The organism is Streptomyces sp. NPDC046122, from assembly GCF_056429965.1.
The window spans coordinates 1-49,528 of sequence record NZ_JBWKLQ010000008.1; the positions used below are offsets into that span (position 1 = coordinate 1).

The following is a 49,528-nucleotide window of genomic DNA, read 5'->3' on the forward strand; positions in this document are numbered from 1 at the left end:
GCTGGCCGCCCGCTGGGTGGTGGAGACGAACCCGGGCTTCGACAGCAGCCAGCTCGGCAGGATCGGCTTGCGCTTGTAGGTCGTGATGCCCGGCGACGGCAGGTCAGGCGAATCAACCGGCCGAAGCCGGGGTGTCTCCTCGCCCTCATCCTCGTCGTCGTCGACTTTGGCCGGCGGGACGGCAACAGCCTCTTCAGCCGATGCCGGGGCGAGCTCGGCGGGGCGTTTGGTGGTGATGTCGAAGACCTCGGCGTCAGGACGCTCAAGCTCCTCTGACTGGTCAGTGACGTGGATATCAGACACGGTGGGTCTGCTCCCTCTGTCGAGTGGGGCTGGAAGGGGCCCGGACGGCGCTTTCGTCGGCCGACCGTCCGGGCCCCGCTGAGCGAAGCCGTGCGGATCAGAGCCGGTTGGGCTCCAGGGCGAAGAACATGACGTTGGCGGTCGCCAGCTCGGGGTTCTCCCGGGCGATGTCGGCCTGGATGGCCTTGAACATGTCGTGGCGGGTCCATCCCGTAGGCGGGGTGAGGGTCCCGGATGCGGTCATGGCCATTCGGCCGGGGAGTTCCAGGGTCATGACCCAGTGGTGTGAGCCCTGCGGCGCGGGAGCGGTGCTGGTGGTCTGCTCGGTCTGCGTGGACACGGTGAATCTCCTGGACGTGGATGGTCAGGCGGCGCGCTGTTCTTCGGGGTAGGCGCAGGTCACGCACATGCCGAGGGAAGTCGGGATGCAGTAACCGGCGTCCGTACGGCACTGGGGACAGGTGCGGCGGGCTGCCATCGCTTTCGCGTGGGCGGCCCACTTCGCCGGGGTCATCGGCCGAACGGGCTTGGCCTGGTCGATGCGGTAGAGGTAGGCGACCAGGACGCCGGCCTTACGGCGGCGGGAGCGTCGCATCACCTGCGCGGCGACTGCCTGCCCGCCGGGGCGTAAGCCGCGGGCTCGGAGCTGGCGGCGGGTGGCGTAGCCGTCCGGGGCGAAGCGCCAGGGGAAGGTTGGTATCCCGTACTGGGCGCCGTTCGGGTCGTAGCACTTGCCGAATGTCGGAGACATCAGGCAGCCGCCTCATTCCGCGCGTCGCCTTCGGCGCGCTCGGCCTTGAGCGCGTCGCGGAGGGTGCGGCCGTTCGCGGACGACGTACGGACCGCCTTGCGGATCGCCTCAGCCGTCAGCTCGGCATCCGACCAGTCGGCCGTGACCGACCGCGCCTCGCTGAGCAGTTCGTCCGGCGTCCGAGTCGGTCGGGGCGTGCGGGCCGACTCGGGTACCCGACCGGTCGCCCGACGCGGACCTGACTCCACAGCGGCGACCGCCTTCACAGGAGCCGACTCAGTCGGCTCCACCGGCAACCCGAGACCCTCCAGGACGCGTTCACGGGCTGCCCGCCCGGGGTCAGCCGACTCAGCGTCAGTCGGCTCGACAACCGACTCTGAGTCGGCCGACTCCGCAGCCGGGAGTTCGGCCACCGAAGGGGCCGGTTCGGGGGTCGACTCGTGCAGGTCAGACCCCAACCGATTTGCGGTGGACTCCGATGTTTCATCCTGATCTGCGACTGGGGCTGATCGGTGGTGCAGCACCTTCGCGACCAGGTCCGAGCCGAAGAAGATGGACCCGACCGGCAGCGAGGTCGCCAGCAGTACCAGTCCCCAGTGGGCGGGTGCCCAGTCGGCCAGTCGCGCACGGCCCTGGCCGCCGTGCAGGGCGGGAACGAGCCCGTGCACGTAGTTGAGAACCAGGGAGGCAACCGTGTAACCGGCCAGCACCCGCAGCGCAAAATCCTTGTCCTTGCCCGTGAGCGTCAGAGTGGCGACCAGCGCGAGGGCCATGAGCCCATCGACCACGAACGGGTAGAGCAGCGCGGCCGTGCCATCGGCGCCGACCATGCGGGCCACGTCCCGCTGTGCGTTCCAGGAGACCCGGAAGGCCATCCCGACAACGCCGACCAGGGCGGCGACCAGGAGGGTTTTGGCCGTGCGGTTCATGCTGTCGCCCCCGTTCCGCGGTGCGTACCCGAACGGCCGGCGCGGCGGCCGTTGACCGTCGCGCACTCCCTGTCCGGGCCCAGTGCGGTCAGCCAGGGGAGATCGGTGCGCTTCGCCCGGTACATCTGCTCATCAGCAAGCCGCAGCAGCTGGGAGTGATCCGCCGCGTCCGTGTGCGGGTCGAAGGTGGCCGCGCCGATTGAGGCGCTGACGGTCAGGGTGTGGCCGTCGGCATAGACGGACTGTTCCAGCACGTCCGTCAGGCGGTTCAGCGTGTCGGCCAAATGCTCTGCGGTGTAGGCGGGAGTCACAGCGGCGAATTCGTCGCCCCCCAGACGCCCGACCACAGCGGAGTGGTCAACGGCCCACCGCAGCAGCCGCTGACCGGCAGCGCGGATCACCGCGTCCCCAGCCGCATGGCCGTAGGTGTCGTTGATCTCCTTGAACTTGTTGAGGTCGATGAGGCAGACCGCACGCGGCCGGAAGTACAACCGACGCTGGGCCTGCTCGGTGAATGCGTCGCGGGTCCACAGACCCGTCAGCGGGTCGCGGCGGGCAGCCTCGATCCGGCGCCGCAGCCGCAGGCTGTGCAGGGACCATCCGGCCGCGAGCGGAAGGGCCGCGGCAAGAGTTGTCATGGCCTGGCTCATGCCGCCACCTCGTCCCGGCGCGGCTGTCGACGACGGGCCTTGGAACCCGCGAGCGGCACGGTGTTGAACAGTTCCGGGGCGAACGCCTCGATCGCCTCTGCGACGACCCGACTGACCCGGTCGGGAAGGCCGGGGTTGTCAGCGAGGATGTCGCGGGCCGCGGCCTGACGGGCCGCACGCTCCATCTCGCTCTCGCCCTCGATGCCGAGCCACAGATCCACCGGTGTGCCGAGGGCGAGTTCAATGAAGTCGTCGGCAGTAACGGCCTGTTGGCCGCCAATGTACGAACGCATGGATGTCTCCTGATCTCAGGTGGGACAGGGAGAGGCCCGGCGGCAGGCGACCTTTGCTGGGGAGTCCCGGCGCCGGGCAGGCACGTGCTGAGCAAGCCGCGCCCACGAAGTTCGAGCTGCGGCGGCCGTTCATCTCTGACGAATGGCCATGGCCACCGCCGCCGCCCTTGCGGGCTGCGACGGGACCAAAACCACTGATACGTGCACGGTCTGCTTGCCAGGCGCCGCGCGATGGAGTTCTCAAGGAACGTCTGCGCTTCCTTAGAGCCCCTTTCGGAGCCCTCCGGGCGATGACTTCAGATTGACCCAGGTCAATCTGGCTGTCAAGAGAGGCAGTGCGGAAAAGTCGAAATTGACCTAGGACAGCTACGCTCGGAGGTATGGATTCGAGCCCCGACGCGCCCAAGCCGACAGCCAAGGAGATCGCCGCGAAGCTCCGCGAGCAGATCGCAAACAGCACCTACGGGCCCAACGCTCAACTCCCCGCCGCCCGCGCGCTGGCCAAGGAGTTCGGCGTCCAGCTCATGACGGTGCAGAGCGCCTACCGACAGCTCAGGGATGAAGGGTTGATCATTACCCAGCAGGGGCGCGGGTCTTTCGTGCGCGACCCTGCCGTGCCGCTCGGCACAGAGGCTGGCAGCAGCCCGACCTTCACGGCCCTGTCTTCCGAACTCAGCGTGATTCACGAGACGCTCCGCCAGCTTGGCGACCGACTCGAACGCCTGGAGCGGCTTGTCGAGAACGGGACTCCGCCTCAGTCGTGAGCGCGTCCGCGCGGCGCAGCAACGCTTCGGCTGTGGTGCGCGCCGCGTTCAGACTCGCCCTGATCAGCGCGAGTTCAGCGAGGGTGAGACCGCCGTGTTCGGTCCATCGATCATTGATCCGTGGCATGCCAATGAGCATGGAACCGGGAAACGCAGAGGACCCGGACACTGTGTCCGGGTCCTCTTTCCATGCAGGTCAGGCGGGTTGACGAACCATCACCGAGTGACATCCTCGACAGCGTCGAGCACTGCACCCCACGGCAGCCCACGTCCGGCGGCACCCTCGCGCGGCTCGTACAGCGGCCAGACCTCTTGCCCGTATACGAGCCGTACATCCGCCTCACGGAGGGTTTCGATGTGCCGCCGCCAAGCGGGGTGGTGTGCGTGCGCGGCATTGATACGCGGGAAGACGACGACCGGCAAGCCAAGGGTGCCGATCGCCTCGCCCACCTGCGTGAGGGCCTGATTATCAGCGATTCCCGTAGCCAGCTTGGCGACCGTGTTCGCACTTGCCGGGGCCACCACGAAACAGTCCACCGGGGGATGCGGCCGCCCTTCCCCCGGCAGCCGCGGTGTGTCCCTTACGGGCAGACGCGTCAGCTTCTCCAGTCTCTCGAACTCTCCGATGGCCCGAAGCCACACGCCCGCGGTCGGCGTCAACGTCACAGCGACCCGCCAGCCGAGTTCGAGGGCGGGTTCGACAAGCTCGGTCCGCAGGCTTTCCACTCCGCCGGCCCCCGTACCAACGACTCCAAGCACTCCGCGCGTCTTCGTACTCACAGACTCACTGCACCGCCTTGCATCGCTGCGCCATCACGAACACCTCGGACGAGCGAGCGCCGCCCGACACGGGCGACTGCTTGATGAGATCCCGCAACGTCTCCCGTACTCGGGGATTGTTCCGTACCAACTGCGGTGACTTGCTCTCAGCCGTACGAAGCTCGGTGAAGGCGTCGTCTCCCCGGCCCGCGAGGGTGAGCGCGCGGGCGTAGTCGATGCGGTGCGAAACGCCGCGCTCGGCAGGCATGTGGTCCACGTCGACCTTGCCGTTCTCGACGACGTACGACACGTTGTCCAGATCGAGTTCCGCCGAAAGCTTGTGCAGCACTACGTTCGTCGGCCCGAAGCTGGTCTGCCAGTGGTTTCCGTCCGAGCAGAGCCGGTTGGCCAGCGTCTCCGCGCGCCCCAGAAGGTTCGTCGCGGTCCCACGGTCTTGGTGGCGTGCCGCCGCGATCGCTGCACGCAGATAGACCATGCCGAGCAGACTCAACGCCTCGGGGTCGTCCTCGGCAATGCGAGTCTTCAGCCACGTCGCGGTGGTCTCCCCCAGCTCCATCGCGTCGTCGTACCGACCGTTGGCCAGCAGCGCGTGCGTGCCGGATCGAGCCGCCGAAGCGAGTACGAGGGGATCGCCGGACTCATCGGCCGCTCGCATCGCCCGCTCGGCGGCCAGCCACGAGATGTCCGACTCCCCCACCTTAGCCAGGGTCGTCGCGGCGAGGTGGTGAGCGCGGGCGGATACCGCCCAGCAGTCCCGGCGTTCCTCCGCCGACCGCGCCGCCCGATCCTCCAGCTCCTGTGCGGTCTGGAGTAACCCAGGAAGAGCGGCCACGACGTTTCCGAGCCGTCCGGCCTGGTAATCGTCCCAGCTCCGCTCGACCATCGGCCGCACCGGCCCTGGCATGGGGAGCTGCGTCTCAGCTTGCGGCCCGAAGAGCAGCCGGGAGAGCCGCCGCGGGCTCATGAGCGCGTCGCGCACGGCGGGTACGTCGTCCTGCTGCCTCTCGTCTTCCATGAGGTCGGGCTGCCCGATCAGGTCCCCGAGTGAGACTCGTAGCACTCGGGCCAGCTCGGCAAGCATGTCGATCCGGGGCGGCTGCCGCCGGCCGGTCTCGGCCTTGGCAAGCCAGTCGGTGCTACGGCCCACGAGCCCGGCCAGCACCTCTTGGGTGTAGCCCCGGCGCTTGCGGTAGAAGGCGATTCGTTCCCCGATGCTGAGGTGATCTCCAAGGCCACGCATGCGTACTGCCTCCTGCGAGTTGAAGCCGCCTTCACGTTACCCAGACGGCGATGGGGCGAGTAGATGACCTCGTGTCGTCACCGCTCAGTGAAGGGCTCGATAGGACGAGACCCGGACGGAGTGTCCCGGTCTGTGCGCTGCTTCTGTCGGCAGATGTCCCACCTGTCCGACTGTCCGGTTAACCCCCTTGAACTGGGCAAACGGGCCGGACAGGGTTGAGGGCGGCTGTCCGGGCTGTCCGGTCGCCGGCGAGAAGGGGGTAAGCCTTGATCCGCATTGCAGGTGACTTCGAGACCGGCGGCGCAACCGTTAGCGTCAGCAAGATCAAAGGCGGTCGCATCGAGCTGCATGTCGACTGCGGCAGGCCACAAGCACTCGGGGACAACACGACGCCCTGCTCACGAGCAGCCCCGTACGACCGAAACCACGCCTGCTGATGGATTCGACGTGCCGTCATGGCGCATTGTCCACGACCCGCCACGGAGTGACCGAAGTCACACAAGTACTTATTGATCATGACCATGACTCACCGCATGCTTAGCTCTCGATCTTGAAACCGAGAGGGAGTTAACGATGCAGGTCAACAGCAAGATTAAGGCCACTATCGCGGCCGGTGTCTTCGTCCTCGCCGCCGCCACTCCGGCGCTGGCCACGACGGTCAACGTCAGCGGCGGCACGTGGGCCTACGGCATCAGCAACGACAAGGTGTACTCGAACTACTACCACTACCAGTATTGCCACGGTTCGTCCGTAAAGGGCAAGTACTTCTCCTCGAGTGGCGACACTCAGGGGGGCTACACGTCCTACGCGTCGGCGGCAGAGGCAGCCTGGGGCAACGAGTCGTACTACCGCTCCAACTGCTAGTGAGCATATTCGCAGCTCCGGGCCTCCCGTAGCCGCGCCTGACTGCGGGGGGATCAAAGGCAACCAGATTCCCCCGCAACCGGGCACACCGACAGATCTCACAGCCTCACTAGATGCACTCCCCGAGTGCTCAGACCTAGGTAATCGATTGCTGCACCGAGGTATCAAGTTCGTCTACGCCGCCGTGTTGGCGTTCTCCGCAGTGGTGGCGTTTCTCTTCGTGCGCGGACTGGACGAGGACTGGGTCCTGGGCCACTCGGCTGTGATCTGGGTGCTCGACTCCGACGATTCGACAAGTGGTTCCCTGGTCGCGCGAGATGTCTCGTCGTTCGCCGCCGACCACAAGGTCACGGTGGCCCGTGAAGTGCCCGATCTAAGGGAACCCGACGGTCGTCGACATCTGTATCTCACCTCAGGCGCCCCGGGCACTGATCCGGCGTCATGGCTGAACGAGGGCTATCCGGCGTTCGGTCGTGACTACCAAACCGAGGTACATCCGCTCGGTGAGATCGGCCAGCGGGACCCGCGAGGCTTCTACTACGTGTTCGGGCCACCGGAGGCCGCCGACTCACTAGTGGCCGAGTTCGCCGGTCTCGGCCTGCGGGCGAGTGTCCACCACCCGCTCTCCTACAGCGAACTGGCGCCTTACTACTCGGACGGCGCCCTCATCTGGTCTTTCGGCGTGGTCGCTCTCGCCGCCCTGACCATGACCGGCGCGAGCGTGCTGCTCAACGCGAAGACATACGGGGTACTGCGCCTGCAGGGACGGTCCTTCGCCGACATTCTTCTCCGTGATCTGCGTCAGCTGGCAGCGTTCGGGGCGATCGCAGCCGGTGCGATAGCCGGTACGGTCCTGGTCCTCCTCAGCCTTTACAACGGTCTGGCCTGGCTGGGCCTTTTCGCGTCGGTGACTGCGGGCATCGCCGGCCTCCTCGTACTCCTGATCGTGGCTACCCACGCGGCCATGCTCGCCCTGACCTTCAAGACCGACGTCCTTCGTGCCCTCAAGGGCGAACTGCCCGCCCGAGCAGCATCTGTTTCCGCCTACCTGGTGCGTGTACCTGCCCTGCTGCTTGCCCTGAGTATCGCCACCGCTGCCGCCCTGGCCAGCCAGGACGTGCTCTCCCGCCAGGACAGCCGCGAGCTCTACGCCAAGGTGGGCGACACTGCCGCCATACGTCTCAATGGCAGCCTGGGCCCCGACGACATAGAGCAGATGGAAAAGCGTGTGGGGCGATGGCTGCGTCAAGCCGACGGGGCGGGCGAGACAATCATTGCCGGTCGCCGGGAACTCCAGAACGTCACCCGAGACTCGAACCTGCCCCAGGGTGAGATGCTCATCGTCAACGAGACCTTCCTCACCGAACAGACCTTCTTTGATCCCAAGGGACGCCGCTACACCCCCGCAGCGCGGGAGAGCAAATCTGCGGATACCCAACCAGTGCGCGTCATCGTGCCCGAGTCCCTCAGTCGGCATGCGTCGACCATCGCCGCGCGGATCCCAGGGATCCTGAGCCCGGCCGATCCGGAGCTCATCCGGCCGGACCAGGTGAAAACGCTCCCAGCGCGAAGTGGCCAGCGCATCTTCGGTTACAACCCCGGTGACCAAGTCCACACCGCCGCCCGCAACACCAAAGAGGACCGGTCCCTGGTAGACGATCCGGTTCTCGTCGTGGTCCCCAACGGATCAACATTCCTCACCGACAACGCCTACACCGCGTTCGCCACTCAGGGAGGGGTCGTCTTCCCCGACCCCGACGACATCCAGGCAGGCATCGAGAAGAACAAGCTGCAGACCTACGTGGTTGCCATCCGCCCCGTTGGCCAGAACGCCGCCCTGCAGACGCGTGACGCAGTCAACGATTTCCGGCTGCAGCTCTTCAACCTCGCGGTGGCCCTGACCGTGCTCATCATCACCGGCGTCGGCGTCTGCATCGTTTATGTGCGCAAGAACGCCCAGGCGATCTTCGTCAAACACATCAGCGGCTGGAGATTCGCGGCTAATCACCGTTCTGTTCTGGCCATCGAGGGGCTTCTTGCCCTTCTCCTGGCTGCCTGGACCCCCTTCCAAGCGTGGCAGCAGAACCAGGAGCTGGAAGAGCTCAAGGCCCTCGGCATCCCCGCGCCCAGCCCGCCCGTACAGATCACCACGCTGGATCTTGGCCTCACCGCCGGGCTTGTCGCCATCGAAATCGGTGCCGTGCTGATCGCGCTGGCAGCATTTCACCACCGCATCGTCAAGGAAGGGGCGACCGAAGGATGAGGCCCGCCCACGCGCTCGCGCACCCTTCCATTCAGCAGGGAGCAGCACCATGATCGATATTGAGAAGCTGTCGAAATCGTTTGGCCAACGGACCCTGTGGTCTGACGTCACCCTCACGGTCAGCGGCGGCGAGATGCTCGCCCTCGTCGGCCCCAGTGGATCAGGTAAGTCCACCCTCCTCAACTGCCTCGGTCTCCTCGAAACCCCAAGCAAGGGCGCGATCCGTTACGAAGGGAAGGACATCACCCAATTCGGCCGGCGCCAGGCCCGCGGGTTCCGCCGTGAGGTTCTCGGCTACCTCTTCCAGAACTACGCCCTGATTGACAACGCCACCGTCACCTCCAACCTGGAGGCCGTCGTCAAACCCCGGCGGTCGTCGAAGAACAATCCCCGTGCGACCATCGCCGAGGCACTCGACCGCGTCGGCCTCACGGGGCGAGAGAAGGAGAAGATCCACCTTCTCAGCGGCGGCGAACAGCAACGTGTGGCCCTTGCCCGGCTCATGGTCAAGCAGCCGGCACTCATACTCGCCGACGAACCGACCGGCGCCCTCGACCACACCAACACCATCATGGTCGTCGACATCCTGCGCGAGATGAGCGACGCCGGATGTGCCGTGGTCGTAGCTACCCACAACGACTACGTCCGCGACCGATGCGACGCCGTCTTCGCCGTAGATGCGCCTTCCCTGGTGATGGGCTCCCCATCACAGTCGACCTAGCTACTTGCCCCTGAAAAAGGGTTCGGGCTGGTGAGGGCCGGTCCTGAGCTACGGCCGCTGACACGGTCGGCCTGACCGGTACAAGCGGCTGTAACACTCAAAGGCAGTGTTACAGCCGGTCGGCTTGCCGACCCCGGTAGTCGCAGGCGCCTCCGGCGCCTTCCTCATTGCAGGTACCGCACCACTCCGCACCACCTCAGCACCACCTAAGACGGATACCTGCGGTCAACAGCGGTGAGAACTCGCAGCGTTCCTGACGCCCACTGGTCATCGTCAGTGCAGGTCAGGGCACAATGCCGCAACATCCTTCTCAGGATTCCCAAGCTCAGAGCGCGAGTTCGATTCTCGTCACCCGCTCCACGAGAAAGCCCCAGGCCAAGAGCCCGGGGCTTCTTTGTTGTCTGGACCAGGTCAGGGCTGTCGTGCCCGTTGCGTGCCCGATGCCTTGTCCCGCTCGGTTTGAACGAGCCGATCGAGCCCGGCCGCGACCTCCCGTTGCCGCCCGTGGTCGGAGTGCTGATAGATCAGCGCCGCCTTTTCCGTGGACTGGCCCGCCCGGACCATCGTGTCCTTGAGCTTGGCACCCGAGCGCGTCGCGAGGGTGTGCCCGGTGTGACGAAGATCGTAGAAGCGGAACTCCTCGGGCAGACCGGCGGCAGCCCTGGCCTTGCGCCACTTCCGCCCGAAGGTGGAACGCCGGAACGGCTTGCCCTTCTCCCCCACGAACAGCAGACCGTCGGGTGCCTTCTCGGCGTACCAGTCCAGGTGCCGGCGGAGGTCTCTCGCCATGAAGGCGGGCAGGACCATGAAGCGCCGACCCGCTTCCGACTTGGTGTCGCCCTCCACGCGGCGGCCGGTCGTCAGCTCCGGCTCAGCCTTGCGAACCCACACACCGGGGGTGTCCAGGTCGACGTCGGGTCGTCGCATGGTCGCCTGTTCCTCGGGGCGAGCCGGGCCGTAGGCGGCGAGGTAGACCATCAGCCGCCAGCGTGGCCCTACGGCGTCAGCGAGCGCGTCGACCTGGGCGACGGTGGCGACGGGCCTTTCGGGGGCCGATTCCTTACCCGCGCCCTGGATGCGGCAGGGGTTGCGGCGGATAGCTTCGTCATCGACCGCGGTCTGCAGGATGGCCTTCAGGAGCCGGTAGGACTTGGCGACGGTGGTCGCGCCGGTTGCCTTGCGCCGCTCGGCCCGCCAGGACCGGACGGCAGGCGGGCTGATCTCGTCGAGATCCAGGCCCCCGAAGGTGGGCAGGACGTGCAGCCGCAGCAAGCGCCGATACAGCTCATCCGTGGTCGCGGCCAGGTCGCGCTCGTCGACCCACTGCGTGGCGTACTTCTCGAAGTTGATCGCGCCCGCGTCCGGGTCGGTCCAGTCTCCGCGCCGAAGGGCGGTCTGCTGCTCTGCCAGCCAGTCGTCAGCGTCTCGGGCGGTCTCGAAGGTGTGCGGGGCGGGCCGGTCGATGCCGTCCGGGCCGAGATACCGAGCTTGGTACCGGCCAGAGTGAAGCTTGCGAACGCGCCCGAAGCGCCTTTTCTTTCCTGCCATCAAGACCCCGCGCACGGCGCGGGGTGCGCCGCTCTTCGGCGCGGCCCGCCGCCCTGTCTTCGCCAGCGGCGGGCCGCGCCAAGCGGCGCACTGCGTGCTCGGGGGGTGGGGTAGGAGACCCGCTGTGGCTGGGGCGGTCGGCTCCACGGCTTTAGGCAGCCACTTTGGGGCGAGCCTCTAAGATCATGGCCCCGATTCGGGCTATTGCGGGCAGGCTAGGTGCTGCCCGAATCGCGGCCAGCGTAAGGGGCCATGATCACTCGCCCCAAAGCAGCTCCAGCCCAAAGCCGCTACGCCGACCTCGTGGGCAGCTGCGGTTTCAGGGACGCCCGGCTACGCGGTCGATGGAATCCAGGGTCGGGGCTGGTCAAGCCGGACGTGCGACACACGCGCGCAAGCACCCGGATGGCGGCCTTCGGTCGGCGAGCCGCTGGGAACACCTCGGGAGGTCCACCGAGGAAAGGAGCGACCCCATGGCGAATAACGCCCACGTGCGCCACAGCGGTGACGGGGAGGCAATCTGGATGCTGAACGGTCTCTACGAGGTCAAGGCGTCGAGCGACGAGACCAATGGCGCGATGACCGTCATGGAGATGACCGTTCCGGTGGGTGGTGGCCCACCGCCCCACACTCATCCTGGGACCGAGAGCGTCTACGTCATCGAGGGGACGCTGCGCTATCACATCGGAGGCGAGACGGTCGAAGGCGGACCCGGGTCCTTCTTCCATATCCCTGAGGGCACATTGGAGCGGTTCGAGCCCACCAGCACGGTGCGGATGCTGATCACCTACACGCCGGGCGGTATCGATAAATTCTTCGCCGAGGTGGGGGAACCCGCCCAGCGACGGGAGCTGCCGCCCCAGTCGGACACGCCGCCTGACGTTGATCGCATCATCGAGATCGCCAAGCGGCACGGAGTTCAGATGCAGCCGATGCCTAACGCCTAGCCTGTCCCAGGCGGCGGAGGCGCAGCTACCAGCGGAACGCCGGAGAAGGCACGTGTGCCCCTGCGTGCCCGATGCGGCAGCGAGTGGCGGGGAACAACGGGGAACGTCAGCGAGCCTCCCAGAAACGCGTAGGTCAGCGTCTTGCCAGGTCAGGCCCCACCCGGTTACGCGATCTTCCAAACTGGTGCCACCGGCGGGGCACACCTCCCCAAAGGCGTGCCCGATCCGTGCCCGACAGGTCGGTAAGCCACGGACAACAGCGGGTGCCAGGGCGAGCCTTCGAGTTCCCCCTGGCACCCGTTGCGGCTGGTCAGGCCACCAACGGCCTTCAGAGACGCGGTGATTCCCAAGCTCAGAGCGCGAGTTCGATTCTCGTCACCCGCTCCACGCAAGAGCCCCAGGCCACCGGCCCGGGGCTTCTTTGTTGTCTGGACCAGGTCAGGCGTCTCGTCCCAGATCCCCACCGACGGCCCGTGATCAGTGCTGTCTTCGCGTGGGCGGTCCGTGCGAGATCAGCCAGCCTGCTCGCTCGGGACGGCTTGGCCAGGGCCGTGATCACTTGCCCAGGCGCCGACCGCGTGGGGTGGTGCCGGGCTTAGACCGTGTCCTACATGGTGAGTTGGTCGTTGGGTTTGCTATGGGGAGTGGTCGGTGGGGATGGATTGTTCCGGACGGTTTGTGGGAGCTCGCGGAGCCGTTGTTGCCGGCTGCGCGGGTGCGGCCGCAAGGGGGCGGAGTCGCGAACATCGATGACGAGGCGGTCTTCGCCGCGATCATCTATGTTCTGGTCAGCGGCTGTGCCTGGCGGGCGTTGCCTCCGTGCTTCGGGGCCTCGAAGTCGACCGTGCATCGCCGGTTCGTCATCTGGTCGCGGGCGGGAGTCTGGGGCCGGCTGCACCAGGAGGTTCTGCGGCTCCTGGACGAGCGGGGCCTGGTCGACCTGTCGCGCACGGTTCTCGACTCTGCCCATGTCCGCGCTAAAAAGGGGGCGAACTTGCAGGTCCGAGCCCCGTGGACCGGGGTAAGCCCGGTTCCAAGATGCACGTCCTGTCCGATGCGGACGGACTGCCCCTACGCGTCGGACTCTCCGCGGCCAACACCCACGACAGCCAGGCACTGAAGCCGATGCTGTCCCACTTCCACATGGGACACGAATCCCACGCAGCCGAATCCAAGCCCCAACGCCTGCACGCAGACAAGGCATACGACGTCCCTCACCTGCGGCGATGGTTATGGGGCAAGCACATTGGAGTCCGGATCGCCCGCAAGGGAGTCGAGTCCAGCGACCGGTTGGGGCGCCGCCGATGGGTCATCGAGCGGACCATGTCCTGGCTGACCGGGTACCGCAGACTCAACCACCGCTACGAGCAACACCCGGGCAATTATTTGGCATTTCTTGGGCTGGCAGCCGCCATCTGCTGTTACAAACGCTTCCGCAAACTCACCATGTAGGACACGGTCTAGGCTCGTCGGCTGTGAGCGATGCCGCGATTTCGGTTCTCGAGTGGTTGCAAGGGTGGTACTCCGACCAGTGTGACGGTGACTGGGAGCACGAGTGGGGCATCAAGATCGAGACTCTCGACAATCCGGGTCGGCTGGTCACCATTGATCTTGAGGGCACTCCGCTCGACGAGCGGGCGTATCCGGAGCAGGTCATCAAGCGCGGCCGGGACGACTGGGTGCACATTCGAGTCGTGGACCAGCGTCTCCGCGCCGCTTGCGGCCCGGGCAACCTGGCCGAGGCCCTGACGGCGTTCCGGGACTGGGCGGAGACTGCCTGACGGCCTGCGGCAGACCCGCTCCCCCTGCATCACGCGCGCGGCCCTACAGCCGGTGATAGGCGCTGCGAGCAGTCGGACGCCCACCTCATGGCGGCACCGTACGCGGGTGCGGCGTCGGCGGCTTTGTCGGTTGGGCGTAATTATCCGCTTCACGGCGATGGCAGGAAGTCGCGGCGCCCAGTCGCTGTAGCTGGCTCGCCATCCGGATCGTGGGTCAGCTTCGCGAAGTCGGTGGTCTTCGCTGCCGGATGGGCGGGGTCCGCGGGCTCGGCTGAGCCGTGTGTGCGGTCAGGGTGGGGCGGTGTTGTCACGAATCACACAGATCCTCTCCACGGTTCCCTTACATGCCGATAGATTCAACGATCCCCCACGCCAACCGTCCGTTGACCGTCCGAGGGACTTCCGCATGAGCCAGCAGTACCCGTATCCGCCGCAGCAGCCGTTCCAGCCGCCTCAGCCGCCTCAGCGGAGTTGGGCGGCGCGGAATCCGGCCGCCATGGTTCTCATCGTGCTCGGCGGTGTTGTGGGCGCCTTCGTCGTGTTCGTCGTCGTCATCGGCCTTGTCGTCGGCGGGAGCAGCAGCAGCGCCCGGAAGCCCTCCAATGCCGTGGCTGCCGAGACCCGCACGCCCGCGAAGAAGGCTGTCGAGAAGCCGGCCAAGAAGGCTGAGGAGAAGAACGGGGAGGAGACCGAGGCGAAGCCGAAGTCCGAGCCGGCACCTGTGAAGCTCAGTCAGGCCGAGCGGTTCAAGGCGTTCGTCGCGAAGAACGGTCTTCCGGGCGAGAAGGACGCGGTCGGGCACGTCACCAAGGTGCAGGGGGCTGACGAGCGGAACGACATCCTCGACACGGCTGAAGTCCACACCGACTTCAGTGGAGGCTTCATGAGCCCCGACCAGGGGAAGGCCAAGCTCATCGCCTCCGCCTTCGCCGACTGGAAGGATTCGAAGAACGGGCTCGTGAGCGTCCGTGGCAAGGACGGCGAGCTCATCGCCAACGGCCAGTACTGAAGCCGGCGGCAGCGGCCGCTTCACGTATCAGTGGGGGTGCCATGGACAAGCAGGACCCGTTGGCGTTCCGGTCCGTGTGGACCACTGATCGTGAGAAGTGGGAACTGCGCCCGGCCGCCTTCGGTTACCTGCCGGTCTTGAAAGGTGATCCGCCGATGGCTTAAGCGATCTCGCCACAACAGGGCGCAACACCTGGGCGGGGCTGCTCCGGCGTCGCCCTCGGGATCGACGAAGAAAGCCCCAGGCCGGCGGCCTGGGGCTTTCTTCGTGGGGATGTCTAGCCGCGGTCGAGGACCCGGCCGTACTGCAGAGCGCTCGTGGACGACGGGAGGCCCAGGGTGCTCGGGGTCAGTGCCCTGGAGCCGGTCGCCGTCGTGCCCTGGCCGGTGCCCCTGAGGATCCAGACGCCGCCCTTGGCCGAGTCCTCGCCGGGCGTGCCGGCCGCGAGGTCCGCGTAGCCGTCGGCGTCGTAGTCCTGGAGGCGGACCGAGCCGCCGAAGCGGTCGCTCCGCTCCGGGGTGCCCGGGACGCCGGACGTGCTCTGGGTGAAGCCGACGCTCATCGCCGTACCGGCGGCGGTCAGCAGGCCGGTGGCGGTGCCGCGCACGAGGACCACCGTGCCCGCGTTGGTCTGCGTGCCGATCGCCTCGTGCTCGGCGCCCACAGCGAGGTCCGTACGGCCGTCGCCGTCGATGTCACCGGCGGCCAGGGAGGTACCGAAACGGTCCTCCCACTCGGAGGTGCCGGCGATGCCCTGGGTGTCCTGGTGGATCTCGTGGGTGCGGGCGCCGAAGGCGGCGGACTTCTCCCCGTACGCGATGTGCACCGCGCCGCCCTTGACGCCCTGGGCCGTGCCCGTCGCGTAGTCCGCGCACACCGGTGCGTCGGCCTCCTTGTTCGGCGTGCAGTCGCCGAGCGCGAGGTCGTCCGTGCCGTCCCCGTCGAAGTCGCCGGCGGCGAGCGAGGACGTGGAGGCCGTGGTACGCCACACCCGCACCGGCGCGCCGTTCTGCCAGCTGTGGATCTCGGTGGACTTGCTCTCCATGGCGCTCAGGGAGACCGCCAGGTCGCCGTCGCCGTCACCGTCGAAGTCACCGGTGGTGAGGGCGCTGACGCCGCCGAAGTGCGCCACGGTGAAGGCAGGCGTCACCGTGTCCGGGGAAGCTGCGGTGAGCGGGCCCGGGCGCAGAACCGCGCCGCCGCGCTCCTCGCCGTTGCTGCTGAGGGCCAGGTCCGCGCGCCCGTCGCCGGTCACGTCCCCGGCGGCGAGTATCGCGCCCAGCCGGGAGGTGCCGCTCGAGCCCTGCGCGACCGTGTGACCACCGCCGCCGAAGCCCGTCGCCGAGCCGCGCAGCACGGTGACCGTGCCGTGCTCGGCGTACGCGTCCGAGGTGAGGGACTCGCTGGAGGCGCCCACGACGAGGTCGCTGTAGCGGTCGCCGTCCGCGTCCGTGGCGGTGACCGCCGAGCCGAAGAGGTCACCCGCCTCGGCCGTGCCCGGCACCCCGGCCGTGGCCTGGCTGATCCGTACGGAACCGTGCTTGCCCGGGCCCCCGCTTCCGCCCCACAGGACGTGTACGTATCCGGCCTTGGCCTTGTCGCCGACCTGCGCGGAGGGCACGCCCACCGCCAGGTCGGGGTAGCCGTCGCCGTTGAAGTCGGCCCGCGACGCGGCGGTGCCGGTGCTCGCGGCGGCGTCGGTGCTCCCGGCGGCCGAGGCGGTGGCGGGCGCGGTCACGCCCAGCAGGGTCGCCGCGCAGATTGCGGTGGCGGCGAGAATCTTGTTGCGCATGGTGGGACGGACTCCTCAGAAGTACGACGAAAGCGGCTTGAGCGGGGGTGGGTTCTCAGCGGGCGAAGAGCCGGTGCGTCAGCGGGCGAAGACGTCGGCGAACTTGCGGCCCTCGACGACCGGGTAGCCGAAGTCCGTCGCGTTGAAAGAGGTCGCGTCCGTCGCCGTCAGGCCCGAGGCCGTGCCGCGCAGCACCCACGCCGCCCCGTCGTCGTAACCGTTGGGCACGACGTCCTCGCCGAACGCGCCGACCGCCAGGTCCGCCTTGCCATTGCCGTTGACGTCACGCAGGCGCAGTGACGAGCCGAAGTGGTCGCCCGCCTCGGCGGCGCCCGGCACACCGCTCGTGGCCTGGTGCCACGACTGGGCACCGCTCGTGGACAGACCGCTCGCACTGCCCTTCAGGAACACCACGTTGCCGACGTTGCGGCGGTCGTTCACGTCCTCGTACGAGGCGCCGACCGCGACGTCCGCGTAGCCGTCGCCCGTGGCGTCGCCCACCGCGACGGCGGCGCCGAAGGAGTCGAACTCCTCACTCGTGCCGGGCACGCCGGCGCTGTTCTGGGTGTAGGTGGTGCCCGTGGCCGGAAGGCCCGCCGCCCTGCCGTACCGCACGGTGAACGAACCGCCCAGCCCGTGACCGGTGTTGCCGGTGACCAGGTCGTCGAATCCGTCGCCGTTGATGTCGCCCTGCGACACCGCCGGCGTCCAGGCGGCGCTGCCCGCGTCGGTGCCCTGGGCGAGAACCGAGTAGGTGGAGCCGATGTCGTCGGTACCGCCGCGCAGCATGCCCACATAGCTGGTGGTGGACGTGCCGCTGCGCCGGCCGTGCAGGACGTAGTCGCTGCTGCCGGTGCCGGAGAAGTCGCCGGCGACGATTCCGTGGAGGCGCACGTCGTCGGGGAGGAACTTCTCCTTCGGGGCGTGCGCGCCGTCCTGGGTGACGTTCCCCTCCTCGTACCACCAGAAGGAGTTGCCGCCGATGACGACGAGGTTGTCGGCGCCGTCGCCGTCGATGTCGGTGAAGGACACGCCCTCCCCGAAGAAGCCGGAGTAGGGGTCGTTGTCGGGCGCGGTCAGCGTCTGAGCGCCGGAGGTGAACGGCTTGGCCCCGCCCCAGACGATGGTGACCGACCCGGAGGGCTTGTCCGTGATCCGCTCGAAGGGTGCGCCGACGATGAGGTCGGCGTAACCGTCGCCGTTGACGTCGCCGCTGGTGACGTCGTCGCCGAACTTGTCCTCGGATTCCGAGGTCCCGGGGATGCCCGGCGAGTTCTGCGTGATGCTCACCGAGCGGGCGGGGCTGACGCCCGAGGCCGAGCCGAAGACGACGGTGACCGTGCCGCCGCTCGCCTTCGGCGTGCCTATGGCGAGGTCGCGGTAGCCGTCTCCGTTGAAGTCGTCCGGCAGCCCGGAGGGGGCCGCGACGGCGGCGGGCGCGCCCAGTCCGGCGACTGCGAGAACGGCGGCTGTGACGACGGCCAGGGTACGTACGCGCAAGGTGGTGCTCCTGTCTGTGGAACCGACGCCGGTTCGCAGCTTCGGTGTCCTTTGACACGCGTGGTGGACGAAGGGTTGTACGCGGCGGAAGACCAGGTGAACGGCCCCGGCGGGCGCGGCCTCCGGCGTTGGGCGCCACCTGTCTCGTACGCCCGGAAACTTCCCGGGGGGTGTGTGGTGAGGTGGCGGGCCGGGGGGCGGTCATGTCGTGCGCGGTGGGCCATCGGCGTGGTCAGGCCGTAGAAGGTGGGCCGCCGCTCGGTTCGGTCCTCATCAGGGCGCGGATTGGTCCTTGTCAGGTAGTGGGCGCCGATCGCAAAAGGGACGTACAGGCTCAGGAGCGCTCCGACACCACCGCCGGGAAACCTTCGCAGCAGCGTCACAAAGGCTGCGCACGACCTTCGGCAGGTGCCGCTAGCGTGAGCGCCGCTCGATCCCGCGTGCGAACTGGAACAGGTCGCGGCGTCCCTGGCGGCGCAGTCAGCAGAAAGATCGCAGATGGATTACTGCTCCTCGTGCCGCCGGCACCTCAACGGGGCCCTCGTGTGCCCCGGATGCGGTGCGTACGCTCCCGACATCGCCCCGCCCGACGACCTGTTCCCCGGGGCGTCCGTGGTGGCGCCCGCCGACGCGTCCGGCCAGGCCGGCCACCGCCCGGCCGAGGACGCGACGCCGGACACGTCGGCCACACGGGCATGGGCACCCGGGGCGTCCGGCCCGCAGTCGTCCAGCGGTCCGGTGGGGCAGCCCGCCACCGGGCGGGGCCGCGCAGCCCGGCGCAGGCAGCTGGCCCGCTGGAAGAAGCACCGGCGCCGGGCCGCGACGGCGACCGCCGTCGCGCTCTTCGGCGGCGGGCTGACCATGGCGGCGCTGTCGGTCGTGCGACCGTCCGCCGGACACACGCAGGCCGCCTCGTCGCCCGAACCGGTGACTGCCTCGACCACGCCGCAGGCAGCGGCGGGCGACTCGTCGTCCGAGCACCCGGAAACCCGGGGTTCGCGCGACCGCGCCACCCGCGCAGCGGACAAGGCCGGCAACCGGCAGACCGCTGCCGACTCTCGCACCGCTCCGAAGAACAGCAGCCAGGAGCGCACCACCAGTACGGACCGGGCCACCGTGCCCACGTCCACGGGCGCGGGCACGGAAACGCACCCCGCGCCCGCCGCCGCAGCTGAGCCGGCACCCGCTCCGGCGACGGGCGCGGGCCGCGACAGCAACGGCGGCAGCGGCAGCGGCAGCGGCAGCGGCGCACCCGACCAGACGCAGGTCCAGTCCCCGGCCCCGGCTCCCGCTCCCGCCCCCGGGACCAGCGAGCCGGCCACCGCCGAACGCCCCGGTCTCGTGGGCACGGTGGTGGGGCTCCTGCCGAGCACCTCGCCGGAGGAGCCGGCCTCGCCGGCGCACGTGTGCCTGATCGGCGTGTGCCTCGGCTGACCGCTGCTCGCGCACCCCAGCCGCGACACCTCGCCGCCGCGACCCCAAGGAGGCCGATCCCCGTGAGCACTGGCTACCAGGCCCGGTTGCACAGAATCGGCCGCTGGTGGGCGGTCGACATCCCGCAGGCCGCCGTCCACACGCAGTGCCGCACCCTCGACGAGGCCGAGACGCTGGCGCGCGACGCCATCGCCCGGGTGCACGGCGTCCGGCCGGACGCCGTCGACGTGGAGCTGGTGGTTCCCGAGTTCGCGTCCCTGCTGCACGGCGTACGGGAGGCCCGGACCCACCCGGCCGCTGGCAGTCGCGCCGGGCTGCGGGCCCTCGCCCACGCGGCACGGACCCTGGTCGACGACCTGCACGTCAGCCAGAACGACGCCGGCCGGCTGCTCGGCCTGTCCCACGAGGAGATCTCCCGCCTGGCCCCGCTGCGTGCGCCCGCCGCCTCGCGCCCGTGGCCGGCCCTCGGCCCTCTGTCCGCACCCGCCGCCCCGCTCACCGGCACCAGCAGCACCAGCAGCACCAGCAGCACAAGCACCAGCACCAGCACCAGCACCAGCACCAGCAGGGCAGGTGACAGCGGTACGACGCGCCCGCGACACCACCGGCCTCCCGTGCCCAGCCGCCCGTCGTGGGCGATCGTGGAGGACAGCGCCTGAATCGTGAGCCGGCACAGCGGACAGCCAGCACAGCGGGCACAGCGGACACGCCCGTGGCCGGGGCCGCCGAAGAGCGGTGGCCGCGTGGCGCGCCTACGGTGGTCGGAGAGAGCGCGACCGAACCGAACCGGCGCTCCGGAGGAGGCCACGATGGACGAGCACTTCGTCTGGGTGACGACGCGCCGCGTCAGGCCGGGCACCCTGGAGGACTTCGAGCGGGCCTGGCGCCCGAGCGCGCATCCGGACGGCATGCGCAGGGCTTTCGCGTACTGGTCGGAGGACGGGGAGGAGGTCACCGGGGTGTCGTTCTGGGAGTCCAGGCAGGCGTGTGATTCCTGGCGTACCTCCGATGCCGAGACGCAGCGGCGGGATGCGATGGCTCCGTACGTCGTCGAGGAGAGCGAGGGCTACTACCGGGGCGGTGAGCTGACGATTCCGTAGGACGTCTCCTGTCGGCGCCGGGACGCTGCGGATCCGTTCCTCGGGACGTGCGGCGTACTCGAAGTGTGGTGTTCGCCGCAGCAGTCGGGCTTGGACGCGGTGGCGGGGGAATCGTGCGGCGGCGCTCGTCGTGGTGCCGGCCGTGCGTACCTGGTGTCGCGGTTGGTGGTGCTGCTGTACGGGGTGGACCCTCAGTCGTCCCGCGGCGTAGACGTTTCCGCTGTGTCGGCTGCTTCGGCTGTATCCGTTGCGTCGGCTGCTGCGGCTGTATCCGTCGCGTCCGCTGCTTCGGTTGCTTCGGCCGCTCCCGTTGCTCCGGCTGTCGCACACGCGCGATCGCGTCCCGCGCCTCATGCGTGCAGTCGCAGACGCTGGCCGGGGTAGATGCGGTCCGGGCCCTCGTCGAGCTGGTGGCGGTTCATCTCGTACAGGGCCTGCGTGCCGCCCCGGACGTCGGCGCGGTCCGCGATGACGGAGAGGCAGTCACCGGGTTGTACGACGTAGGTCTGCGAGCCGATGGTTTCGTGGGAACCGCGCGAAGGCGCGGCGACGGCGGCCGGGGCCTGCGTCTGGCGCTGCGGTCGCACCTGCGGCTGGGCCTGGGGCTGCGGCTGCGCCTGGAGGCGGAACTGACGCTGCGGCTGCGCGGCGGTCGCGTCCGAACCACTGTTCCCGGCGACCGTCCCGCTGCTGCCGGTTCCGCTCGCACCGTGGCGCCGACCGCAGTTGGGCCAGGCGCCGAGACCCTGGCCCTGGGCGACGCGGGTGGCTACGGCGATCTGTTCGGAGCGGGTGGCGAGGTCGGCGCGCGGTGCGTAATGGTGACCGCCGTACGCGCGCCAGGTTGAGGGTGAGAACTGGAGCCCGCCGTAGTACCCGTTCCCCGTGTTGATGTTCCAGCGGCCGTTGCTCTCGCAGGCGGCGATGCTCTCCCAGTCGGGCCGGGCCGGCGCGGACTGCGGAAGGGCCGGCAGCGGGAGGGCCGTGTGCGGGACGCCCGACTGCGGGGCGGCCTGCGGGGCGACCGAACGGGGCGCGGCACTGGCGGTGCTCTGGCCCGCGAGGCCCAGGGCGCTCAGGAGTACCAGCAGCAGAGACATGACCGTCTGGACGGACCGCTTGGAAAAGGGGGAAGGCGACATCCGGGTTTCTCCTCCGCTGACTCCGGCAGCGCCGTGACGCGGTGGCGTCACGGCCGGTGGGCAAGCAACAGATAACCCGCCAGTACGCTTTTCCGTACGTACGCCGACGACGACCTGCCGCGCTTTCACCCGCTTGGAGGCCGGTCCCGGGGCCGCACCGTGGCGGGCGCGCGGAATCCGGGCAGGGATCGGAGCATGCCCATGCTCGTCGGAACCTCGGGATGGCAGTACAAGGACTGGCGCGGCGGTCTGTACCCGTCGGAGCAGCCCCAGCGGCTCTGGCTGGAGGAGTACGTCCGCCACTTCGCCACGGTCGAGAACAACAACGCCTTCTACCGGCTCCCCACCACCGAGACCTTCGCCTCCTGGCGGGAGCGGACCCCCGAGGGGTTCGTCATGGCGGTCAAGGCCAGCCGCTACCTGACGCACCTGAAGCGGCTGCGCGACCCGCAGGAGCCGGTGAGCCGGCTGATGGACCGTACCGTCGGTCTCGGCGACCGGATGGGGCCCGTACTCCTGCAACTGCCGCCCAACTTCCGTGCGGACACCGGGGCGTTGGACGCCTGCCTGCGGTGTTTCCCCGCCTCGGTCCGGGTGGCCGTCGAGCTGCGGCACACCTCGTGGTGGGAGGAGGAGCGGGAGCTGCGGGAGGTGCTGGAGCGGCACGGCAGCACCCTGTGCTGGGCGGATCGCGGCTCGCGCCCGGTGACGCCGCTCTGGCGGACCGCGTCGTGGGGGTACGTACGGTTCCACGGCGGCACCGCCGAGCCGCCGCCGCGCTACGGGCGCCAGGCGCTGAAGTCCTGGGCGCGGCGCGTGGCCGACGCCTGGACCGACGAGGACGACGTGTTCGTGTACTTCAACAACGATCCGGGCGGCGCGGCCGTCGTGGACGCCGCGCGGTTCGCGCGGGAGGCGGCCGCGCTGGGGCGGACGGTGAGCCGTACGCCCCTGTTGTAGAGAGGGGTCCGGGCCGCCCGGGGTGTGCGGACGTCATGGGTCGGGGGCGTCGTTTCCACGGGCATCCCATGACATTCGCCGGTGTTGGGGGCGGGAGGGCTCCGGGATCGTCGATGGCGACCCGGCTGATGTGCGGACCGGAAGACCTCATGGACAAGCGGTATGAGGTGTACTGCCTCGTCGACCCGTACTTCTACGACGCGCCCACGCACGACCGGGACGCGAGCGGCGGCTTCCGTGCCGCGCGCGGCCCGGTGCCGGACACGTGGACCCGTGCGGAGCTGGGCGACTGGGTGGTCTGCCGGCCCGACGGCGTGAAGATGCCGGCGCAGGGCTGGAAGATCCACGTGTCCGCGTGTCCCCCAGGCCCCGGCAGGGCCGTACCGCGGGACAATGGTGGGGACGGACGTGCCTTCCAACGCGGAGAGGCGGGATCTCCGGTGCCGTACACAGCTGTGACCGCCCTGAGCCATGCCGGACTGATTCGCGAGCACAACGAGGACAGCCTCGTCGCCGGGCCGTGGACGCTGTGCGGCACCGTGACCGAGAATCCCCAGACGCTCGTCTTCCCCCTCGGCACACCGCTCGTCGTCGCCGTCGCCGACGGGCTCGGCGGGCAGCCCGCCGGTGAGGTGGCCAGTTCGCTGGTCGTACGGCAACTCTCCGCGCTGGGCACGGCCATGGACGGCGAAGAGGCCGTCCGTGAGGCCCTGGCGGTGTGCAACCGGGTGGTGTACTCCGCCGCCGACGGCGATCCGGACCTGGTCACCATGGGCACCACGGTCGCGGGCGTCGTCGTCCTGGCGGATTCGGTGCTGGTCTTCAACGTGGGCGACAGCAAGGTGTTCGACGCGGCCCCGCACGGGTTCAGGCAGGTGAGCGTCGATGACAGCCCCCTGCCGCCGCCCGGGCGCCGCACCACGTCGGCCGTCACCCAGACGCTCGGCGGAAGCCCCGTCTTCAGCCCCGTCACGCCCCACGTGACCAGCCGCGCGCTGGCGGCGGGCGACCGCTACCTCGTGTGCACGGACGGGCTGACCGACCCGTGCCCGGACGAGGAGATCGCCGGGGTCCTGGGCGAGCACGACGGCGCCCGGGCCGCCTTCGAGCTGTGGAAGGGGGCCATCGAGGCGGGCGGCCCCGACAACATCACGTTCGCGACGGTGCGCGTCGGCGGGTGACGGACCGGCCTCCGGCCCGCCGCGACCGCCGTCCGGCCCGTTCTCCCGCTCACGAGCCCGGCCCGCCGCCCCTCAGCCGGCGCAGTACGTGTCGCGCGCCGGACGCTCCCCCGTCGTGAGGAACCCGCTGACCTCCCGGTCGCCGCACGCGTTGCCGTTGGCCAGGTAGACGCCGTGGCCGCCGCGCTCCACCGTGACGAGGCGGGCCCGGTCACCGAGGGCCCGGCGCATCTCCAGCGCGCCGGAGTACGGGGTGGCGGCGTCGCGCAGGCTCTGGATCATCAGGATGTTGGAGGGGCCCCGGTCGGTGATCCGGGTGGGCTTGTCCACCGGCGCGTCCTTCCAGAAGGAGCACGGGGTGACGTTCACCGGCATCCCGGCCGTGAGCGGATACCGCGCCCGGTCGGCGGCGACGGCCCGTTCGTACGACGCCGGGGCGGGCCGCGGCCACCGCACGTCGTTGCAGATCACCCCGACCGTCACCGCCGCGTCCTCGTCCGACATCGCCGTCGCGATGTCCGGGGTCAGGACGACCCGCGCGTCGGGGTCCATCGCCTGCTTGAGGAGAGTGGCCAGCTGCGGGTACGCGTCGGCGCTGGTCAGCGCGTTCTGCAGGGCCTGCCGCAGCCGGTTGCCCGTCAGCGGCGTACCCGGCCGGTCCGACGCCCGGGGCTCCCGGTCCAGTTTCGCCGCCAGTGCGAGCACCAGCGGGCGTACGTCCTGCGGTCTGTGCGCCAGCCGCAGCCCGGGCTCCCGCGCCGGGTCCGCGGCCCAGGCCGCGAAGTCCGGGAAGGCGAGGTCGACCCCCGGGGACATGTTCGCCAGCCAGCCCCGTGCGACCCGGGCCGGGTCCGGGTCCCCGCTGCTGTCCAGCACCCAGCGGTCGGTGTGCCGCGGGTACTTCTGGGCGTACACGGCCCCCACGTACGTCCCGTACGAAACGGCCCAGGCCGACAGCTTCTCCTCGCCCAGAGCCTGCCGGAAGCGGTCGATGTCCCGTACCTCGTTCGCCGTCGTGAAACTGCGCAGTGCGTCGCCGCCGTTGCGGTCGCACGCGTCGGCGACGCGGCGCGCGCGGGTGAGGTTCTCAGCGGTCTCGCCGTTCGGGCCCGGCCAGGGGCGGAGTGTCACCATGTGGCGGTCGTCCGCGTCCAGGCCGCAGTTCGCCCGGGTGCTCATGCCGACGCCGCGCGGGTCGAAGGCGACGATGTCGTACGCGCCCTTCGTCGCCTCCCGCAGCGCCGCCCCCTTCTGCGTCAGCCGCCGCACCCCCGAACCGCCCGGTCCGCCGGGGATCATCAGCAGCGTCCCGCGCCGCGCCTGCGGCCGGTCGCCGCGCAGGCGGGTCACAGCGAGGGTGAGCTGCCGGCCGTCGGGGTCGCGGTAGTCGAGCGGTACGGGCAGGTGGGCGCACTCCTGACCGGTGGGCCCGCCCTCACGGGCGCAGGGTTCCCAGACGAGGGCGGGCGCTCCGGGGGAGGCGGCGGCAGCCGTGGCCGGAACCGCGGTCAGGGTGGACGCGACGGCCGCGGCCGAGAGTGCGAGGAGGAGCGTTCTGGTGGCCCTGCTGGAGCAAGTCGTCATGTGACAAGGGTGGTTGAGCGGACGGACGGTGCCCATGCGGCAGGCAGGACACCGGTGGTGGGGACAGCCCCCGCGAGACCCACCCGGCCCGCCACCCCCGCCCACGCACCCGTCCGGAAGCCGGCGGCACACCGGACGGCGGTCCGTCTACGGTTCTACGGCGCCACGCACGCCACACCCGCATCAGCCGCATCGCCCGCACGCCCCGCGCATCCGCAGGAGAGACCACATGCCCACCCCGACCTCCCCCACCACCGCCCCCATGCCGCCCGCCACCGGGGCGAGGGCGGCCCGGGTCGTCACCGACGCGCTGCAGCCGCGCAATGTCCTGCTCGCGGGCATGCTCGGCGTCGGGCTCGCCGCCGCCGGTGACTGGAACGGGCTGCCGTAGGGCCTGCTGGGCGCGGTGTGCGCGGGCATCGTCCCCGCCGGGTGCATCGAGTGGGAGGCCGTCGTCGACCTGCTCGCCGTCGTGCACTCCCGCTGGTGGCCGCTCGCCTACGCGGTGACCGCCGCCGTCTGCTGGTCCCGTGTCGCGCTGCGCTACCACACCACCGCGCAGACGGCGGCCGGAGCGGCCCTGGGCGCGGCCACGTCGGCCGCCTTCCTGTTCGCCTGACCGGCCGGGGGTCGGGCGCTCGGGAACCGGCCCGGGTCGGGCGCTCGCAGATCACACCGGGCGAGTACCGGCCGAGAGCGGGAGGCGGCCGGTCATCGGCATGAGGGCGGTCAGCAGGGCGCCGGACCGGCGCAGCGTCGCCGTAAGATCGTCTGAGGGCACGGCGGGACGGTCGGCGCGGGAACCAACGGGCCGTCACCGGCCCGCGGCGGGCTCCTCCCACCGGCTCGCAGGCACTGGCGGAACACCCCGCCGTACGTAACTCCAGCCCTCACCCGAAGGCGTGACAACGGGGTGAAGTAGGTTCAGCAGCCTTGAGATTGTCACAGTGAATCGGGGTTGGTGCGCAAGTGCTGGTGGCGGACAGATACCGGCTGGACACACCCATCGGGCGGGGCGGGATGGGAGAGGTCTGGCGGGCAACGGACGAGGTGCTGGGCCGGCCGGTCGCCGTCAAGCTGCTGCTCGGCAACGGGGCCGACGCGTCGGCCGCCGCCCGGTTCCGGCTGGAGGCGCAGACCGCCGCCCGGCTGAGCCATCCGCACCTCGTGGCGGTGTTCGACTTCGGGGCGTGGGAGGACCGCTTCTACCTCGTCATGGAACTCGTCGAGGGGACGAGCCTGGCGCAGACCCTGCTCTCCGTGGGCGCGCTGCCCGCCGAACAGGTCGCCGGGATCGCCGCCCAGGCGGCCGCCGGCCTGGCCGCCGCACACCGTCAGGGCGTCGTGCACCGGGACATCAAGCCCGGCAACCTGATGACCAGTCACGACGGCACGGTGAAGATCGCGGACTTCGGCATAGCCCAGTTCGTCGACGATCCCGCCACGGCGCTGACCACCGCCGGGCAGATCGTGGGCACCAGCCTCTACCTGGCTCCGGAGCGCGCACTGGGGAGACCCGCCGGCCCGGCGTCCGACATGTACTCGCTCGGCTGCGTTCTCTACCAACTCCTCGCCGGACGGCCGCCGTTCCAGGCCGACACCGCGACCGGCACCCTGTACCAGCACGTGGACGCCGCGCCCGTGCCGCCGCGCCGGCTCGGCGTCGACGTGCCAGGACCGTTCGAGGCTTACCTGCTGGGGCTGCTCGCCAAGCAGCCGGAGGAGCGTCCGACGGCCCAGCAGGCCGCCGACTGGTTCCGCCAGGACTCCTGGCGCGGCCACCCCGCGCCGCTGCCCGCGCCGCTCCCGGCGAACGATCCGCCGACCCCGGCCACGACGACGTACTCGCTGCCCTCCACGGGCGCCGCGCGCCCGGCGTCCCGGCGCCGCGCCGCGCCGCCGGTGCAGCGTCCGAGCACCCGGAAGTTCGTACGCCGCCGCCCGCGCGTGGCGAGCGCGATCGCCGGAGCGATCGCCTTCGTGGTGGCGGTGCTCATCGGCATGGCGTGGCTCTCCCCCGAGCCCAGCTCCGCCGACACCCCGGACCCCGGCCCCTCGGCCACAACCGAGACGCCGCGCTGAGGCGGTGCGCCGAGGCCGCACTGAAGCGGTGCGCCGCCGGCGCGCTGAGGCGGCGCAGGGCTAGTCGCCCTCGCCCGGCGACCGCTGAGCGACCGCCACCCCACCCGTCGGCGCGGCGCCGGCGAGCAGCTCCAGCGCCTCCTCCCACCGGAACGGCCCGGTGCCTCCCCCCACCAGCACGCCCATCCCCCGCAGCCGCTCGACGCTCTGCCGGTACGCGGGGTGGGCGGCCAGCTCCGGGTTCACCGAGGGCAGCACGGCGGTGGGCACGCCCGCGCCGTACGCCTCGCACAGGGTGGCCACGGCGAGGGTGTCAGCGATGCCCGCGGCCCACTTGTTGACGGTGTTGAAGGTGGCGGGAGCGACCGCGACGGCGTCCGGCGCGGGAAAGGGCCGCGGATCCCCGGGCGACCGCCACGCCGACCGCACGGGCCGCCCGGTCAGCGTCTCCAGCGCCTCCTGGTCGACGAACCCTAGCCCTTGGGGCGTGGCGATCACGCCGACCTCCCACCCCCGCTCCTGCGCGGCGGCGACGAGCCGCCCCACGCCGTCGGCGACCCCCGCCGCGCAGACCACGACGTACAGAAAAGGCTTGGCCCGCTGGGTCACACCACACCCCGTTCGACGACTGTGTCAGCACCCCAGTGGATCAGGCCACCCCCGCCGTACGTCCGGCGGGGGCGTGTCCCGCCGCGCGCCGGCGCCTCAGTCCGCGTGGTGGTGCGCCGCGACCCGCTGGGCGGGCAGCCGGGGCCGGCGAGGGAGGCGCTGGAGGGCGTTGGTCCGGCGGGCGCCCTCGTCGTGCGGGCGGGTCCGGATCAGCTCGGCGAACAGGGCGCGGCCCGCGAGCAGCGCCTGGCGCATCGCCTCGGTGTCCGTGTCACCCGCCGCCGCGCGCTCGGCGGCCTCCTGGAGCAGGCGGCGGGCTCCCGCCTCGTGGGGGCAGTGCACGGACAGCGCCTCGTACTGCCGCTGGAGCGACTCCGTCGGGAAACCGCGGTCGCGCGCCAAGTCGCTCATCAACTGGTCGGCCTGCGCCACAACCGTCCCCGGCGCGTCGACGAACTGCTCCTGCAGCCCGGCCCACCGCGCGGCGTACCGCTCACGCGCCTCCAGTGTCAGGCTCCTGACGCGCAGCCCGCCGTACCGCCGCAGCCGCTCGCTCAGATCGCGCTCGGCCGCGTCGACGTCACCGCCGTGCCGTGCGGCCGTCTCGTCGAACTCCGGCCCGAACCTGCGGCGCAGATCGTCGGGGCCCGCCTGCGCGACCGGCCGGGCCAGCAGGAGTGCCGTGATGATCGCGGCCACCACACCCAGAAGGACCACAGCGCCCGTAGACATGAGTTCCCACCTTTCTTGGGGGCTTCCTCGTACGAGGATTCCGCTGTTAGTCACGGAGTGTTACCACTTCTGGCCCGCGTAAACGCGCACAGTAATAATGCATAGGATCGGGATTCGGGGGCAGGAGCGCCTTCTGAGGGGAACCGAACCACCGGGAGGGGCAGGACGATGAACAGGACGGCGACCATGACGACCGTGTCCACGCAGACCGTTGCCGACGCGGAGACGATCGGGGAGCTGCCCTGGATCGAGGACGCGGGCAAGATCGCGCCCAAGGACGCCCGCGAGCTGTCGCAGCTGTTCTTCGACCAGCTCCAGGTCCTCGAAGAGGGCACGCACGAGTACCAGTACGCGCGCAACACCCTCATCGAGATGAACCTGTCCCTCGTGCGGTACGCCGCCAACCGCTTCCGCAACCGGGGCAGCGGCGACATGGAGGACATCATCCAGGTCGGCACCATCGGTCTGATCAAGGCCATCGACCGGTTCGACCTCAGCCGCGAGGTGGGCTTCGCCACCTTCGCCGTGCCGTACATCGTCGGTGAGATCAAGCGGTTCTTCCGCGACACCAGCTGGGCCGTTCACGTTCCCCGGCGGCTCCAGGAGCTGCGGGTCGACCTCGCGAAGGCCAAGGAGGAGCTCTCCCTGCGCCTGGACCGCGACCCCACCGTGCCGGAGCTGGCCGAGCACCTGAGCCTGTCCGAGGAAGAGATCATCGAGGGCCTGGTGGCCGCCAACGGCTACACCGCCGGCTCCCTCGACGCACCGAACGACAGCGGTGAGGGCGGCGACGCCAACAGCCGCACCTTCGCCGACCGGCTCGGCGACCTGGACCCGGCCATGGAGAGCGTGGAGGACCTGCACACCCTGGCCCCGCTCCTGGAGCGTCTCGACGCGCGCGACCGCCGCATCGTCGAGATGCGCTTCGGCCAGGAGATGACGCAGGCACAGATCGGCGCCGAGCTCGGCGTCTCCCAGATGCAGGTTTCCCGGCTCCTGTCGCGCGTACTGAAGCAACTGCGCAACGGGATGCTGGCCGGCGAGCGCTGACGGCCGCAGGTCACGGCGGCCGAGCGCATGAGGTCCCGGCCCGTACTGACAGCGCCGCCCAAGGGGTGGCAGAGTGGAACGGTGCCCCCCAGACCACCGTCGCGCTCACCGGACCCGGCGTACACCGCGTCCGAGGTGACGGATCTGCTCGACGTCCTGTGGGGCAGGGCGCAGCTCAGGGCCCCGTCCGGGCCCGTCTCGCCGTCGCAGCTCCGCGCGCTGCTGGTCATCGAGCGTTTTGAGGGCGGCAATCTGCGGTCCCTGGGCGAGACGCTCGGATCGAGTCCGCCCGCCACGAGCCGGCTGTGCGACCGCCTGGAGGCGGCCGGCCTGATGGAGCGCCGCCTCAGTCCGGCCAGCCGCCGCGAGGTGGAGCTGCACCTGAGCCGACCGGGACGCGCCCTGCTCGACGAAGTACGGGAGTGCCAGCTGCTGGAACTCGCCCCCGTCCTCGAGACGATGGCTCCCGAAGACCTGACGCGGCTGGCCGCGGGCCTCGCCGCGTTCCGGGCGGCCGCCGCCGCGGTGGTCCACGGCGGTGACGCCGAGGAAGACTCCCCGGTGCGGGCGGTACGCCCGGCCTGAGCGGCCCACCGTCCCCGCGCCTGGCGGGCCACCGTCCCCCGCGACGTCCTGACTAGGCGGCCATCGCCGCCGCGCGGCTGTCGCGGACGGTGAAGACGTCGTCCAGACCCAGCACTCCCAGCAGCCTCGTCACGAGCGCCGACGGCGCGGCGAGGCGCAGGCGGCCCCCGAGCACCGGGCGCAGCGCGAGCAGCACATTGATCATGCCCGTGTCGGCGAACGTCACCGCCGACAAATCGATCACCACCGGCGATCTCCCCCGGCTGGCCTCGCGGTGCAGTGCCAACCGAAGAGGTTCGACCGACTCCAGATCCACCTCACCGCGCAGCGCGAGCACGACGGCCCGCTCCGACCGGTGGGTGTCGAGGAGCATGCGCTGTTCGGTGCTGCGAGTGTGCACAACTGGCCCCTCAGGTGTGGCAGCGGCCAGCTGAGCCGACGCATCTGCCCCGATGGTGCGGCAGGATTCACCCTAGGGCTAATAGTTGCCGCTTGGCAACACTCGACCTTTGTCAACAGTATGGTCACCAAATCTCCCCAATGCCGTTACGCTGCACCGTCGCCAACGCCCCTGACACCTCCGCATTCCGGCCCGCCTTATCCCGATCCGCATCGATATGCCCGATCCGCCCGACCGACCGACACAGAGGACCGCCGACCGTGACGCATTTCCTGGCCGTGGAGCGTGCCGTGCGCACCGCCGCACCGCACGCCCTCCTCGAAACGGCACGTGCCGCGCTGGTCGAGCACTACGAAGCCACCGAAGTCGACCTGCTGATGGCCGACTACAGCCTCACGGTCCTCCAGCCGGTCACCGCCATGCCCCACACCGCACGGGCCCTGCCGGTCCATTCCAGCCCCGAGGGCCGGGCCTTCGGCAGCCAGAAGCCGTACGGGCAGTACGTGGGCCGGGACGATGCCGTCGACCTGCACCTGCCGGTCACCGTCCGCGGGGACAGACTCGGCATCCTCACCGTGCGCCTGCCCAAACACAGATGCACGCCCCAGTCCACCGAGGAACTCGCGGAGCTCGCCGAACTCCTCGGCCACGAGATCATCGTTGCCGAGCGCGACACCGACGTGTACCTCCAGGCCCGCCGGGTCAGCCGCCTCACCCTCGCCGCCGAGATGCAGTGGCAGTTGCTCCCCGGCAGCGCCTGTTCCCGCCAGGAGTACGCCATCGGCGCCCAGCTGGAACCCGCGTACGCCATCCACGGCGACAACTTCGACTGGGCCACCACGGCCGAGACCCTCACCCTCACCGTCACGAACGGGATGGGCGAGGGAATCCAGGCTTCCCTCCTCACCAACCTGGCCGTCAACGCGCTGCGCAACGCCCGCCGGGCCGGCATCGGCATCGCCGACCAGGCCGCCCTCGCGGACCAGGCCATCTACGGTCAGCACCACGGCGAGGCGTACGTCTCGACGCTCCTGCTCTCGTTCGAGCTGTCCACCGGTCACGCCAAGGTCGTCGACGCCGGGTCCCCGCAGCTGTGGCGCCAGCGGAACAAGACCGTCGAGCGCGTCCCCTTCGAGGCGCAGCTGCCGCTCGGCATGTTCGAGGAGACGGCGTACGTCGCGCAGGAGTTCCGCGCGCTCCCCGGCGACCGGCTGGTGTTCGTCAGCGACGGGGTGTACGCCGCGGCGACACGGGCAGGCGAGGTCTACGGGGAACGCGCGCTGGCGCGCGCCATTCAGGCCGCGAGCCTCCTGCCCGCCGCCGCGGTGCCCCGTGCGGTGCTCCAGGAGCTCGCCTCGTACCGTGACACGGACGTCGCCGACGACGCCCTCGTCGTCTGCCTGGACTGGTTCGGCCGGGCGACGCGCGAAGTTAGCCCGCGGTAGAAGCGGGGCAGGAGCCCCGGGGTCACCTGATCAGGACCTTCCATCCACACGGGGGTGAACGACATGAACCGCACGCAGACGGCCAGTACCGGCGTCGCCGAGAGGACCACGCTGCCGGACACGGCGGCCGAGGCGCGCGACACCGCTCGCGCGTTCCTGTCCGACCTCGCCCCGGCGCCCACCGAGGAGGCCGCCGAGAACGTGGTGCTGGTCGTCTCCGAGCTGGTCACCAACGCGCTGCGGCACGCGGGCGGCATCACGGGGCTGCGCCTGACCGCGGACCGCCACACGGTGGAGATCACCGTGCAGGACCCGAGCCCCGCCCGCCCGCGGCCCCGCCACCCGGACATCACCGGCTATGAGGGCGGCTACGGCCTGACCCTGGTGAACTTCCTGGCCCGTTTCGTCACGGTCAGCCCGGCCCCCGGAGGGGGCAAGAAAATCTGCGCGGCCCTCAGCCTCTGACGGCGGAAGCGAGCGATACGTCAGACCCTCCGACCATAGGTAATTGGCCACCGCATCATCTCTTCCAGTGATCTCCCGATCCCGCGCGCCGGTCACTGAGCGGGTGCTCAACGGCCTGCTCGTCTCTCCCGCTCCCGTCACCGTCGCGCTGGCGGACGAAGGCCCGGCCGGCCGGCGACTGGCGCAGCTCTACAGCCGTCCACAGCCGCTGAGCGGAGCCGACGTCGTCCTGGCCACCGATCTGATCGAGCGCGCCGGCGGCCGGCAGGCGACGGATCTGGAGGCCAGGCGGCAGATCACTTCCGCGATGCGGGCGCTGGCGCGGGCCGAGCCCGTGCCCTCCGTCTACCGGCAACTGCACGACATCGCACCGCTGCTGACAGACCGCGACCACTGACACCGGAAAACAGCCCCCCGCGAATTGCGCGTCAGCGTTTTCAGCATTCGGCGTAACCGCCCGGGGCCTTTCGCCGTTTCGGTCGGTGGTGCCTGCGCCATTTCGACGAACCGACGCGCAGCATCTATCACGGGACGCGAATCTTGAAGCAGGACGACATTCAGACAAAAAGGCCATCGGTCTTCGGTCCCCCCGCCATCAATGTGCACGGTCTGTGCGCCGCACTCGGAAACCGGGTCATTTTCGACGACATCAGTTTCACGGTGCCCAGGGGATCGATCGTGGGGCTGCTCGGACCGAGCGGCTGCGGCAAGACCACGCTCCTGCGTTCCGTCGTCGGCATCCAGAAGAGCACGTCGGGCCACGTACAGGTCCTCGGCCACCCCGCCGGGTCCGCCGCCCTCAGCTCGCACGTCGGCTACGTCACCCAGGCCCCTCCGTGTACGCCGACCTGACGGTCCTGGAGAACCTGCGCTACTTCTCCGCCGCACTGGGCATGCGCGGCTGGCGCCGCGAGGACGCCGGGGTGCACAGGGAGCTGTGGACGGTCTTCCGGGGGCTGGCCGACGACGGGACGGCCCTGCTCGTGTCGAGCCACGTCACGGACGAGGCCGACCGGTGCGACCGACGCACCTCCGGGACGGCCGAACGGCTGCTCACACTGCCGTGCAGCGGCTGGACATCGTCCTCGGCTATCACCCTGGCCTTCACCTTCCTCGCCCTGCTCCAGGCCGTCCTCTCCACGCTCCTCGCGGTCGGCCCGCTGGGCCTGGAGATCAAGGGGCCCGCCTACCTGCTGTTGGTCATCGCCATGCTGGGGGCGCTGCTCGGGCTGGCCCTCGGCCTGCCGGTGAGCGCGTTCGCGCGCAACGAGTTCCAGGCCCTGCAGTCCCTGCCGGCCGGTGTGCTTCCCCAGTTCCTCGTCTGCGGGCTGTTCGTGCCCCGCGACGAGATGCACGGCTCACTGGCGGCGCCGGCCAAGGTGATGCCGATGACATACGCCGTGCAGGCGGCGGGGGAAGCCGCTCAGCACACCGGCGTCACGGGGGTGTTCGTGCGGGACGCGCTGCTGATCCTGGTCTGCGTCGTGGCGGTGCTGGTCGCCAGCGCGGCCACCCTGAAGCGATGACAGGGGTGGGGCGCCACCGGGGGCCGGTGACGCCCCACCCCTGGGTGCGCCGCTACAGCGGGCGGTTCGACGTGTTCCAGGCGAAGCCACCGCTGACCTGCCCGTTGCTCGGGAAGACGAACGGTCCGAAACGCAGCGGGCCAACGCCCGGCGGGTACGGATCGAGGGCCTCGGACACGGCGGCGGGAGCGGCGGACGCGGTGGACGCGAACCCGCCGGCGACCAGTGCGACGGCGACGGCGCATACGGCCGCGGTACGGCGGAAGAATTCCAGCCTCACGTCCATCCCACTCCCGGAAATGGAAACGGATTCCTCCCCCCATTTCCTCTAAGGTGAAGGGCGGAATAATCGCCAAAGAACAATTGCTTACCCATGTCGCCGGACGAGAAAAGAAAGAGCAGCGGGTGCGCCGGAAACTGACGTTGATCCTGCTTTCGATGGCCGTTGTCGCGGCCCCTGTCACGGCCGCGCCCGCGAGCGCGGATCCGCCCCCCAAGCCGCCGCACTTCGCGTGGCCCAAGCCCCCCGTGCACGACTTCCACATCCACGCCCTGCCGCCGCTCCCCGACGTCTGGCAGGCGACGTGGCGCCCCTCCGCGGGACACGAACAGCGCCCGCCCCGCAAGCCGTCCGGGCTCGAGGAGCGTCCTTCCGCCTCCGTGCAGAAGGCCCGGAAGGGCATGGTCCGCCTTCTCAACCGCGAGCGGGCCCGCCACGGCTGCCGACCCGTACGGTCGCACCGCGCCCTGACGAGAGCCGCTCAACGGCACAGCGCCTACATGGCACGCGCCGGGGCCCTCTCGCACACCGGAGCGCACGCTTCCACGCCGGGCGACCGGCTCTCGGACGAGGGCTACCGGTGGCGTCGAGTGGCCGAGAACCTCGCCCGCGCCGAACCGGACCCGGCATCGGCCCTGCGCCGCTGGAAGCAGAGCCCGAAGCACCGCGCCGTGATGCTCACCTGCGCCTACCGGCACGTGGGCGTCGGAGTGAGCCGCCGCGGCGGCCAGGGATGGTGGACGCTCCTGCTGGCCGGCCCGCGCTGAGCCGGCGGTGCGGCGGCCGTGACGGGGGCTCGGCCGCCGCTCACCGGCGCAGCAGGTCCTCGTCCCACCACCACGCCGCGGAAGGGATCCGCAGCGGCGAGCGGTTGTCGTCCGCCGGCCGCTCCGCCCACTCCAGCGGAGTATCGTCCAGGCCGCCGGGGACGTGCCCCAGACTGAGGTAGCGCGGCACCCGCAGACCCCACGCGGCGTTGCCCCGTACGCCGTACCACAGTCCCCGCAGGTAGTGGTTCAGCTCCGCGCCGGCCTACGGGCGGACCTGCTCGTACACGTCGAGGAAGCGGAGCGTCACCCGGTCGCGCAGCCGTGTCGCCGCGTCCACGGCCTCCCTGAGCGACAGGTCCTGATGCCGCATCAGGACCGTGTAGACGTTCTGGTCGGTGTGCCCCCGGGACAGCTCCTTGCGCAGCGAATGCCGGTCGTTGTCCAGTGCCGCGAGCAGCATGGCCATCTCCGTCAGCGCCCGGACCACCGGCCGGTGCATCTCGCGGCCGGGGCACCTCCACGCCCGTGGCCAGTTCCAGCATCGCGAACGTCGGCTCGCCGCCGCACGACAGCAGCCGCATCGCGAGGAACTCGTCCAGATCCGGCATGTGCCCGCGGGCCGCGTTGCCGATCTGCCACGTCACACCGGACAGCCAGGCACGATGAGCGGTGGCGAACCACCAACGGCCACTCACGCGTCCCGCACAGCCCCCCGCCAAGCCGACTCCCGAAGCAGCCGCAAGCCGTTCAACCCCACCAGCACCGTCGACCCCTCATGCCCCGCCACCCCCAGCGGCAACGGCAAATGCCCCGCGAGATCCCACACCACCAGCACCCCGATGCACACGGACGCGATCACAAGGTTCTGCACGACCAGCCGCCGAGCCCGCCGCGACAGCGCCACCACCGCCGGCACCGCGGCCAACTCGTCCCGCACCACAACCGCGTCGGCCGTCTCCAGCGCCAGATCCGATCCGGCCCTCCCCATGGCGATGCCACTGTGCGCCGCGGCCAGCGCCGGCGCGTCGTTGACCCCGTCCCCGACGACCAGCACCTTCTCCCCCGCCGCCTCCCACTCCCGTACGGCGGCCACCTTGTCCTGCGGCAACAGCCCCGCCCGCACCTCCGTGATGCCGACCCCGCCGGCGAGCCGCTCGGCGGCGCGCACATTGTCCCCGGTCAGCAGCACCGGCGCGGCACCGGTGAGCCGCCCGAGCGCCGCGACCGCCTCCCCGGCCCCCGCCCGCACCCGGTCCTCGAACCCGAGCACCCCCACCGGCGCCCCGTCGACCCACACCACCACGGCGGTACGCCCCGCCCCTTCCACCTCGTCCACAGCCGCCGACGCCGCGTCCCCTCCGGCCGCGTCCCCGCCGGCCACCCCCACCGGCCGCCCCACCCGCACCACCCGCCCGTCGACGACGGCCCGGACCCCGCGCCCCGGCTCCGAGGAAAAGTCCTCGGCCGTACCGACTGGCAGCCCGCGCTCCTCGGCCAGAGCCACGACGGCCCGCGCGAGCGGATGCTCACTCGGATGCTCGGCAGCGGCGGCCAGAGCCAGCACCTCCCCAGCCCCACACCCACCACCGCTCACGACCACCCCCGCACCCGCACCCGCACCCGCACCCGCACCCGCACCCGCACAGACCTCACCACCCGCACCCGCACCGACCCCCGCCCCAACCACCCGCACCTCCGCCACCCGCGGCGCCCCCTCCGTCAACGTCCCGGTCTTGTCCAGCGCCACCCGCGTGACCCCGCCCAGCCGCTCCATGACCACGGCGGATTTGACCAGCACCCCGTGCCGCCCCGCGTTGGCGATCGCGGACAGCAACGGCGGCATGGTCGCCAGCACCACCGCACACGGCGAGGCGACGATCATGAACGTCATGGCCCGCAGCAGCGTCTCGGTGAAGTCGGCCCCCAGCAGCAGCGGAACGGCGAACAGCGCCAGCGTGGCCACCACGACACCCACCGAGTACCGCTGCTCGACCTTCTCGACGAACAACTGCGTCGGCGCCTTCGTCCCGCTCGCCTCCTCGACCATCTCCACGATGCGTGCGATGACCGACTCGGACGCGTCCTTGTCGACCCGGACCGTCAGCGCCCCCGTCCCGTTGAGTGTGCCGGCGAACACCTCGTCCCCCGGCTCCCTGTGCACCGGCAGCGGCTCCCCGGTGACGGTCGCCTGGTCCACCTCACCGGCGCCCTCCACCACCGTCCCGTCGGCCGGCAGCCGCTCCCCCGGCCGTACGAGCACCAAGTCCCCGACCCGCAGCGAGGCGACCCCCACCACCTCCTCGCCGGCCACTTCCGCACCCGCGCGCCCCACCCGGACCGCCGTGGCCGGAGCCAGGTCCAGCAACCCCCGCACCGAGTCGGCGGTACGCCGGGTGGCCAGCGCCTCCAGCGCCCCGGACACCGCGAAGATCACGACGAGCAGCCCCCCGTCGAGGAACTGCCCGATCGCCGCCGCCCCCACCGCGGCCACGACCATCAGCAGGTCGACGTCGAGGCTTCGCTCCTTGAGCGCCGTCAGCCCGGCCCACCCCGGCTCCCACCCGCCCGCGACGTAACAGACCGCGTAGAGCGGCCCCCAGACCCACGCCGGCGCCCCCGCCAGATCCAACGGAAAGGCCAGCAGGAAGGCGAGGGCGGACAGCCCCGCCCACCGCACCTCCGGCAGCGCGAGCAAGCGCGTACGGCCGGCCGGCGCCGGCACGGCGGACTGCCGCGCTTCGGACCGGTCGTCGAGCAGCGGAGCAGCCATGACGGAACACCTCTCGATCGGGCGGTCCCGGCCGACGGGATCCGGGTCGGCAGGTCACAGCACAGCGCCACAGCGCGCCCTGCCCGAGTCCCACCATAGCGGAACACATGAAGAGCTCTTCAGTCGTTACTCAGACCGCCCCCGATACGATGGCCGCATGGGACACGGAGTCGACGAACGCGCCACACCCACGGGTCATCTCGACGCGGACGCCGCCGCCACCATCGCCGCCACCCTCCAGGCCCTGGCCACCCCGTCCCGGCTGATGATCCTGACCCGCCTCCGCCAGAGCCCGTGCGGAGTGACGGAACTGGCCGAAGCCGTCCACATGGAACAGTCGGCGGTCTCCCACCAACTCCGCCTGCTGCGCGCGCTGAGTCTCGTCACGGGCGTCCGGCAGGGCCGTCGCATTGTCTACAGCCTGTACGACAATCACGTCGCCCAACTTCTCGATGAAGCCGTTTATCACATCGAGCATTTGCGCCTCGGCACACGGGACGTTCCCCCGGCGGCACGACCCGATATCGACGACGACGAGAAGCCTTCCTCGTAAGGGGTACTGCGGAAATCCGGTTAGCCCGACCGGGTGACTTATGGCCCGGCATGCCCACCGTGGGCAATTAGGGTCCCGCTGTATGACCTCACAGACTGCTCAGAACGCTCAAACACCTTTCGAACAAAGCCACTTGGGCACTATCTCGGTAATCGCATGGTCGGGCGAGAACATTGACGACGGCCGCGACATGGCCTTCCTGCTCGCGTACTCCCTCGGTGACGGTTCGGCCGGCCCCGAAGCCGGCGAGCGGGCCGTCCGCCACCTTCTGGAGCAGACCGGCCTCCCCGTCGGCGAAGGCATCACGGACGGCTCCAAGTCGAAGGAGCCGGTCAGCCTGCTCGTCGAGAGCGGCAGCATTTCCCTGACGATGCCGAGCCTGCGGGTCCAGAGCCTCGTACCGGAGGAGTGGACCGCCGCGGCCCTCAAGCGCAAGCACGCGCACCTCATCTTCACCACCCGCCCGTGGCCGGAAGGCAAGCCCGGCGTCCCCGTCGAGGCGGACGCCCTGAAGGCGTTCGTCGCCGACGAGGAGGTGCTGGCCGCCTCGGCGCACTGCGTGATCCCGGTGACCACCCTGCGCAAGTAACCCGGCGGGCGATCGCCCCCCCCCCACAGCCTTCAGGCCCTGCAGACGGGATGCGTCTGCAGGGCCTGAAGGCTGTGACCAGGGGGGACAGGAGTGGCTGGAGTCTCCGCCCGCTTCCGGTCGGGTGCCGGCCCGGACCACCGCGCAGGAGGGAGCGCGGTGATCCGTGCCGTGGCTGACGAACGTCAGCTGTTGTCCGCGCCGTTGGCGGCGAGCAGGTTGTCCAGGACGTGCGACAGCGTCTCGTCACCCTTGTTCTGGGTGGAGTTCTCGACGCACTGCTGGTTCTGCGGGTTGGACAGGATGTCCTGGACGCCGACGTTGATGAGGCCGACGACGTTCTGGATGTTCTTGATCGGGACGGCGACACACGGCTTGTTGAACGAGCCCTGGATGAGCGACATCTGGGGGCTCATGTCACCGTGCGTGGTGGAGTTGCCGTAGATCTGCTTCGACCCGTTGCCACTCGCGGTGCGGACGTCCTGGTCGTCAGCGGCCGCCATTGCCTGCGGGGCGGCCGCGGCACCGAGGCCCATGACGGAGACGGCGACGGCAGCGGTAGCCATGACCTTCTTGATCACTGTTTTCCTCTTTCCATGTCGTACCCCGAGGTGAGGCGCACTGCCCAACTCCGCAGCGATGGGTTAGTTCTCCTGCATCACCCATTTGGCCGTGCAGGATTGCGCCACAAGGCCCGCAATTGCCATTCGAGTGAATCGGCGCAACCAATCCTCTTAACGAAAGTTGAGCCTGACGCAGAACCCTGAGTACCGGACTAACAAGGAAACCAAATGCTCAAGAAGATGATGGCCACGGCCGCGGTCGCTGCCTCTGTAGTCGGGTTCGGCGCTGCCGGAGCCGGTCAGGCGATCGCCGCCGTGGACGACCACACCACCGCGAACGCCAGCGGCAACGGATCGGTGCAGAAGTACGGCAACTCCATCACGAAGGGCAAGCAGAGCCCGCAGCTGTCCATCATCCAGGGCTCGTTCAACAAGCTGTGTCTCGCCGTCCCGATCAAGAACATCCAGAACGTGGTCGGCCTCGTCAACGTCGGCGTCCAGGACATCCTGTCCAACCCGCAGGAGCAGCAGTGCGTCGAGAACTCCACCCAGAACAAGGGCGACGAGACCCTCTCGCACCTGCTGGACAACGCCATCGCGGGCAACGGCGCGTCGAACGACTGACGCTGATCACGGCCTGATCCACAGTGCGCCCCCGACTGCGGTCGGGGGCGCACTGCTGCGCCCACTCCAGCCGTCGGCACGGACGCGGGCCCGGAACCACCCGAAGGCCCCGTACACGCCGGAAGGCCGGTGCACACACCCACAGGTGTACGCACCGGCCTTCCGGCGCCGCGCTAGGGCGCGGAGGCTTCTCAGCCCTGGAGGGGCATGCCGCCGAGCATCGGGCCGGCAGTCTTGGCGGTCTTCTGGGCGTTGCCGATGAGCTTGGACGGGTCGCCGTTCCTGGCCTCGTTGACGGCCTGCGCGGTGTCGGTCGCGGCGTGCAGAAGGGGCTGGACGGTGGAGTCCACGGGCTGGTGCTTGTTCAGGGCGTCGGTCAGCTGCTGCACGCCGCCGTTCAGGCTCATGGCCTGGTACTCGGCGGGCATGGCCGCGGCCGGAGACGCGGCTGCCGCGGCCGCTCCCGCGGCCATCATCGAAGCGGCGATGGTAGAGGCGGCCTTCATGTACTTCATTCCAGTGATCCCTCTTCGTGCTGGCGTAATCCGCGAACTACGAATCCCGTGACATTCCGACGCTGCTGTTCCATGTCACTTACACCAGGACTAACGAAGGCCCGGACGGTGAGAAACTGACATCGTACGCCGTTCTTGCCGATTCACCCGGATGCGGACACGGCAATGCGTCCGCATGTCCCCCGGACACACGAATGGAGCGGGTTCCGTAGAACCCGCTCCATTCGTGCGCGCGGTCTGTGCGCCAGGTCCCGCGTCAGACCTGCGCGGACGCCTTGCGGCGGAACATCAGCACACCGCCGCCGAGCAGCGCGGCACTGAGCGCCGCGGCGGCGCCGAGCTCACCGGCACCCGTGGCGGCCAGGCTGGGGGCCTCCTGCGCGGCGGGAAGCACCTGCGTGGGCGGCTTCTGGGCCTGGGGCTCGGCCGTGGGCGGCTTGTTGACGGACGGCTCCTCGGCCGGCAGTTCCTCGACCGGGGGCTTCTCGACCGGGGGCTTCTCGACCGGGGGCTTCTCGGCGGGCGGAGTACCGGGCGGCGTGTGCCCCGGGGGCTCCTCGGCCGGGGGCTCCTCCTCGCACGGCTCGTCACCGGGCTGCTCCTGGTGGGGCGGCTCGTGACGCGGCGGCTCTCCACCGGGGTGACCCTCACCGGGGTGGTCGCCGCCGGGGTGACCGGGGTGGTCGTTGCCCGGGTGCCCGCCCGGGTGACCGGGGTTGTCGCCGCCGGGGTGACCGGGGTGGTCGTTGCCCGGGTGCCCGCCCGGGTGACCGGGGTGGTCGCCGCCGGGGTGCCCGCCACCGGGATGACCGCCGTCAGGTCCCTCGCCGCCCGGGTGACCGCCACCGGGGTGACCCTCACCAGGGGGGTTCCCGTGGCCGGGGCCGCCGTGGCCGGGCTCGCCGTGGCCGGGCCTGGACGGCTTGTGCGGCTTCTTCGACTCGCCGTTGACGCACTCGTTGCCGAAGGCCGGGTTCAAGAGCGCGATGATGTTGATGGTGTTGCCGCACGCGTTCACCGGAACGTGTACAGGCGCCTGAACGTTGTTGCCGGACCCTACGCCCGGCGAGTTGGAGGTGTCCCCCTCGGCCCCGGAATCCGCCAGAGCGGTGCCTCCGGAGATGGCGAGGAGCCCGGAGGCGGCCGCCGCGGCGAACACACCTCTGCTCAAAACCTGTCGCACTTTGCCGTTCCCTGTCTTTCTACCTGCGGGGGAGCCGATTGCTCACACGCGATGAGGGAGGTTCAGTGGGCCCCCGAGCGCATGGCGTGCACTGGGGGGCCAACCGTGACCGAACATCTAGCGGTTCGGACGGGGAACTACTTGTTGATGCACGTGTTGCCGAAGGCCGGGTTCAGGAGCGCGATGATGTTCACGGTGTTGCCGCAGACGTTCACCGGGACGTGAATCGGAACCTGCACGTTGTTGCCGGAGATGACGCCCGGGTTGCCCTTGACGACACTGTTCGCCCCGGAGTCGGCGATGGCCGGGGAGGCGACACCGGCGGCCAGGAGCGAGCCGGCGATGAAAGCGGCGCTCTTCATGTACTTCACTTTAAGAACCTTTCCGGCGGCGACACCCTACACAGCCACGTCCTTCGCGCTGCACGAGTCTGTTTTCTTCACGCCCGTAGCGTCGCCGTCGTCATCGGTAACGATCCGGTTCCACCGAGGAAACTCCATAAAAGAAGCTATCTATCCACCGTCACCCGAACGCCCTAACCTTCATTTCGGCCCGGCCGGGGGCGAATTGGCGTCCGCACGCCAATGCCCGGCCTCCCCAACAGGGGAAACCGGATACGGGCGCGGCGTGTCGGGCGTCAGACGGGCGCGCCGGGGACCTTCGGGGCGTCCGCGGCGCCGGGGACCTTCGGCAGCGCGGGCAGACCTTCGAGGTTCGGGGCCGGCAGACCGCCGCCCACCACGATGCTGACGACCACGTTGAGGGTCGCGGTGATGGTGGCCACGACCGCCTCCGTCACCTTGGTCGCGTCACCCTGCTCCGCGGCCTTCAGCAGTACGTCGACCTTGGCGCGCAGGTCGACGACCGCCTTCGCCTTGAGTTCGAGGCCCGTGTCGGCGGCCCGGGGAGCCGCCGCCGAGGGCAGCTCGGGGGACGGCGACGCGGGGACTTCGAGGGCCGTGCCGGGGGCCTTGGGAAGGCCCTTCAGGGCCTCTTCGATCGCCTTCGTGTGCCGCGCGAGCTCCTCGGGCGACAGCTTGCCGCCGCCGGCGATGATCGCGTCGAGCAGCTTGGTGACGGGAGTCAGTACGCCGGCGATGTCGTTCAGCAGCTTCACCTGGGGCGTGAGCTTGTCGGCGCCGGGCAGCGGTTCCGCGGCGGCGGGGCGCTCCGCGGCGAGCTGAGGCTGCACGGGGGCCGCTATCGCGCCTCCGGCCGAGCCGAACGCCAGTACACCGCACGCCAGGGAGGAGACGACGAGACCGGCGGTTCGGGAGATGCGCATGGGGGTGTCCTTACGTGAGGGGTCGGAGAGGGGACAACGCCACCGTGCAACCGGCGACCACCCTCCGCAACTTTTCCCGCACGGAGCGTCAATACTGGAGTGCCTTGTCGAGCCCCGTGAAGCTCTCCTCGCTCACGTCCGGCAGGCCGAGCGGGAGCGGTGACGCCGGCCGGTCGGACCGGTCCGGCGGGGCGGCCAGAGCCGACGGAGCGGGCCCCGCCAGAGCCGTCGCCAGTCCGGCCGCGAACACCGCGGCGGTGGCCGCGGCGACTGCGCTTCGTGTCTTCATGCCCTGCCAACGGCCGAGATCCCCACAGGTCACGGCCGGTCCCGTGGCCGGCGGACGGGGTGACACGCCCGGGTCCGACGGCTCAAGCCGGGCTGCGGTCCCCCGCGCGCTCCTGCTGCGGCACCGCGCTCAGGTGACCGGCGGGCTCCAGCGGGCGGTCGGTGAAGAACCGGAGCGCCAGGTCGGCCACCTCGTCCGCCTTCTCGAGGACGACCCAGTGGTCGGCGTCCCGGATCGTCGTGAAGCTGCTTCCCCGGATGGTCGCGGCGAAGGCCCGCTGGCGCTCGGCCGACGTCACGGTGTCGTGCTCCCCGGTGAACACCAGCGCCGGCACCCCGGACAGGCCCCCCGAGAAGTCCGGCCGGTCGCCGAGGGAGCGGTGCACGGAGTCCGCGGCGTGCGGGGAGTGCGCGACGGCGTGCAGCATGGTCCGCTTCACGTACCGGTACGCGAGGTCCCTGCGGGCGACGTACCGGTCCGGGTCGAGGCACATCAGCGCCTCCGTCACCAGCGTCGCGAAACCGTCCCGGTCCCCGGCCGCGAGCCGGTCGGTGGCGCGCTGCCAATGGGCCCGCTGGGCATCGGAGATGTGGGCGGGCACGCCGCCGAGGATCAGCCGGGCGACGCGGCCCGGGTTGCGCTGGGCGCAGCGGAAGGCGAGCGCGGCGCCGTACGAGAAGCCGAAGAGATTGACGCGCGGTACGCCGAGGTCGTCGATGATCCGGGTGACCGCGGCGCACAGGAGATCCGCGCTGGGCCCCGGCGGCAGGGGTGCGGCGGTGCCCATGCCCGGCAGGTCGGCGGTCACCACGCTCGCGACGGGTCCGAGACGGCCGTCCATCTGGGGCCAGCCGAACATCCCCTGGAGCGCGCCGCCGAGGACGACCACCGGTTCGGTGACCTCCGCGCCGGGCGAACCGGCGGCCGGGCCCGTGCGGTGCAGCACGCGGTAGGAGTAGCGCAGCCCGTCCACCGACAGCGAGCGAACGGTTTCCTCGGGCATGCTCCTTCTCCTTCTCGACGTGTTCTCGACGTGTCTGGACGTACTTGACGTGCTGGGCGTGTCTGCGACGTGTTCTCGGCGTAACGGCCGGCCCGGCCCGTCAGGCGCGGGTGAGGACGAGCGCGGCGTTGTGGCCGCCGAAGCCGAGCGACGTCTTGACCGCGCAGTCGAACGCGGCGGGGCGGGCGGACTTGGCGACCACCTCGACCGGGATGTGCGGGTCGAGCGCGTCCAGGTTGGCCGTGGGGGGCACCAGCTGGTGCTGCAGGGCGAGCACCGTCAGCGCGGTCTCGATGCCGCCGGCCGCGCCCAGGGTGTGGCCCGTCATGGCCTTGGTCGAGGTGACGAGCGGGCCGGGGCCCAGCAGCCGGTGCAGCGTCGTCGCCTCGATGAGGTCGTTGAACACGGTGGACGTGCCGTGCGCGTTGACGTGACCGACGTCCGACGGGGCGACGCCCGCGTCCCTCAGCGCCGTACCCAGCGCGCTCTCGATGCCCTTGCCCTCCGGGTCCGGGGCGACGGCCGAGTACGCGTCGCTGGACGCGCCGTAGCCGGCGATGTGCGCCCTGATCCGGGCGCCGCGCGCCCGGGCGTGCTCGGGGCGTTCCATGACGAGCAGCCCGGAGCCCTCCCCGACGACGAAGCCGTCGCGGTCCGCGTCGAACGGGCGGCAGGCCGCCGCGGGGTCGTCGCGGCGGGTGGAGACCGCCCGCATCTGGCAGGCGCTGGCGATGAGCAGCCGCGAGCACACCGACTCGGCGCCGCCGGCGACGGCGATGTCGCAGGCGCCGGTGCGCAGCATCTGGTGCGCGGTGCCGATCGCCACCGTGCCCGACGAGCAGGCGGTGGAGACCGCCTGGCTCGGGCCGCGGACGCCGAGGTCCATGCAGACGCTGCTGGCCGCGCTGTTGACCACGGTCAGCGGGGCGAGCTTCGGGGAGACGCGGCGCGGGCCCTTGGCGCTCAGCACGGTGTGCTGCTCGTCGTAGAAGGGGAGACCGCCGTGGGCGGAGCCGATGACGACCGCGACCCTGCCGCTGTCCCAGACGGCGGGGTCGAGCCCGGCGTCGGCCACCGCCTCCCGCGCCGCGAGTACGGCGAGCTGGGAGAAACGGTCCATCAGGCGCTGGGCCGCGACGCCGAGCACCTTCTCCGTGTCGAGATCCTCGGGGGGTACGGCGTACATGAAGTCGCAGGGGAGGTCGCGCAGTTCCTCGCGCGGGCCCACGGAGGCGGGGCGGACCCGGCCGCGCGTGACGTTTCGCCACGCCTCGTCGACGCCCACCCCGGCCGCCGTGACCAGGCCGAGCCCCGTCACGGCCGCCGTGAAGGGCGGGACCGCCGGCCCGGTCATCGCAGGGTCCCGGTGCGGGTGAGTTTGGCCTGCACGAGCTCGACGAGCTCGCCCACGGTGTTACGGGAGGTCAGGGCCGCGTCCTCCAGGTCGATTTCCAGCTGATCCTCGATGAGGATGCGGAATTCCTCCAGCGCGAGGGAATCCATGCGCAATGCGTGGAGCGGGTTCTCGGGACGGACGGCCGCCGGATCCACACCGAATTTCTTCACCATCAGCGTGCTGACGGCATCTGTAGCACTGGCCACTCGTCGCTCCTCCGAGTTCGTCCGGCAACCTTTATACGCGCCCACCCGGACGGGCCTTTACATCGTTCGCCCTATGTGATGAGGGCTCGCGCTTGCGTGCGGATTGCGCGGGCACGACACCGTGCACACGGCGCTGGAAGCGACGGAGAAAGGGCCGGGAAGCATCGCTTCCCGGCCCTTTCACGCCGTGTTACGCACTCCCGCCGCTGCCGTACGGGCGCGTGATCGCTTCCAGCGCGTGGCCGGACGGGTCCATGAAGTACATCCCCCGGCCGCCGTCGTTGCGGTTGATCTCGCCCGGCTGCTTGCCGTGCGGATCGGCGTAGTACGTGATCCCGGCGTCCTGGACGCGCTGGAAGATCCCGTCGAACTCCGCCTCCGTGACGAGGAAGGCGTAGTGCTGGGGGGTGATCGACTCCGCGGGGACGGTCGCGAAGTCCAGGGTGACGCCGTTGCTCAGTTCGACGGCGATGAACGGGCCCCACTCGGCCGCGATCTCCAGGCCCATGACCCGGGTGAAGAAGGCGGCGGATGCCCGCTTGTCGCGGGAGTGGACGATGGTGTGATTCAGCTGTACCGACACTGTGGAATGCCTCCGTAAGGCAAACTCACGGGCTACCTCCATGCCTCACCCGGACGGTGACCGACACGCGATGCCGTGCGCCGATTTTAGGGTCGTGATCGCCTCTTTGTCATGCGTTCGGATCACTCGCCTGCGGCCGCCCGTTCGAATGCCGTCCCGGGAGTCCGGTTACGGCCACCAACTCCTCTCGCTGTCCCTATGGTGGGGCGCACCGAGCGGAAGGAACCGCGAGCAGCGATGCATGAACGGGCGTACGCGCATCCGGGCCTGATGCCCGTACAGGCCGTGCGGGCGGGTGACCACGCGTTCCTCTCCTACGAGGACGACGAGGACAACTGGGACGCCCTCGTCACCTACACCCGCACCGGCCTGGCGCGCGGCGAGAAGGTGATCGTCTTCGCGGCGCCGCAGCTCGACCCCGACGCCGTGCGCACGCGACTGGACGGGACCAGCCGGCTGCTCGCCGAGGCGCGCGGGAGGGGGCAGCTGACGAACAGCAGCATGCGGGCGCTGATCAGGCCCGATCGCGGCTTCACCCCCGAGCGGCAGTGGGAACGCCTCCGCGAGGAGACCGCGCTCGCCGTCGCGCAGGGATACCAGGGGCTGCGGGCGTTCATCGACATGCACTGGGTGGCCGACCTCGACGCCGACGTCGAGACCATGATGTACCGCGAGTCGCACGCCGGTCACCTCTTCGAAGAGCGGCCGTACAACGAGATCTGCTCCTACGACCGGCGCGCGTTCGACGACGACGTGCTCGACGCCATGTCGGACGCGCACCCGCGTTCCCTCCTCGCCTCGCTCGGAGAGCTGCGCGTCGTGCACGCGCCCGAGTCGGTCAGGGTCGCGGGCGAGGCCGACCACGCCACCCGCGGAGCGTTCCTGACGGCCCTGGGCGAGGCGCTGGAACGGACCGCCGGGTCCCGGCGGCTGCTGGTGGACCTGATGCCGCTGCACTTCCTCGCCGTACGGTGCGCCCTCGACCTCATCGACCACGTCGCGAGAGCCGCCGGACACGACGGCGTCGAGGTGCGCTGCGGCGCGGCGCAGGCGGTGCTGCTGCGCCGGCTCGGCTCGGATCGGGTCCGGCGCCTCACGCTGACGGAGACGGGGCGGGAATGGTGACGGAAGGGGTGCACCTCAACAACGGCGAGCCGCAGGAGCGGCTGCTGGAGTACGACTTCGGCCGGGACGACCTGCCCCGGCTGCGGGTGCTGGTCGACCACTGGGCCGCGTGGGCGGGCCTGGCCGAGCCCCGCCGTGGCGACTTCGTCCTGGCGGCGGACGCGGTGGCGACGAACGCCGTCGAGCACGGCGGCGGGCGCGGCCGACTGCTGCTGGACCGGTCGCCCGGCGCACTGGAATGCACGGTCAGCGACTCGGGGCCCGGCTTCGCCTCCTCGGTCATCCCGGAACTGGCTCCGGGGCTGGCCGGCAGCCCCTGCGGGCGGGGTCTTTGGCTGACGCGGCTCATCACCGACCGGCTGGTCGTCACGGGCGGCCCGCAGGACGGACGGGCGGCCCCCGGCAGTGTGGTGGCGTTCACCATGCGGCTGCCGGGCCGATGACCTCCACGACGGGCGCCCGCGCCGCTAGCCCGGTGGAGCGGACTTGGGCGTCGTACCGCTAAGAACCGGCGCGCCGGTGGGACGAGAGGCACATGCCTGCCATGTGCCTCGTCCCGCGCGCGGTGCGCAGCAGCGGCTTGCTCACGGTGCTGCTGGTACTCGCCGCCGTTCTCGCCGTCGTGGCGGGTGGGGGCGGGCAGGCACGGCCGCCGGCGGTCGTGCCGGTGGGGGAGGCGGCTCCCGCCGGGCCCGGTTCAGGCGCGTCTCCCGGCGCCGAGGGGCAGCCGTCGGACACCGGTGACAGCGAGGTGCGGGGCGCCGGGGAGAGCGCCCGGGCGGCGCGGCGGGGGCGTGCGCGGAGCGGCAGCCGGGGGCGTGCGCGGAGCGGCAGCCGGGGGCGGGCCGCCGGGGCGGTGGCCTCGTACCGGCGCGCGCGGAACACGGGGGGCGGCCCGCGCGCGTGCCGGGCGGCCGGGGTTCCGGCGGCGAGCGGGGAGCGGCGGCGAGTGGTCCTGCGCTGCTGAGGGGGCCGGCGCGGCCCGGCACCGGCGTGCCGAAGCCGTCGCTCCGGCCGGAACCACCCTCGACCCGAAGGACGTTCACCATGCCCGTCGACCCGTACGCCGCCCTGAGCGCCATGGTGCGCGCGGAAGCGGCCCGCTCGTCCGAACCGCACGACCCGGACCCGCGCGAGCCCCGGCATTCCGACGCGGCCACCCGCGCCGCCGACCCCGGCACCACTCCCGACGGAGGCGGCGCGGCGCAGGACCCGGCGGTCACCCACCGCCCCTGACCCCTGCTCCCGACCGCGGGGGGGGGGGGGGGGGGGGGGGGGAAAAGGAAGCCCACTCACCCCCTCGAGCCCCCCCCCCCCCCCCACCCCCGATCTCCCTCGCCCTCGGGTTGAGGCCTCTCCCCCCG

Annotated in this window: 58 protein-coding genes and 4 pseudogenes; 31 read left to right on the top strand and 31 right to left on the bottom strand. The window is 70.6% G+C overall.

Going from position 1 to position 49,528, the window contains the following annotated elements; translation table 11 throughout:
* The 6 genes and pseudogenes from AC07FK_RS21485 to AC07FK_RS21510 form a co-directional block, all read right to left on the bottom strand.
* A pseudogene (locus AC07FK_RS21485) lies at nt 1-303 on the bottom strand (cell division protein FtsK); the annotation flags it as partial.
* A gap of 97 nt (nt 304-400) precedes the next feature.
* Complete coding sequence (locus AC07FK_RS21490) at nt 401-643, bottom strand: hypothetical protein (RefSeq protein WP_479106528.1); 243 nt, start codon at nt 641-643, stop codon at nt 401-403.
* A gap of 24 nt (nt 644-667) precedes the next feature.
* A complete protein-coding gene (locus AC07FK_RS21495) occupies nt 668-1,054 on the bottom strand; it encodes an RRQRL motif-containing zinc-binding protein (RefSeq protein WP_479106529.1) in 387 nt (128 codons plus the stop codon).
* On the bottom strand, nt 1,054-1,983 hold the full coding sequence (locus tag AC07FK_RS21500; RefSeq protein WP_479106530.1) for a DUF2637 domain-containing protein: 930 nt from the start codon (nt 1,981-1,983) through the stop codon (nt 1,054-1,056). Before AC07FK_RS21500 ends, AC07FK_RS21495 begins: the two co-directional genes overlap by 1 nt.
* Nucleotides 1,980-2,621 carry a GGDEF domain-containing protein gene (locus AC07FK_RS21505; RefSeq protein WP_479106531.1) on the bottom strand — a complete coding sequence of 214 codons (642 nt, stop codon included), beginning with the start codon at nt 2,619-2,621 and terminating at the stop codon, nt 1,980-1,982. The genes AC07FK_RS21500 and AC07FK_RS21505 overlap by 4 nt, the downstream gene beginning before the upstream one ends.
* 8 nt (nt 2,622-2,629) lie before the next feature.
* Nucleotides 2,630-2,926 carry a hypothetical protein gene (locus AC07FK_RS21510; RefSeq protein ID WP_479106532.1) on the bottom strand — a complete coding sequence of 99 codons (297 nt, stop codon included), beginning with the start codon at nt 2,924-2,926 and terminating at the stop codon, nt 2,630-2,632.
* A gap of 380 nt (nt 2,927-3,306) precedes the next feature.
* Between AC07FK_RS21510 and AC07FK_RS21515 the strand changes: the two genes are divergently transcribed.
* Nucleotides 3,307-3,690, top strand: a complete 384-nt coding sequence (locus tag AC07FK_RS21515; protein WP_479106533.1) for a GntR family transcriptional regulator — start codon at nt 3,307-3,309, stop codon at nt 3,688-3,690.
* 216 nt (nt 3,691-3,906) lie between these two features.
* Here the strand turns inward: AC07FK_RS21515 and AC07FK_RS21520 are convergent, their stop codons facing one another.
* Together AC07FK_RS21520 and AC07FK_RS21525 are read right to left on the bottom strand one after the other, a co-directional pair.
* On the bottom strand, nt 3,907-4,470 hold the full coding sequence (locus AC07FK_RS21520) for a flavoprotein (protein WP_479106534.1): 564 nt from the start codon (nt 4,468-4,470) through the stop codon (nt 3,907-3,909).
* Nucleotides 4,471-4,474: 4 nt separating this feature from the next.
* Entirely contained in the window at nt 4,475-5,710 is a 1,236-nt protein-coding gene (locus AC07FK_RS21525; protein WP_479106535.1) for a helix-turn-helix domain-containing protein, read from the bottom strand.
* Between the two features lie 573 nt (nt 5,711-6,283).
* Between AC07FK_RS21525 and AC07FK_RS21530 the strand changes: the two genes are divergently transcribed.
* From AC07FK_RS21530 to AC07FK_RS21540, 3 genes are all read left to right on the top strand, one after another.
* A complete protein-coding gene (locus AC07FK_RS21530; protein WP_479106536.1) occupies nt 6,284-6,574 on the top strand; it encodes a lactococcin 972 family bacteriocin in 291 nt (96 codons plus the stop codon).
* Between the two features lie 187 nt (nt 6,575-6,761).
* Entirely contained in the window at nt 6,762-8,837 is a 2,076-nt protein-coding gene (locus AC07FK_RS21535; RefSeq protein ID WP_479106537.1) for a hypothetical protein, read from the top strand.
* A gap of 49 nt (nt 8,838-8,886) precedes the next feature.
* Entirely contained in the window at nt 8,887-9,558 is a 672-nt protein-coding gene (locus tag AC07FK_RS21540) for an ATP-binding cassette domain-containing protein (RefSeq protein WP_479106538.1), read from the top strand.
* 411 nt (nt 9,559-9,969) lie between these two features.
* Here the strand turns inward: AC07FK_RS21540 and AC07FK_RS21545 are convergent, their stop codons facing one another.
* Complete coding sequence (locus tag AC07FK_RS21545; RefSeq protein WP_479106539.1) at nt 9,970-11,106, bottom strand: site-specific integrase; 1,137 nt, start codon at nt 11,104-11,106, stop codon at nt 9,970-9,972.
* Between the two features lie 473 nt (nt 11,107-11,579).
* Here AC07FK_RS21545 and AC07FK_RS21550 point away from each other — a divergent pair, with 473 nt between their 5' ends.
* The 4 genes from AC07FK_RS21550 (at nt 11,580) to AC07FK_RS21565 (ending at nt 14,843) form a co-directional block, all read left to right on the top strand.
* Nucleotides 11,580-12,053: a cupin domain-containing protein gene (locus AC07FK_RS21550; RefSeq protein ID WP_479106540.1), complete on the top strand. Its 474-nt coding sequence runs from the start codon at nt 11,580-11,582 to the stop codon at nt 12,051-12,053.
* A 637-nt stretch (nt 12,054-12,690) separates the two neighbouring features.
* Nucleotides 12,691-13,505 (top strand): IS5 family transposase gene (locus AC07FK_RS21555; protein ID WP_479106541.1). Its coding sequence is split into 2 segments (ribosomal slippage): nt 12,691-13,033 and nt 13,033-13,505, totalling 816 coding nucleotides; the frame shifts between segments, so codons are not numbered across the junction.
* A gap of 23 nt (nt 13,506-13,528) precedes the next feature.
* Nucleotides 13,529-13,834, top strand: a complete 306-nt coding sequence (locus AC07FK_RS21560) for an immunity 53 family protein (protein ID WP_479106542.1) — start codon at nt 13,529-13,531, stop codon at nt 13,832-13,834.
* Nucleotides 13,835-14,240: 406 nt separating this feature from the next.
* Complete coding sequence (locus AC07FK_RS21565) at nt 14,241-14,843, top strand: hypothetical protein (RefSeq protein WP_479106543.1); 603 nt, start codon at nt 14,241-14,243, stop codon at nt 14,841-14,843.
* Nucleotides 14,844-15,120: 277 nt separating this feature from the next.
* Here the strand turns inward: AC07FK_RS21565 and AC07FK_RS21570 are convergent, their stop codons facing one another.
* Nucleotides 15,121-16,635, bottom strand: a complete 1,515-nt coding sequence (locus AC07FK_RS21570; RefSeq protein ID WP_479106544.1) for an FG-GAP repeat protein — start codon at nt 16,633-16,635, stop codon at nt 15,121-15,123.
* Nucleotides 16,636-16,713: 78 nt separating this feature from the next.
* Nucleotides 16,714-18,135 (bottom strand): FG-GAP-like repeat-containing protein, encoded by a 1,422-nt coding sequence (locus tag AC07FK_RS21575; RefSeq protein WP_479106545.1) that lies wholly within the window; start codon nt 18,133-18,135, stop codon nt 16,714-16,716.
* 498 nt (nt 18,136-18,633) lie between these two features.
* Between AC07FK_RS21575 and AC07FK_RS21580 the strand changes: the two genes are divergently transcribed.
* From AC07FK_RS21580 to AC07FK_RS21590, 3 genes are all read left to right on the top strand, one after another.
* The gene (locus AC07FK_RS21580) at nt 18,634-19,569 is read left to right on the top strand and encodes an SCO2400 family protein (protein WP_479106546.1); all 936 of its coding nucleotides are present in this window, start codon (nt 18,634-18,636) and stop codon (nt 19,567-19,569) included.
* Between the two features lie 62 nt (nt 19,570-19,631).
* The gene (locus AC07FK_RS21585; RefSeq protein WP_479106547.1) at nt 19,632-20,228 is read left to right on the top strand and encodes a hypothetical protein; all 597 of its coding nucleotides are present in this window, start codon (nt 19,632-19,634) and stop codon (nt 20,226-20,228) included.
* A 150-nt stretch (nt 20,229-20,378) separates the two neighbouring features.
* Nucleotides 20,379-20,669 (top strand): antibiotic biosynthesis monooxygenase, encoded by a 291-nt coding sequence (locus AC07FK_RS21590; protein ID WP_479106548.1) that lies wholly within the window; start codon nt 20,379-20,381, stop codon nt 20,667-20,669.
* A 350-nt stretch (nt 20,670-21,019) separates the two neighbouring features.
* On the opposite strand, the gene AC07FK_RS21595 is transcribed toward AC07FK_RS21590, so the two are convergent.
* Nucleotides 21,020-21,811 (bottom strand): transglycosylase family protein, encoded by a 792-nt coding sequence (locus AC07FK_RS21595; protein WP_479106549.1) that lies wholly within the window; start codon nt 21,809-21,811, stop codon nt 21,020-21,022.
* Nucleotides 21,812-22,006: 195 nt separating this feature from the next.
* Here AC07FK_RS21595 and AC07FK_RS21600 point away from each other — a divergent pair, with 195 nt between their 5' ends.
* From AC07FK_RS21600 to AC07FK_RS21610, 3 genes and pseudogenes are all read left to right on the top strand, one after another.
* Nucleotides 22,007-22,771, top strand: coding sequence for a DUF72 domain-containing protein (locus AC07FK_RS21600; RefSeq protein WP_479106550.1), 765 nt, complete (start codon nt 22,007-22,009; stop codon nt 22,769-22,771).
* A 149-nt stretch (nt 22,772-22,920) separates the two neighbouring features.
* Nucleotides 22,921-23,121 (top strand): annotated as a pseudogene (locus AC07FK_RS21605) (class III lanthionine synthetase LanKC N-terminal domain-containing protein); the annotation flags it as partial.
* Nucleotides 23,122-23,211: 90 nt separating this feature from the next.
* Nucleotides 23,212-23,952 (top strand): PP2C family protein-serine/threonine phosphatase, encoded by a 741-nt coding sequence (locus AC07FK_RS21610; protein WP_479106787.1) that lies wholly within the window; start codon nt 23,212-23,214, stop codon nt 23,950-23,952.
* A gap of 72 nt (nt 23,953-24,024) precedes the next feature.
* Here the strand turns inward: AC07FK_RS21610 and AC07FK_RS21615 are convergent, their stop codons facing one another.
* Nucleotides 24,025-25,536, bottom strand: coding sequence for an alpha/beta hydrolase (locus tag AC07FK_RS21615; RefSeq protein ID WP_479106551.1), 1,512 nt, complete (start codon nt 25,534-25,536; stop codon nt 24,025-24,027).
* 229 nt (nt 25,537-25,765) lie between these two features.
* On the opposite strand from AC07FK_RS21615, the pseudogene AC07FK_RS21620 reads away from it, so the two are divergent.
* Nucleotides 25,766-26,155: pseudogene (locus AC07FK_RS21620) on the top strand (hypothetical protein).
* A gap of 401 nt (nt 26,156-26,556) precedes the next feature.
* The gene (locus AC07FK_RS21625; protein WP_479106788.1) at nt 26,557-27,618 is read left to right on the top strand and encodes a serine/threonine-protein kinase; all 1,062 of its coding nucleotides are present in this window, start codon (nt 26,557-26,559) and stop codon (nt 27,616-27,618) included.
* A 60-nt stretch (nt 27,619-27,678) separates the two neighbouring features.
* Here the strand turns inward: AC07FK_RS21625 and AC07FK_RS21630 are convergent, their stop codons facing one another.
* Nucleotides 27,679-28,227: a flavoprotein gene (locus tag AC07FK_RS21630; protein ID WP_479106552.1), complete on the bottom strand. Its 549-nt coding sequence runs from the start codon at nt 28,225-28,227 to the stop codon at nt 27,679-27,681.
* Nucleotides 28,228-28,323: 96 nt separating this feature from the next.
* A complete protein-coding gene (locus AC07FK_RS21635; protein WP_479106553.1) occupies nt 28,324-28,959 on the bottom strand; it encodes a hypothetical protein in 636 nt (211 codons plus the stop codon).
* Between the two features lie 186 nt (nt 28,960-29,145).
* On the opposite strand from AC07FK_RS21635, the gene AC07FK_RS21640 reads away from it, so the two are divergent.
* Nucleotides 29,146-30,009, top strand: coding sequence for an RNA polymerase sigma factor SigF (locus AC07FK_RS21640; protein WP_479106554.1), 864 nt, complete (start codon nt 29,146-29,148; stop codon nt 30,007-30,009).
* 81 nt (nt 30,010-30,090) lie between these two features.
* Nucleotides 30,091-30,594 (top strand): MarR family transcriptional regulator, encoded by a 504-nt coding sequence (locus tag AC07FK_RS21645; RefSeq protein ID WP_479106555.1) that lies wholly within the window; start codon nt 30,091-30,093, stop codon nt 30,592-30,594.
* A 52-nt stretch (nt 30,595-30,646) separates the two neighbouring features.
* Here the strand turns inward: AC07FK_RS21645 and AC07FK_RS21650 are convergent, their stop codons facing one another.
* Nucleotides 30,647-30,994 (bottom strand): STAS domain-containing protein, encoded by a 348-nt coding sequence (locus AC07FK_RS21650; protein ID WP_479106556.1) that lies wholly within the window; start codon nt 30,992-30,994, stop codon nt 30,647-30,649.
* Between the two features lie 260 nt (nt 30,995-31,254).
* Here AC07FK_RS21650 and AC07FK_RS21655 point away from each other — a divergent pair, with 260 nt between their 5' ends.
* The 5 genes from AC07FK_RS21655 to AC07FK_RS21675 all read left to right on the top strand — a co-directional run bounded on the left by AC07FK_RS21655 (nt 31,255) and on the right by AC07FK_RS21675 (nt 34,430).
* Complete coding sequence (locus AC07FK_RS21655; RefSeq protein ID WP_479106557.1) at nt 31,255-32,439, top strand: SpoIIE family protein phosphatase; 1,185 nt, start codon at nt 31,255-31,257, stop codon at nt 32,437-32,439.
* A 63-nt stretch (nt 32,440-32,502) separates the two neighbouring features.
* Complete coding sequence (locus AC07FK_RS21660) at nt 32,503-32,904, top strand: ATP-binding protein (RefSeq protein ID WP_479106558.1); 402 nt, start codon at nt 32,503-32,505, stop codon at nt 32,902-32,904.
* A gap of 67 nt (nt 32,905-32,971) precedes the next feature.
* Nucleotides 32,972-33,301 carry a hypothetical protein gene (locus tag AC07FK_RS21665; RefSeq protein WP_479106559.1) on the top strand — a complete coding sequence of 110 codons (330 nt, stop codon included), beginning with the start codon at nt 32,972-32,974 and terminating at the stop codon, nt 33,299-33,301.
* A gap of 281 nt (nt 33,302-33,582) precedes the next feature.
* Entirely contained in the window at nt 33,583-33,756 is a 174-nt protein-coding gene (locus AC07FK_RS21670; protein WP_479106560.1) for an ATP-binding cassette domain-containing protein, read from the top strand.
* Entirely contained in the window at nt 33,741-34,430 is a 690-nt protein-coding gene (locus AC07FK_RS21675; protein WP_479106561.1) for an ABC transporter permease, read from the top strand. The genes AC07FK_RS21670 and AC07FK_RS21675 overlap by 16 nt, the downstream gene beginning before the upstream one ends.
* Nucleotides 34,431-34,482: 52 nt before the next feature.
* Here the strand turns inward: AC07FK_RS21675 and AC07FK_RS21680 are convergent, their stop codons facing one another.
* Entirely contained in the window at nt 34,483-34,710 is a 228-nt protein-coding gene (locus tag AC07FK_RS21680; protein ID WP_479106562.1) for a hypothetical protein, read from the bottom strand.
* Nucleotides 34,711-34,868: 158 nt separating this feature from the next.
* Here AC07FK_RS21680 and AC07FK_RS21685 point away from each other — a divergent pair, with 158 nt between their 5' ends.
* The gene (locus AC07FK_RS21685) at nt 34,869-35,477 is read left to right on the top strand and encodes a CAP domain-containing protein (RefSeq protein WP_479106563.1); all 609 of its coding nucleotides are present in this window, start codon (nt 34,869-34,871) and stop codon (nt 35,475-35,477) included.
* A gap of 40 nt (nt 35,478-35,517) precedes the next feature.
* Here the strand turns inward: AC07FK_RS21685 and AC07FK_RS21690 are convergent, their stop codons facing one another.
* From AC07FK_RS21690 to AC07FK_RS21705, 4 genes and pseudogenes are all read right to left on the bottom strand, one after another.
* Complete coding sequence (locus AC07FK_RS21690; protein WP_479106564.1) at nt 35,518-35,667, bottom strand: hypothetical protein; 150 nt, start codon at nt 35,665-35,667, stop codon at nt 35,518-35,520.
* A 75-nt stretch (nt 35,668-35,742) separates the two neighbouring features.
* A complete protein-coding gene (locus AC07FK_RS21695) occupies nt 35,743-35,979 on the bottom strand; it encodes a terpene synthase family protein (RefSeq protein ID WP_479106565.1) in 237 nt (78 codons plus the stop codon).
* Between the two features lie 19 nt (nt 35,980-35,998).
* Nucleotides 35,999-36,175 (bottom strand): annotated as a pseudogene (locus tag AC07FK_RS21700) (terpene synthase family protein); the annotation flags it as partial.
* Entirely contained in the window at nt 36,172-38,250 is a 2,079-nt protein-coding gene (locus tag AC07FK_RS21705) for an HAD-IC family P-type ATPase (protein ID WP_479106566.1), read from the bottom strand. The pseudogene AC07FK_RS21700 and the gene AC07FK_RS21705, both read right to left, overlap by 4 nt.
* Before the next feature lie 157 nt (nt 38,251-38,407).
* Here AC07FK_RS21705 and AC07FK_RS21710 point away from each other — a divergent pair, with 157 nt between their 5' ends.
* Entirely contained in the window at nt 38,408-38,803 is a 396-nt protein-coding gene (locus tag AC07FK_RS21710; protein ID WP_479106568.1) for an ArsR/SmtB family transcription factor, read from the top strand.
* Nucleotides 38,804-38,885: 82 nt separating this feature from the next.
* Nucleotides 38,886-39,392: a DUF5949 family protein gene (locus AC07FK_RS21715; RefSeq protein ID WP_479106569.1), complete on the top strand. Its 507-nt coding sequence runs from the start codon at nt 38,886-38,888 to the stop codon at nt 39,390-39,392.
* A 185-nt stretch (nt 39,393-39,577) separates the two neighbouring features.
* On the opposite strand, the gene AC07FK_RS21720 is transcribed toward AC07FK_RS21715, so the two are convergent.
* The gene (locus AC07FK_RS21720; RefSeq protein ID WP_479106570.1) at nt 39,578-39,973 is read right to left on the bottom strand and encodes a rodlin; all 396 of its coding nucleotides are present in this window, start codon (nt 39,971-39,973) and stop codon (nt 39,578-39,580) included.
* A 210-nt stretch (nt 39,974-40,183) separates the two neighbouring features.
* Here AC07FK_RS21720 and AC07FK_RS21725 point away from each other — a divergent pair, with 210 nt between their 5' ends.
* Nucleotides 40,184-40,579, top strand: coding sequence for a rodlin (locus AC07FK_RS21725; RefSeq protein WP_479106571.1), 396 nt, complete (start codon nt 40,184-40,186; stop codon nt 40,577-40,579).
* A 191-nt stretch (nt 40,580-40,770) separates the two neighbouring features.
* On the opposite strand, the gene AC07FK_RS21730 is transcribed toward AC07FK_RS21725, so the two are convergent.
* From AC07FK_RS21730 to AC07FK_RS21770, 9 genes are all read right to left on the bottom strand, one after another.
* On the bottom strand, nt 40,771-41,094 hold the full coding sequence (locus AC07FK_RS21730) for a hypothetical protein (RefSeq protein WP_479106572.1): 324 nt from the start codon (nt 41,092-41,094) through the stop codon (nt 40,771-40,773).
* 256 nt (nt 41,095-41,350) lie between these two features.
* Nucleotides 41,351-42,265 carry a chaplin gene (locus tag AC07FK_RS21735; protein WP_479106573.1) on the bottom strand — a complete coding sequence of 305 codons (915 nt, stop codon included), beginning with the start codon at nt 42,263-42,265 and terminating at the stop codon, nt 41,351-41,353.
* Between the two features lie 149 nt (nt 42,266-42,414).
* The gene (locus AC07FK_RS21740) at nt 42,415-42,648 is read right to left on the bottom strand and encodes a chaplin (RefSeq protein ID WP_479106574.1); all 234 of its coding nucleotides are present in this window, start codon (nt 42,646-42,648) and stop codon (nt 42,415-42,417) included.
* Nucleotides 42,649-42,914: 266 nt separating this feature from the next.
* Complete coding sequence (locus AC07FK_RS21745; protein ID WP_479106575.1) at nt 42,915-43,562, bottom strand: hypothetical protein; 648 nt, start codon at nt 43,560-43,562, stop codon at nt 42,915-42,917.
* An 88-nt stretch (nt 43,563-43,650) separates the two neighbouring features.
* Complete coding sequence (locus AC07FK_RS21750; protein ID WP_479106576.1) at nt 43,651-43,851, bottom strand: hypothetical protein; 201 nt, start codon at nt 43,849-43,851, stop codon at nt 43,651-43,653.
* Between the two features lie 82 nt (nt 43,852-43,933).
* Nucleotides 43,934-44,854 (bottom strand): alpha/beta fold hydrolase, encoded by a 921-nt coding sequence (locus AC07FK_RS21755; RefSeq protein WP_479106577.1) that lies wholly within the window; start codon nt 44,852-44,854, stop codon nt 43,934-43,936.
* 100 nt (nt 44,855-44,954) lie between these two features.
* Complete coding sequence (locus AC07FK_RS21760) at nt 44,955-46,208, bottom strand: beta-ketoacyl-[acyl-carrier-protein] synthase family protein (protein ID WP_479106578.1); 1,254 nt, start codon at nt 46,206-46,208, stop codon at nt 44,955-44,957.
* Entirely contained in the window at nt 46,205-46,456 is a 252-nt protein-coding gene (locus tag AC07FK_RS21765; RefSeq protein ID WP_479106579.1) for an acyl carrier protein, read from the bottom strand. The genes AC07FK_RS21760 and AC07FK_RS21765 overlap by 4 nt, the downstream gene beginning before the upstream one ends.
* Nucleotides 46,457-46,646: 190 nt before the next feature.
* A complete protein-coding gene (locus AC07FK_RS21770) occupies nt 46,647-47,039 on the bottom strand; it encodes a VOC family protein (protein WP_479106580.1) in 393 nt (130 codons plus the stop codon).
* Nucleotides 47,040-47,276: 237 nt separating this feature from the next.
* On the opposite strand from AC07FK_RS21770, the gene AC07FK_RS21775 reads away from it, so the two are divergent.
* The 4 genes from AC07FK_RS21775 to AC07FK_RS21790 all read left to right on the top strand — a co-directional run bounded on the left by AC07FK_RS21775 (nt 47,277) and on the right by AC07FK_RS21790 (nt 49,400).
* Nucleotides 47,277-48,164: an MEDS domain-containing protein gene (locus AC07FK_RS21775; protein WP_479106581.1), complete on the top strand. Its 888-nt coding sequence runs from the start codon at nt 47,277-47,279 to the stop codon at nt 48,162-48,164.
* Entirely contained in the window at nt 48,158-48,607 is a 450-nt protein-coding gene (locus tag AC07FK_RS21780) for an ATP-binding protein (protein ID WP_479106582.1), read from the top strand. The genes AC07FK_RS21775 and AC07FK_RS21780 overlap by 7 nt, the downstream gene beginning before the upstream one ends.
* Nucleotides 48,608-48,699: 92 nt before the next feature.
* On the top strand, nt 48,700-49,131 hold the full coding sequence (locus AC07FK_RS21785; protein ID WP_479106583.1) for a hypothetical protein: 432 nt from the start codon (nt 48,700-48,702) through the stop codon (nt 49,129-49,131).
* A gap of 80 nt (nt 49,132-49,211) precedes the next feature.
* Nucleotides 49,212-49,400, top strand: a complete 189-nt coding sequence (locus AC07FK_RS21790) for a hypothetical protein (protein WP_479106584.1) — start codon at nt 49,212-49,214, stop codon at nt 49,398-49,400.
* Nucleotides 49,401-49,528: the final 128 nt, after the last annotated feature.

Bases quoted from the DNA above. Each gene is read 5' to 3' on its own strand.
- AC07FK_RS21495 (WP_479106529.1), bottom strand. From the start codon at position 1,054: ATGTCTCCGACATTCGGCAAGTGCTACGACCCGAACGGCGCCCAGTAC.
- AC07FK_RS21500 (WP_479106530.1), bottom strand. From the start codon at position 1,983: ATGAACCGCACGGCCAAAACCCTCCTGGTCGCCGCCCTGGTCGGCGTT.
- AC07FK_RS21505 (WP_479106531.1), bottom strand. From the start codon at position 2,621: ATGACAACTCTTGCCGCGGCCCTTCCGCTCGCGGCCGGATGGTCCCTG.
- AC07FK_RS21510 (WP_479106532.1), bottom strand. From the start codon at position 2,926: ATGCGTTCGTACATTGGCGGCCAACAGGCCGTTACTGCCGACGACTTC.
- AC07FK_RS21515 (WP_479106533.1), top strand. From the start codon at position 3,307: ATGGATTCGAGCCCCGACGCGCCCAAGCCGACAGCCAAGGAGATCGCC.
- AC07FK_RS21525 (WP_479106535.1), bottom strand. From the start codon at position 5,710: ATGCGTGGCCTTGGAGATCACCTCAGCATCGGGGAACGAATCGCCTTC.
- AC07FK_RS21530 (WP_479106536.1), top strand. From the start codon at position 6,284: ATGCAGGTCAACAGCAAGATTAAGGCCACTATCGCGGCCGGTGTCTTC.
- AC07FK_RS21540 (WP_479106538.1), top strand. From the start codon at position 8,887: ATGATCGATATTGAGAAGCTGTCGAAATCGTTTGGCCAACGGACCCTG.
- AC07FK_RS21545 (WP_479106539.1), bottom strand. From the start codon at position 11,106: ATGGCAGGAAAGAAAAGGCGCTTCGGGCGCGTTCGCAAGCTTCACTCT.
- AC07FK_RS21550 (WP_479106540.1), top strand. From the start codon at position 11,580: ATGGCGAATAACGCCCACGTGCGCCACAGCGGTGACGGGGAGGCAATC.
- AC07FK_RS21565 (WP_479106543.1), top strand. From the start codon at position 14,241: ATGAGCCAGCAGTACCCGTATCCGCCGCAGCAGCCGTTCCAGCCGCCT.
- AC07FK_RS21570 (WP_479106544.1), bottom strand. From the start codon at position 16,635: ATGCGCAACAAGATTCTCGCCGCCACCGCAATCTGCGCGGCGACCCTG.
- AC07FK_RS21580 (WP_479106546.1), top strand. From the start codon at position 18,634: ATGGATTACTGCTCCTCGTGCCGCCGGCACCTCAACGGGGCCCTCGTG.
- AC07FK_RS21590 (WP_479106548.1), top strand. From the start codon at position 20,379: ATGGACGAGCACTTCGTCTGGGTGACGACGCGCCGCGTCAGGCCGGGC.
- AC07FK_RS21595 (WP_479106549.1), bottom strand. From the start codon at position 21,811: ATGTCGCCTTCCCCCTTTTCCAAGCGGTCCGTCCAGACGGTCATGTCT.
- AC07FK_RS21600 (WP_479106550.1), top strand. From the start codon at position 22,007: ATGCCCATGCTCGTCGGAACCTCGGGATGGCAGTACAAGGACTGGCGC.
- AC07FK_RS21615 (WP_479106551.1), bottom strand. From the start codon at position 25,536: ATGACGACTTGCTCCAGCAGGGCCACCAGAACGCTCCTCCTCGCACTC.
- AC07FK_RS21625 (WP_479106788.1), top strand. From the start codon at position 26,557: ATGGGAGAGGTCTGGCGGGCAACGGACGAGGTGCTGGGCCGGCCGGTC.
- AC07FK_RS21635 (WP_479106553.1), bottom strand. From the start codon at position 28,959: ATGTCTACGGGCGCTGTGGTCCTTCTGGGTGTGGTGGCCGCGATCATC.
- AC07FK_RS21640 (WP_479106554.1), top strand. From the start codon at position 29,146: ATGACGACCGTGTCCACGCAGACCGTTGCCGACGCGGAGACGATCGGG.
- AC07FK_RS21660 (WP_479106558.1), top strand. From the start codon at position 32,503: ATGAACCGCACGCAGACGGCCAGTACCGGCGTCGCCGAGAGGACCACG.
- AC07FK_RS21685 (WP_479106563.1), top strand. From the start codon at position 34,869: ATGGCCGTTGTCGCGGCCCCTGTCACGGCCGCGCCCGCGAGCGCGGAT.
- AC07FK_RS21695 (WP_479106565.1), bottom strand. From the start codon at position 35,979: ATGCACCGGCCGGTGGTCCGGGCGCTGACGGAGATGGCCATGCTGCTC.
- AC07FK_RS21705 (WP_479106566.1), bottom strand. From the start codon at position 38,250: ATGGCTGCTCCGCTGCTCGACGACCGGTCCGAAGCGCGGCAGTCCGCC.
- AC07FK_RS21710 (WP_479106568.1), top strand. From the start codon at position 38,408: ATGGGACACGGAGTCGACGAACGCGCCACACCCACGGGTCATCTCGAC.
- AC07FK_RS21715 (WP_479106569.1), top strand. From the start codon at position 38,886: ATGACCTCACAGACTGCTCAGAACGCTCAAACACCTTTCGAACAAAGC.
- AC07FK_RS21725 (WP_479106571.1), top strand. From the start codon at position 40,184: ATGCTCAAGAAGATGATGGCCACGGCCGCGGTCGCTGCCTCTGTAGTC.
- AC07FK_RS21730 (WP_479106572.1), bottom strand. From the start codon at position 41,094: ATGAAGTACATGAAGGCCGCCTCTACCATCGCCGCTTCGATGATGGCC.
- AC07FK_RS21745 (WP_479106575.1), bottom strand. From the start codon at position 43,562: ATGCGCATCTCCCGAACCGCCGGTCTCGTCGTCTCCTCCCTGGCGTGC.
- AC07FK_RS21750 (WP_479106576.1), bottom strand. From the start codon at position 43,851: ATGAAGACACGAAGCGCAGTCGCCGCGGCCACCGCCGCGGTGTTCGCG.
- AC07FK_RS21755 (WP_479106577.1), bottom strand. From the start codon at position 44,854: ATGCCCGAGGAAACCGTTCGCTCGCTGTCGGTGGACGGGCTGCGCTAC.
- AC07FK_RS21760 (WP_479106578.1), bottom strand. From the start codon at position 46,208: ATGACCGGGCCGGCGGTCCCGCCCTTCACGGCGGCCGTGACGGGGCTC.
- AC07FK_RS21775 (WP_479106581.1), top strand. From the start codon at position 47,277: ATGCATGAACGGGCGTACGCGCATCCGGGCCTGATGCCCGTACAGGCC.
- AC07FK_RS21780 (WP_479106582.1), top strand. From the start codon at position 48,158: ATGGTGACGGAAGGGGTGCACCTCAACAACGGCGAGCCGCAGGAGCGG.
- AC07FK_RS21785 (WP_479106583.1), top strand. From the start codon at position 48,700: ATGCCTGCCATGTGCCTCGTCCCGCGCGCGGTGCGCAGCAGCGGCTTG.
- AC07FK_RS21790 (WP_479106584.1), top strand. From the start codon at position 49,212: ATGCCCGTCGACCCGTACGCCGCCCTGAGCGCCATGGTGCGCGCGGAA.